58 protein-coding genes and 2 tRNA genes (1 of these 60 cut by a window edge) are annotated in these 54,899 nt (G+C 64.5%); 38 read left to right on the plus strand and 22 right to left on the minus strand.

Going from position 1 to position 54,899, the window contains the following annotated elements:
• The first annotated feature begins 97 nt into the window (after positions 1-97).
• Positions 98-325: a hypothetical protein gene (locus tag VI340_RS09165; RefSeq protein ID WP_336358242.1), complete on the plus strand. Its 228-nt coding sequence runs from the start codon at positions 98-100 to the stop codon at positions 323-325.
• Positions 326-471: 146 nt separating this feature from the next.
• On the opposite strand, the gene VI340_RS09170 is transcribed toward VI340_RS09165, so the two are convergent.
• A tRNA-Ala gene (locus tag VI340_RS09170) sits at positions 472-543 on the minus strand.
• 210 nt (positions 544-753) lie between these two features.
• Here VI340_RS09170 and VI340_RS09175 point away from each other — a divergent pair.
• From VI340_RS09175 to VI340_RS09195, 5 genes are read left to right on the plus strand one after another with little or no spacing between them, the layout of a single operon-like run.
• Positions 754-1,359 (plus strand): DUF7287 family protein, encoded by a 606-nt coding sequence (locus VI340_RS09175; protein ID WP_008313100.1) that lies wholly within the window; start codon positions 754-756, stop codon positions 1,357-1,359.
• A 1-nt stretch (position 1,360) separates the two neighbouring features.
• On the plus strand, positions 1,361-1,948 hold the full coding sequence (locus VI340_RS09180) for a DUF7288 family protein (protein ID WP_008313098.1): 588 nt from the start codon (positions 1,361-1,363) through the stop codon (positions 1,946-1,948).
• Entirely contained in the window at positions 1,936-2,913 is a 978-nt protein-coding gene (locus VI340_RS09185; RefSeq protein ID WP_049943097.1) for a DUF7261 family protein, read from the plus strand. The genes VI340_RS09180 and VI340_RS09185 overlap by 13 nt, the downstream gene beginning before the upstream one ends.
• Positions 2,903-3,346, plus strand: a complete 444-nt coding sequence (locus VI340_RS09190) for a DUF7266 family protein (protein ID WP_336329226.1) — start codon at positions 2,903-2,905, stop codon at positions 3,344-3,346. The genes VI340_RS09185 and VI340_RS09190 overlap by 11 nt, the downstream gene beginning before the upstream one ends.
• Entirely contained in the window at positions 3,339-4,082 is a 744-nt protein-coding gene (locus VI340_RS09195) for a DUF7289 family protein (RefSeq protein ID WP_336329225.1), read from the plus strand. Before VI340_RS09190 ends, VI340_RS09195 begins: the two co-directional genes overlap by 8 nt.
• A gap of 8 nt (positions 4,083-4,090) precedes the next feature.
• Here VI340_RS09195 and VI340_RS09200 read toward each other — a convergent pair whose 3' ends face one another.
• Both VI340_RS09200 and VI340_RS09205 read right to left on the minus strand, forming a co-directional pair.
• Positions 4,091-5,827, minus strand: coding sequence for a DUF7289 family protein (locus VI340_RS09200; protein ID WP_336358243.1), 1,737 nt, complete (start codon positions 5,825-5,827; stop codon positions 4,091-4,093).
• Positions 5,828-5,968: 141 nt separating this feature from the next.
• Positions 5,969-7,735 (minus strand): DUF7289 family protein, encoded by a 1,767-nt coding sequence (locus tag VI340_RS09205; RefSeq protein ID WP_442905120.1) that lies wholly within the window; start codon positions 7,733-7,735, stop codon positions 5,969-5,971.
• Positions 7,736-8,031: 296 nt separating this feature from the next.
• On the opposite strand from VI340_RS09205, the gene VI340_RS09210 reads away from it, so the two are divergent.
• Genes VI340_RS09210 through VI340_RS09225 form a run of 4 tightly spaced genes read left to right on the plus strand, consistent with a single transcriptional unit; the run spans position 8,032 to position 10,482 of the window.
• Positions 8,032-8,502 carry a 30S ribosomal protein S15 gene (locus tag VI340_RS09210; protein WP_008313088.1) on the plus strand — a complete coding sequence of 157 codons (471 nt, stop codon included), beginning with the start codon at positions 8,032-8,034 and terminating at the stop codon, positions 8,500-8,502.
• Positions 8,503-9,621: a hypothetical protein gene (locus VI340_RS09215; protein ID WP_336358244.1), complete on the plus strand. Its 1,119-nt coding sequence runs from the start codon at positions 8,503-8,505 to the stop codon at positions 9,619-9,621.
• Complete coding sequence (locus tag VI340_RS09220) at positions 9,618-9,848, plus strand: KEOPS complex subunit Pcc1 (protein WP_336358245.1); 231 nt, start codon at positions 9,618-9,620, stop codon at positions 9,846-9,848. The genes VI340_RS09215 and VI340_RS09220 overlap by 4 nt, the downstream gene beginning before the upstream one ends.
• A complete protein-coding gene (locus VI340_RS09225; RefSeq protein ID WP_008313082.1) occupies positions 9,841-10,482 on the plus strand; it encodes a 30S ribosomal protein S3ae in 642 nt (213 codons plus the stop codon). The genes VI340_RS09220 and VI340_RS09225 overlap by 8 nt, the downstream gene beginning before the upstream one ends.
• 191 nt (positions 10,483-10,673) lie before the next feature.
• Here the strand turns inward: VI340_RS09225 and VI340_RS19845 are convergent, their stop codons facing one another.
• The 3 genes from VI340_RS19845 to VI340_RS09240 all read right to left on the minus strand — a co-directional run bounded on the left by VI340_RS19845 (position 10,674) and on the right by VI340_RS09240 (position 14,338).
• The gene (locus tag VI340_RS19845) at positions 10,674-10,961 is read right to left on the minus strand and encodes a plastocyanin/azurin family copper-binding protein (RefSeq protein WP_394324897.1); all 288 of its coding nucleotides are present in this window, start codon (positions 10,959-10,961) and stop codon (positions 10,674-10,676) included.
• A 232-nt stretch (positions 10,962-11,193) separates the two neighbouring features.
• Complete coding sequence (locus VI340_RS09235) at positions 11,194-12,339, minus strand: 5-(carboxyamino)imidazole ribonucleotide synthase (RefSeq protein WP_336329219.1); 1,146 nt, start codon at positions 12,337-12,339, stop codon at positions 11,194-11,196.
• A gap of 25 nt (positions 12,340-12,364) precedes the next feature.
• A complete protein-coding gene (locus VI340_RS09240) occupies positions 12,365-14,338 on the minus strand; it encodes a flippase activity-associated protein Agl23 (RefSeq protein WP_008313076.1) in 1,974 nt (657 codons plus the stop codon).
• Positions 14,339-14,489: 151 nt separating this feature from the next.
• Between VI340_RS09240 and ribH the strand changes: the two genes are divergently transcribed.
• Positions 14,490-14,903: a 6,7-dimethyl-8-ribityllumazine synthase gene (ribH, locus tag VI340_RS09245; protein ID WP_008313074.1), complete on the plus strand. Its 414-nt coding sequence runs from the start codon at positions 14,490-14,492 to the stop codon at positions 14,901-14,903.
• The gene (locus VI340_RS09250) at positions 14,900-16,060 is read left to right on the plus strand and encodes a pyridoxal phosphate-dependent aminotransferase (RefSeq protein WP_336358246.1); all 1,161 of its coding nucleotides are present in this window, start codon (positions 14,900-14,902) and stop codon (positions 16,058-16,060) included. The genes ribH and VI340_RS09250 overlap by 4 nt, the downstream gene beginning before the upstream one ends.
• Positions 16,061-16,389: 329 nt before the next feature.
• Here the strand turns inward: VI340_RS09250 and VI340_RS09255 are convergent, their stop codons facing one another.
• The 3 genes from VI340_RS09255 to VI340_RS09265 all read right to left on the minus strand — a co-directional run bounded on the left by VI340_RS09255 (position 16,390) and on the right by VI340_RS09265 (position 18,117).
• Positions 16,390-17,100 carry a hypothetical protein gene (locus VI340_RS09255; RefSeq protein ID WP_336358247.1) on the minus strand — a complete coding sequence of 237 codons (711 nt, stop codon included), beginning with the start codon at positions 17,098-17,100 and terminating at the stop codon, positions 16,390-16,392.
• Positions 17,101-17,194: 94 nt separating this feature from the next.
• Positions 17,195-17,623, minus strand: coding sequence for an adenylyltransferase/cytidyltransferase family protein (locus VI340_RS09260; protein ID WP_008313068.1), 429 nt, complete (start codon positions 17,621-17,623; stop codon positions 17,195-17,197).
• Complete coding sequence (locus tag VI340_RS09265) at positions 17,620-18,117, minus strand: Mov34/MPN/PAD-1 family protein (RefSeq protein ID WP_008313067.1); 498 nt, start codon at positions 18,115-18,117, stop codon at positions 17,620-17,622. Before VI340_RS09265 ends, VI340_RS09260 begins: the two co-directional genes overlap by 4 nt.
• 94 nt (positions 18,118-18,211) lie before the next feature.
• Between VI340_RS09265 and VI340_RS09270 the strand changes: the two genes are divergently transcribed.
• Entirely contained in the window at positions 18,212-20,125 is a 1,914-nt protein-coding gene (locus VI340_RS09270; protein ID WP_336329216.1) for a DHH family phosphoesterase, read from the plus strand.
• A gap of 26 nt (positions 20,126-20,151) precedes the next feature.
• Here the strand turns inward: VI340_RS09270 and VI340_RS09275 are convergent, their stop codons facing one another.
• Both VI340_RS09275 and VI340_RS09280 read right to left on the minus strand, forming a co-directional pair.
• The gene (locus VI340_RS09275) at positions 20,152-21,777 is read right to left on the minus strand and encodes a phospholipase D-like domain-containing protein (protein ID WP_336358248.1); all 1,626 of its coding nucleotides are present in this window, start codon (positions 21,775-21,777) and stop codon (positions 20,152-20,154) included.
• A 42-nt stretch (positions 21,778-21,819) separates the two neighbouring features.
• Positions 21,820-23,094, minus strand: a complete 1,275-nt coding sequence (locus VI340_RS09280) for a HEAT repeat domain-containing protein (RefSeq protein ID WP_008313061.1) — start codon at positions 23,092-23,094, stop codon at positions 21,820-21,822.
• Between the two features lie 125 nt (positions 23,095-23,219).
• Between VI340_RS09280 and VI340_RS09285 the strand changes: the two genes are divergently transcribed.
• From VI340_RS09285 to VI340_RS09350, 14 genes are all read left to right on the plus strand, one after another.
• A complete protein-coding gene (locus VI340_RS09285; protein WP_336329213.1) occupies positions 23,220-24,842 on the plus strand; it encodes a uracil-xanthine permease family protein in 1,623 nt (540 codons plus the stop codon).
• A 2-nt stretch (positions 24,843-24,844) separates the two neighbouring features.
• Positions 24,845-25,267 carry a hypothetical protein gene (locus VI340_RS09290; protein ID WP_008313059.1) on the plus strand — a complete coding sequence of 141 codons (423 nt, stop codon included), beginning with the start codon at positions 24,845-24,847 and terminating at the stop codon, positions 25,265-25,267.
• 46 nt (positions 25,268-25,313) lie between these two features.
• Positions 25,314-25,964: an AIR carboxylase family protein gene (locus VI340_RS09295; protein WP_008313058.1), complete on the plus strand. Its 651-nt coding sequence runs from the start codon at positions 25,314-25,316 to the stop codon at positions 25,962-25,964.
• Positions 25,965-26,121: 157 nt separating this feature from the next.
• Entirely contained in the window at positions 26,122-26,535 is a 414-nt protein-coding gene (locus tag VI340_RS09300) for an NADH-quinone oxidoreductase subunit A (protein WP_008313057.1), read from the plus strand.
• Positions 26,528-27,220 (plus strand): NADH-quinone oxidoreductase subunit B, encoded by a 693-nt coding sequence (locus VI340_RS09305; protein WP_008313056.1) that lies wholly within the window; start codon positions 26,528-26,530, stop codon positions 27,218-27,220. The genes VI340_RS09300 and VI340_RS09305 overlap by 8 nt, the downstream gene beginning before the upstream one ends.
• A 6-nt stretch (positions 27,221-27,226) precedes the next feature.
• Positions 27,227-28,909 (plus strand): NADH-quinone oxidoreductase subunit D, encoded by a 1,683-nt coding sequence (locus VI340_RS09310; RefSeq protein WP_336329212.1) that lies wholly within the window; start codon positions 27,227-27,229, stop codon positions 28,907-28,909.
• Positions 28,909-29,949 carry a complex I subunit 1/NuoH family protein gene (locus tag VI340_RS09315; RefSeq protein WP_336329211.1) on the plus strand — a complete coding sequence of 347 codons (1,041 nt, stop codon included), beginning with the start codon at positions 28,909-28,911 and terminating at the stop codon, positions 29,947-29,949. The genes VI340_RS09310 and VI340_RS09315 overlap by 1 nt, the downstream gene beginning before the upstream one ends.
• 46 nt (positions 29,950-29,995) lie before the next feature.
• Positions 29,996-30,457 (plus strand): NuoI/complex I 23 kDa subunit family protein, encoded by a 462-nt coding sequence (locus tag VI340_RS09320; RefSeq protein ID WP_004518194.1) that lies wholly within the window; start codon positions 29,996-29,998, stop codon positions 30,455-30,457.
• Positions 30,458-30,750: 293 nt separating this feature from the next.
• Entirely contained in the window at positions 30,751-31,020 is a 270-nt protein-coding gene (locus VI340_RS09325; RefSeq protein WP_008313036.1) for an NADH-quinone oxidoreductase subunit J, read from the plus strand.
• Positions 31,017-31,373 (plus strand): hypothetical protein, encoded by a 357-nt coding sequence (locus VI340_RS09330; protein WP_008313034.1) that lies wholly within the window; start codon positions 31,017-31,019, stop codon positions 31,371-31,373. The genes VI340_RS09325 and VI340_RS09330 overlap by 4 nt, the downstream gene beginning before the upstream one ends.
• Complete coding sequence (nuoK, locus tag VI340_RS09335; protein ID WP_004518191.1) at positions 31,370-31,672, plus strand: NADH-quinone oxidoreductase subunit NuoK; 303 nt, start codon at positions 31,370-31,372, stop codon at positions 31,670-31,672. Before VI340_RS09330 ends, nuoK begins: the two co-directional genes overlap by 4 nt.
• A gap of 3 nt (positions 31,673-31,675) precedes the next feature.
• Positions 31,676-33,769 (plus strand): NADH-quinone oxidoreductase subunit L, encoded by a 2,094-nt coding sequence (nuoL, locus tag VI340_RS09340; protein ID WP_008313032.1) that lies wholly within the window; start codon positions 31,676-31,678, stop codon positions 33,767-33,769.
• Complete coding sequence (locus VI340_RS09345; RefSeq protein WP_008313030.1) at positions 33,770-35,305, plus strand: complex I subunit 4 family protein; 1,536 nt, start codon at positions 33,770-33,772, stop codon at positions 35,303-35,305.
• Positions 35,306-36,856: an NADH-quinone oxidoreductase subunit N gene (locus VI340_RS09350; RefSeq protein WP_336358249.1), complete on the plus strand. Its 1,551-nt coding sequence runs from the start codon at positions 35,306-35,308 to the stop codon at positions 36,854-36,856.
• A gap of 53 nt (positions 36,857-36,909) precedes the next feature.
• Here the strand turns inward: VI340_RS09350 and VI340_RS09355 are convergent, their stop codons facing one another.
• The gene (locus VI340_RS09355; protein WP_336358250.1) at positions 36,910-37,857 is read right to left on the minus strand and encodes an MBL fold metallo-hydrolase; all 948 of its coding nucleotides are present in this window, start codon (positions 37,855-37,857) and stop codon (positions 36,910-36,912) included.
• A gap of 148 nt (positions 37,858-38,005) precedes the next feature.
• Between VI340_RS09355 and VI340_RS09360 the strand changes: the two genes are divergently transcribed.
• The 5 genes from VI340_RS09360 to VI340_RS09380 all read left to right on the plus strand — a co-directional run bounded on the left by VI340_RS09360 (position 38,006) and on the right by VI340_RS09380 (position 40,648).
• The gene (locus VI340_RS09360) at positions 38,006-38,275 is read left to right on the plus strand and encodes a DUF7553 family protein (RefSeq protein ID WP_008313024.1); all 270 of its coding nucleotides are present in this window, start codon (positions 38,006-38,008) and stop codon (positions 38,273-38,275) included.
• A 48-nt stretch (positions 38,276-38,323) separates the two neighbouring features.
• Positions 38,324-38,398 (plus strand) — tRNA-Val (locus VI340_RS09365).
• A 335-nt stretch (positions 38,399-38,733) separates the two neighbouring features.
• Positions 38,734-39,483 (plus strand): pirin family protein, encoded by a 750-nt coding sequence (locus tag VI340_RS09370; protein WP_336358251.1) that lies wholly within the window; start codon positions 38,734-38,736, stop codon positions 39,481-39,483.
• Positions 39,484-39,579: 96 nt separating this feature from the next.
• The gene (locus VI340_RS09375) at positions 39,580-40,140 is read left to right on the plus strand and encodes an NAD(P)/FAD-dependent oxidoreductase (RefSeq protein WP_336358252.1); all 561 of its coding nucleotides are present in this window, start codon (positions 39,580-39,582) and stop codon (positions 40,138-40,140) included.
• A gap of 94 nt (positions 40,141-40,234) precedes the next feature.
• Complete coding sequence (locus VI340_RS09380) at positions 40,235-40,648, plus strand: DoxX family membrane protein (RefSeq protein WP_008311637.1); 414 nt, start codon at positions 40,235-40,237, stop codon at positions 40,646-40,648.
• 21 nt (positions 40,649-40,669) lie between these two features.
• On the opposite strand, the gene VI340_RS09385 is transcribed toward VI340_RS09380, so the two are convergent.
• The 4 genes from VI340_RS09385 to VI340_RS09400 all read right to left on the minus strand — a co-directional run bounded on the left by VI340_RS09385 (position 40,670) and on the right by VI340_RS09400 (position 43,493).
• Positions 40,670-41,284, minus strand: a complete 615-nt coding sequence (locus tag VI340_RS09385; protein WP_008311636.1) for a TetR/AcrR family transcriptional regulator — start codon at positions 41,282-41,284, stop codon at positions 40,670-40,672.
• Between the two features lie 109 nt (positions 41,285-41,393).
• The gene (locus VI340_RS09390; RefSeq protein WP_336329206.1) at positions 41,394-41,741 is read right to left on the minus strand and encodes a TRAM domain-containing protein; all 348 of its coding nucleotides are present in this window, start codon (positions 41,739-41,741) and stop codon (positions 41,394-41,396) included.
• A 54-nt stretch (positions 41,742-41,795) separates the two neighbouring features.
• Positions 41,796-42,176 carry a hypothetical protein gene (locus VI340_RS09395; RefSeq protein WP_336329205.1) on the minus strand — a complete coding sequence of 127 codons (381 nt, stop codon included), beginning with the start codon at positions 42,174-42,176 and terminating at the stop codon, positions 41,796-41,798.
• 75 nt (positions 42,177-42,251) lie between these two features.
• Entirely contained in the window at positions 42,252-43,493 is a 1,242-nt protein-coding gene (locus VI340_RS09400; RefSeq protein ID WP_336358253.1) for a hypothetical protein, read from the minus strand.
• 121 nt (positions 43,494-43,614) lie between these two features.
• Between VI340_RS09400 and VI340_RS09405 the strand changes: the two genes are divergently transcribed.
• The gene (locus tag VI340_RS09405) at positions 43,615-44,073 is read left to right on the plus strand and encodes a DUF6653 family protein (RefSeq protein ID WP_008311629.1); all 459 of its coding nucleotides are present in this window, start codon (positions 43,615-43,617) and stop codon (positions 44,071-44,073) included.
• A gap of 43 nt (positions 44,074-44,116) precedes the next feature.
• Here VI340_RS09405 and VI340_RS09410 read toward each other — a convergent pair whose 3' ends face one another.
• The gene (locus VI340_RS09410; RefSeq protein ID WP_336358254.1) at positions 44,117-45,163 is read right to left on the minus strand and encodes a phytoene/squalene synthase family protein; all 1,047 of its coding nucleotides are present in this window, start codon (positions 45,161-45,163) and stop codon (positions 44,117-44,119) included.
• A gap of 151 nt (positions 45,164-45,314) precedes the next feature.
• On the opposite strand from VI340_RS09410, the gene VI340_RS09415 reads away from it, so the two are divergent.
• A complete protein-coding gene (locus VI340_RS09415; protein ID WP_049943041.1) occupies positions 45,315-45,542 on the plus strand; it encodes a hypothetical protein in 228 nt (75 codons plus the stop codon).
• A 145-nt stretch (positions 45,543-45,687) separates the two neighbouring features.
• Complete coding sequence (locus VI340_RS09420) at positions 45,688-47,031, plus strand: glycoside hydrolase family 68 protein (protein WP_008311625.1); 1,344 nt, start codon at positions 45,688-45,690, stop codon at positions 47,029-47,031.
• A gap of 43 nt (positions 47,032-47,074) precedes the next feature.
• Here VI340_RS09420 and VI340_RS09425 read toward each other — a convergent pair whose 3' ends face one another.
• The 3 genes from VI340_RS09425 to VI340_RS09435 all read right to left on the minus strand — a co-directional run bounded on the left by VI340_RS09425 (position 47,075) and on the right by VI340_RS09435 (position 51,266).
• Positions 47,075-49,186: a GH32 C-terminal domain-containing protein gene (locus VI340_RS09425; protein WP_336358255.1), complete on the minus strand. Its 2,112-nt coding sequence runs from the start codon at positions 49,184-49,186 to the stop codon at positions 47,075-47,077.
• A gap of 228 nt (positions 49,187-49,414) precedes the next feature.
• On the minus strand, positions 49,415-49,549 hold the full coding sequence (locus VI340_RS09430; RefSeq protein WP_275039412.1) for a hypothetical protein: 135 nt from the start codon (positions 49,547-49,549) through the stop codon (positions 49,415-49,417).
• 220 nt (positions 49,550-49,769) lie between these two features.
• Complete coding sequence (locus tag VI340_RS09435; protein ID WP_336329201.1) at positions 49,770-51,266, minus strand: hypothetical protein; 1,497 nt, start codon at positions 51,264-51,266, stop codon at positions 49,770-49,772.
• Between the two features lie 206 nt (positions 51,267-51,472).
• Here VI340_RS09435 and VI340_RS09440 point away from each other — a divergent pair, with 206 nt between their 5' ends.
• Positions 51,473-51,658 carry a hypothetical protein gene (locus VI340_RS09440; RefSeq protein ID WP_008311620.1) on the plus strand — a complete coding sequence of 62 codons (186 nt, stop codon included), beginning with the start codon at positions 51,473-51,475 and terminating at the stop codon, positions 51,656-51,658.
• On the opposite strand, the gene VI340_RS09445 is transcribed toward VI340_RS09440, so the two are convergent.
• Both VI340_RS09445 and VI340_RS09450 read right to left on the minus strand, forming a co-directional pair.
• Positions 51,655-52,749, minus strand: coding sequence for a rod shape-determining protein (locus VI340_RS09445; protein WP_008311619.1), 1,095 nt, complete (start codon positions 52,747-52,749; stop codon positions 51,655-51,657). The two genes, VI340_RS09440 and VI340_RS09445, sit on opposite strands and share 4 nt — an antisense overlap.
• A 140-nt stretch (positions 52,750-52,889) precedes the next feature.
• Positions 52,890-53,375, minus strand: coding sequence for a FlaD/FlaE family flagellar protein (locus VI340_RS09450; RefSeq protein WP_008311618.1), 486 nt, complete (start codon positions 53,373-53,375; stop codon positions 52,890-52,892).
• A gap of 170 nt (positions 53,376-53,545) precedes the next feature.
• Between VI340_RS09450 and VI340_RS09455 the strand changes: the two genes are divergently transcribed.
• Together VI340_RS09455 and VI340_RS09460 are read left to right on the plus strand one after the other, a co-directional pair.
• The gene (locus VI340_RS09455; protein ID WP_080505498.1) at positions 53,546-54,451 is read left to right on the plus strand and encodes a ParA family protein; all 906 of its coding nucleotides are present in this window, start codon (positions 53,546-53,548) and stop codon (positions 54,449-54,451) included.
• Positions 54,448-54,899, plus strand: partial view of a chemotaxis protein CheW gene (locus VI340_RS09460; RefSeq protein ID WP_336358256.1) — the start only. It continues 532 nt past the right edge of the window; only the first 452 of its 984 coding nucleotides appear in the window; its start codon is at positions 54,448-54,450; the stop codon falls past the right edge of the window. Before VI340_RS09455 ends, VI340_RS09460 begins: the two co-directional genes overlap by 4 nt.

A 54,899-nucleotide genomic window follows, 5' to 3' on the forward strand; every position in this document is an offset into this window, starting at 1 on the left:
CTTGTGGTGTCTGCCGAGGGGACACTGTAGCACTGTTTACAGCGATTTGCCTCCGTCGCTGGATGGTCGGCCCTGTTGATGCAGTTGTCCTGACAGAGTGGACAGCGGTACTGGACGTAGTTCGACCAATCCGTCACTGCTGACCACCGTCCTCGACGCGCTTGATAGATCGACGAACATCGTCATCGGTCGCCTCCAGGAGGCGAGACGCACGGACGAACTCATCACGAGCGAACGGCCAGTCGGTGGGCTGGGCGAGGTCGCGTTTAGGCGACACGCCGACCACCTCCGGGAAGTGTCAGAGAACCGTACTCCCTCGGAATAATCGCGTTACTGCGAGGGGTGCATCCGGATTCCCGGTGAACTCTCTTTCTCCGGGGAGGTTTCTCGAAACCTGATTGTGCTGAAAACAGGGAGAAACGGCGCTCTCGCCGTGTTATTAATTCCCCGTGTACGACAGTAAAATTCGGATGGACTCGCCGGGATTTGAACCCGGGGCCTCTCCCATGCCAAGGGAGTGATCTACCCCTGATCTACGAGCCCTTGCGTGCATTGTCTGCTTCCCGATGGGATTGCTTAAACCCATCGAAGCACCGGGACATAGAGAACCGGCCCCATGGTCTTAGTTAGACCAGTATTGCGTCGGCCTCGCAGAGTGCGTAGAAGTCTGGTAATTGGTGTTACAGTACGGCCATAATGGCTATAACGACTGAGGCCATCCCTACAGTAATCTCAGTTTAGTGAATCAGGCTCATGAACCGTAGGAGAAACGAGACGCAGTCTAACGACCGGCGTGTCGGCCGGTCACTCTGGATCGAAGAGCACCGGCGTGGGCAGACGACGCTGGACTTCGCGATCGGTATGAGCCTGTTTCTGAGCGTCCTGATATTCATCTTCCTGTTCATTCCGGGGCTGTTGTCACCGTTTTCTGCGGGGGTTCAGGAGGAGACAGTCACGACCGACAGAGTCGCCGATGGGCTCACAATGGGGATGCTCGGTTCGCCACAGCAGCCGTACGTCCTGAACGAACACTGTACGCGCGAGTTCTTCGCTGGGAACGCACCACCGTCAGGATGCGGCTACGAGTCCGGCGGGAGTGCGGAGGAACGGGTCGGGCTCGACCCGGCTCGGGAAAACGTGAACGTCACAATCCGGGGGAACGCGACGGGGACACCAGCCGCCGACGAAATTCTGTGCTGGGATGGAGCGAATCAGGCACTCGTCGAAGCTGGGGCCGGCTGTGGGACGGTACTCACGACTGGTGGGAACCCGCCGACAAACAACGACGCGTCGGTCACTGCGTTGCGAGTGGTCTCGTTGAACGGGCAGGATGTCACAGTACGCGTGGTGATGTGGTAGCATGCGCGCGCAGGCACACACGCTCGAAGCGATCGTCAGCGGTATGGTGTTGCTGGCAAGTCTGGTGTTCGCGCTACAGATGACAGCGGTGACGCCGCTGTCGGCGAGCACGTCGAGTCAACACATCGAGAACCAGCAGCAGGCGATCGGTCACGGGGTCCTCGCCTCGGCGGCGGCAGAGGACGCACTGAAACCGGCTGTGCTCTACTGGGACAACAGCACGGCGCAGTTCCACAACACGGCCGGTGGTCGGGAATACTACACGAACGGGCCGCCGGACAATCGGTTTGGGGAGTTGCTAGAACGCGCGTTCGACCAGCGGGGAATCGCGTACAACGTCTATCTCAGGTTCCAGAACACGCAGGAGCGAACCGTCACGACCCGCTACGTCTACAGCGGCGAACCGAGCGACAACGCGGTGCGTGCGAGCCACACAATCACGCTCATGGACGACGACCATCTGCGTGATGCGGACGGGACGCGCAACAGCACGCGGATCGGGGATCCAGCGACCGATTATACGGTTTCGGACACCGGAAAGAACGTCTACAACACCGTCAGCGTGGAGGTGGTCGCGTGGCGCATCTAGACGACGAACGCGGACAGATAATCCTTATCGCCGCATTGGCCCTGGCGGTGACGTTCATCGGGCTTGCGCTGGTCGTCAACTCCGCGATCTACACGCAGAACCTCGCGAGTCGGGGCGAGGTTGCAGGGAGCAACGACGCGCTGGAGATGCGGGCGATGGTGGAGACGAACGTCGGGCAGGGTGTCACCGCGGCGAACAGGTACAACCACTCGACCCAAACAACACTCGAAACCAGTGTGCGTGAGAGCATCCGGACCGTCAGCACACAGACGGAACGCCAGCGAGTCACGAGCGGGACGCTGGTGAACGTCACGCTCGCCGGCTCGCCGACCTACGGCACGCGGATCGCCCAGACCAACACGTCACTGTTTGAATCCGGCGAGGCGACACCGAGCGCCGATTGGATGGTCAGAGAGCGGGTCACGCGCCCGGGTGACGGAACGAACGCGACCAGACGGTTCGTCATCAACGCGACACAGCTCCCCAGTTCGGGAAGCGAGTTCGTCGTCGTAGCGAACGGTACCGGCGGCAACCCGAAATGGACGATGCGGGTCTGGGGTGATGTCGGACCCAGCGGGACGGTCAACGTGGAAGTCGACACACCGAGTGGCACACAGACGTGTGCTGTCCCTATCGAGGAGCCGTACGCCCACATCGACGTGACTGGCGGAACAGTGCAGGGTGAACCGTGTCTCGCGCTCCAGGGCGGGAGCTTCGACGGGCGGTTCGCCCACGGCGTCGGCGACGAGTACAACATCACCTACGAGTCAGGCGACCAGATCAGGGGGAACTACTCGATGGTTGTCCGCGATAGCAAGCGGGCCTACACGCTCGATACAGCGCCAGCGTCGCCGTTCAGCACGACCGCAATCTACGATGTGACCGTCCGCTACCGCTACGACACGTCGAACCTCCGGTACGAAGCAAAGATACGGGTGGCCCCGGGTGAGCCGGATGCGTCGTAACCGTGCCGTCTCGACGACGCTGAGCTACACGCTGAGCCTGGCCATCGCCTCGATTCTGGTGTCCGGGCTCCTCATTGCCGGCGGTAACTTCGTCGAGAATCGGCAGGAGCAGGTCATCAGGGACGAACTCGAAGTCATCGGACAGCAGGTCGCCGCCGACATCGCGCGTATCGACCGGCTGGTGGTCGCTGCCGACAACGACCCGACTGCGCGGTTGAATCACACGTTCCCGGCGCGGGTGAGTGGAACCGGCTACCGGGTTTCGATTGACGCCGGCGCCGATGAACTCGCGCTCGAATCGACGTCGCCGGACGTGTCGGTGACTGTGTCGCTCAAAACCCGGACAGACCTGGGGGACTCCAGTGCTGGCGGCGGTGTGATAACCGTGTTCTACGACGAATCGAACGATCAACTGGAGGTGCGAGATGGCTGACCGCGCCGTAAGTGAGGTGCTGAGCTTCGCCCTGGTGTTCAGTCTCATCGTGGCATCGATAATACTCGTCTCAGTGAGCGGGCTGGGGGCGTTACAGAACGCTCGGGACGCGGAGCAGATGGAGAACGCCGAACGGGCATTCGACGTGCTCTCGGACAACATCGCGGACCTTCACAGACAGGGGGCACCGAGCCGTGCGACCGAGGTCAGTCTCGGTGAAGCCACGCTCAGGACGGGCGAAAACACGACGATATCGGTACAGGTCCACGACGGGACTGCCCCCAAAGACGTCGGGACCTGGGAGATACGACCGATAATCTACGCCGGCAACCAGGAGCGAGAGCTCGTCTACGAGGCAGGGGCAGTGTATCGGACGAACCGGGACAGCGGAATACAAAAACGGACGCCACCGATACTCGTCTCAGACGACCGCGTGCTCATCACCGTGGTCGGCACGACCGCCAGTGGCCAGCAGAGCCTGGGCGGGTCGACGGTGCTCGTCCGGACGAACCACCGGAGCAGTAACGTCTCGTTCGCCGATACCGGTGGGAACATCGAACACGTCAACGTCAGTGTCGACTCGACTCCACAGCGCGAGGCACTCTGGCAGTCGTACTTCGAGCAGGAAGGGTTCGCCTGTGGGGCCGACGGCTGGTGTAACTTCACGTCGTCTTCCGGCGGCATCCAGCGGACGTACGTCGTCTACCACGACATTGCGGTCGACATCGACCAGTAGCCGGTCGACTACCCGCTGGTCACGTTGATCCGGTTCTTCGAGACGTGGAGGTACGTCAGCCGGATGATGTTCGTGTTCTTCGGGACGGCGCGTTCGTTTCTGAGCGCCCGGTCGTAGTGGACCAACCCCCCGTTATCCACCGTGACTGACCCGGCGACGAGGCCGCCGTACAGCTCCGCCTTCTTGAGTGAGACGCTGCTGGCACCGACGCCGCCGGCGGGTGCGTAAATCACGCCCTCGAACTGCGGAGTATCGGTGTCCCCCTCGATGACGGCGTCGAAGTCCGACTGACCGTACACCCAGAACTGCTTGGAGTTATTGGCGTTGTCGATGTTGACGTCCCCGGTGCGATAGATGTGGAAGTGGTGACCGCTGGCGGACGTTGCCTCGCCTTTGACGTAGAGGCGGACTTTCCCGCCACCGTTGACTTTTATCTGCCCGTTGTTCTCGATGTAGACGTAGTCCCGGACGGCGATGGTCACGTCGTCACCACCAGTGTTAATCGTCAGCGTCTCGCCGCTTAGCGTCAGGTCTTCCAGGTAGTAGGTGCCTGCGCCCAGCGTCTGGTCGCCGCTGTCGAGCTGGTTCCCCGAAATGCTGCTGGTCGCGCCGTTGTCATTGGTATCGCTTGCGTTGGCGACTCGCCGGTTCACCAGGCCGTCGATAGCGCCGGCTCCCTCGACGCCCGAGATCTGTCTGACATCGCCGTTGACAGTGCCCTTGATATGCTTGGTAGTCGAGTATTCCACGTCACGGGTGACGACGCCGCTTCCCTTGACCTCGACTCCGTCACCGGACCGAACGGAGCCGTCCACCTCGCTGTTCCCTTTCACGGACACGTCACCGGCTGTGGTGATCGTTCCGAACGACCCCTGTGAGGTCGAGTAGTCGCCGACAGACGAGTTGTAGCTGTCCGTTCGAGCGGGGTCGGTACCGCTACCGGAGAGCGTAATCTGTCCGCCGGCGGACGTTGCCGCGACGGCGCTCGTCACTTCTCGCGGCCCCGTCGGCACGACCAGTGTCGTGGTCACGCTGTCGTTTTCGTGGTCGTAGTACGCGTCGCCGTCGGTCCGCTCTTCGAAGTAGCGCCCCCATGACCGGTAGTACTCGCTCTGGACGGTGATGTTGACCGTCCCGGTATCCAGCGGATTGATGTTCCCAGCTGCCTGGTCGGGATACACCTGCGTCGTGCCGTCCTTCGAGATACTCGCCCGCGAGCCGAGCGAGCGGTCACCGCGGACGGTGATGAGTGGGAGCGTCAGCGTCGCGTCCCGGTAGTAGAACTCCGGCGGTGAAACCATGACACTGCCGCTGTCGGAGCGCCGCCACACCCCGCCGCCCTGATAGGCGACTTCCTGGTTCCCGTTTTCGTAGACAACCGCGCCGAGGCGCTCGTCCATCAGCGTGACAGTGGTCGGGGGCGAAGCAGAGTGGTTGGTGATATTGATGGTCATCCGACCGGCAGTGTCGTCGATTCGGTACGTGGATCTGTCCGTCCCGACGAGAGACACCCGCTGGCTGTCGGCGTTCCCAAGCGCCACCAGGGCCGCCTGGGAGTCCAGTTGGGTCATCCCCGTCTCCGCCCGGGAGACGTCGAGCCCGGCCTCAGTATCGACCAGCGCCGTCGCTCCCAGGCTGACAACGACGCCGGAACCGACGATGACGAGACTGAGAACCAGTATCAGCCCGAGCGGGGCTGATTGTGCCCGTTGGTGACCCCGACCCTGACCCCAGGGGAATCGCATTATCCGACAGTAGTTATCACAGCTGATAAGGCTGCTGGCCACCTCGTCGATAGTCGCCACCAGCGACTGTCTATGGCAGCCACAACGAAAACCGACCGACGCCAAGTGCTACGGTAGTGATGAAGTGAGGTGTGTCGGCGGTCAATTGGACGTGATATTGACGTCGTTCGTCGAGATGTGGAGATAGGTGATCGCAACTACACTCGTGTCTTTGGGAATTGTGCGCTCTTGTTTGAGTGCCCGGTCAAAGTGGACTCTGCCACCCTTTTCCAGTTCGACTTGGCTGGTGACCGCACCGCCGTAGAGTTCGCTCTTCCATATCTCGAGCGTGCTCGTTCCGGTCTTTCCCCCCGGCGCGTAGATGACGCCGGTGACTCTGGACTTATCTGACCCTTTCTTCTCCATCCGGGCCTGGAGATTATCTTTGCCGTAGATCCACACTTGCGTCGACCGCTCACTGACCGCGCCGGTTGTCCTGATCTCGCTCGCCCGTGTGAAGAAGTGATAGCCGTCAGCGCTCCCGCCCGACGCGGGCGACTCGCCCTTTACGTATATCTTCACCTGATTCGGGCCGGACACCGTGATATCGTTCCCGGTGTTCAGGCTCACGTAGTTCTCGACACCAATGATCACATCTCCACCAGTCGTGTCGAACTCGACGTCGTTGCTCAGGTCGATCCTGCCGACGTGATAGCTACCAGCAGACAGTGTCGTCGCCCCCTCTGTGCCGTCGATAACGCCGTCGTCGGCTATGGTTCCCCCGTTATCGTTCGACGACGACAGGTCGTCGACCTGTGTGTCGACGTGGGAGTTGATACTGGTGGTGTCGCCGAACGAACTGATCTGTTCGTCGGAGCAGGACCCCGAACACGCTCCGTGTTTGTCCTCGAACGCGTCCGCCCATTCCACCCGGTTGCCGTTGAACGTCATCGAGTTACTACTGAATTCGACGCGACCGCCCGAGGTGATGTTCCCGTTCAGTTCCGCACTCCCGGTGACGGTGACATCACCTGCCGTCGTGAGATTGCCGCTGTCACCGGCCTCGGAGGCGTCGTACCCGTCCCCGTCTGCCGACGTATAGCTGTCGGTAAATGCATCGTTCCCGCTCAGTTTGATCGATCCGGAATCACTCGTCGCGGCGACGGCGTTCCGGACTTTTCGCGGCCCTGCAGGGACCTTGAGAACGATCGAAACACGACTGCTGTCGGGATGGTACGTCACGTCACCGTCCGTTCGCTCCTCGAAGTATCCGCCCCACGCCCGGTAGTACTCGCTCTGGACGGTAACATTGACTTTCCCGTCTTCCAGCGGGTTCGTGAAGTTCGCGTTTCGCGTGGTGTTCGGAAAGTGCGACGTTGTTCGGTTGTGGGTGATCGACGCGCTGTCTCTGATTGTCCCGGACCCGCTCACTGTCACGAGAGGGAGCGTCAGCGTCGCGTCCCGGTAGTGGAACTCGGGCGGGGACACCATCACCGACGTTCCGTCACCGGTTGACCGCCAGACGCCGCCTCCCTGATACGCGAGTCGCGTCTCGTCGCTGCCGTGATACGCCACCTCACCCATCGATTCGTTGAACACAGTCGTCCGGCTCCCGGACGTTGTATTCTGATAGGAGACGTTCATCCACCCGGCGTTCTCGTCGATACGATAGGTGCTCGAACTGCTCGCGGGAAGGGAGACCTGCTGCACGTCCGTCTGTCCCAGTGCCACGAGGGCGGTTTTGGAATTGAGCTCCGTCAGCGACTTCTCAGTTCGTTCCACGTCGAGTTGCGTTTGCGTGCTCGTAATCGCGTCGGCACCCAGTGCGACGACCGCCGTCGTCGAGATGATCATCACCGCGAAAACCAGTGCTAGCCCGAGCGGAGCACTTTGCCCGCGACTGCCGAGTCCCCGCCCAGCGCTACCCATACTACGCGTATCTACCCCGACAAATTACTTAAAGGAGTCGGGCAGGTTATCAATTGTAATACTACGAAGTGTTTCGGCTGTGGACCGGATTCGACGATGGTATCGCCGTTTCGAGACGCGACCGGGAAGCGGAACGGTTTAGTCGCGCCCTCTCAGAAAGGGAGATGGGAACAGCACGACCGCAAATCTGACTCGCTGTGAATTTTCACAGCTCGGGATTGCGGCCGTGTTCGGCACTGTACAGTGCCAATACGCCTCGTAACGAGAGCGGTTCGTGCGGTTCCAACCAGATTACAATGGCACGAATGCATACACGCCGTCGCGGTTCGTCCGACTCGGACAAACCGGCGGCAGACGAACCCCCGGAGTGGAGTGACGTCGACGAGGACGCCATCGAAGAGCGCGTCGTCGAACTGGCCGAACAGGGCCACTCGCCCAGCGAGATCGGCCTGAAGCTGCGCGACGAGGGCGTTCAGGGGACACCGATCCCTGACGTCTCGCTCGCGACCGGCAAGAAAGTCACCGAGATCCTCGAGGAGAACGAAGCTGAGCCGGACCTGCCGGAAGACCTTCGGAACCTGCTCGAGCGGGCCGTCCGCCTGCGCGACCACATGGACGAGAACCCCGGAGACTACCAGAACAAGCGTGCGCTCCAGAACACGCAGTCGAAGATCCGACGCCTCATCGACTACTACCGCGGTGACGAGGTCGACGAGGACTTCACCTACAGCTACGACAACGCCGTCGAAGCGCTGGGTCTCGAATAAATGTCGGCGACCGGTCGGGAACCGACGCCAGCCACGTCGCCGGGCGACCTCGCCGGGTCGCTCAGTGAGGCCACCTTTGTGCGCCTCGTCAGCGATGCGACCGGCGAGGCGCTGGCCGCGACTGGCCTGCTGGCACGGGCACTGGATGACACGCCGTTTCAGGCGAGCGTCGTCCGCCCGTTCGAGGACCCCGACCGGACCACGGAAACCGACATCACTGTCGCCATCGGTCGCACGCAGCCGACTGCCGACGTGACGCTGACCGACCGCGCCGCCGCGACTGCCTTTGAGACCGCCCGCGAACTCGGCGGAACGGCTGACCCCGCGCTCGCTCTGGCCGGCACGATTGCCGCCGGAGAGGTCGACGGGACCGTCGCCGAAGCCGCCGAGCAGGCGGGACTCGACCGCCGACCCGGCGTCGCAGTGCCGGGCACGGACCTCGCGGACGGGCTGGCCCACTCGACGCTGTTCGTCGCGCCCTTCTCGGGCGACGCCGATGCAGCACGGGCCACGCTCGCTGACCTGAGCGCCGACGCGAACCAGTCTGCGGACCGCTCGGCCGACGACCACCGACGCCTCGCGTCGCTGGTCGCCCTGACTGTCACTGCGGACGCGCCGCCACGGGCCGCCGACGCGGTCCAACGCGCGCTCCGCCCGACGATGGGTGGCCCCTTCGAGACGGTCGGCGGCTACGCCGACGTACTCGACGCCGTCTCACGGGAACAGCCGGGCACCGCCGTCGCGCTCGCGCTCGGCCACGAGGCCGTCCGCGAGGACGCGCTGGCCGCCTGGCGCAGTCACGCCGCGCGCGCCCACGAAGCAGTGTCCGAGGCGACCACGGGCCGGTACGACGGCCTGTTCGTCGCCCGCGGCGACGCGATGCCGACCGGCACCGTCGCTCGACTGTTCGCGGACTTCCACGCACCGGAGCCGGTGACGCTCGTCGTCACCGACACGGCGGCCGCGGCCCGCGCCACGGACGGCCGGGACGTGTCCGAGACGATGCACGCCGCCGCCGAGACGGTCGGCGGCGACGCCGTCGGAACAGGCGACCGGGCACGCGCTCGGTTCGACGTTTCGACGGCCGATTTCATCGAAGCGTTCCGGGAGGCAGTATGAGACGGGCCGAGATTCGCACGACGCACGACTCGCCCGAACGCGTCGCACGCGCGGTGCGGCCCGACAACACCGACGAGATGACCACGCGCATCGAGGGCGACACCGTGGTCACGACCGTCGAGCGGGACTCGACCGGCGGCCTGCAGGCGACTGTCGACGACTACGTCGTCAACATCCGGGTTGCAGCACAGCTCGCAGACCAACACACACAATCCAACCATGAGTGAACGAAGCGTTTCCAAGCGCACAGAACAGAAACGGTGGTACACCGTGCAGGCTCCCGAGCAGTTCGACCGGGAGGTTCTCGGTAAGACACCGGCAGACGAACCGGACAAGGTGCTCGGACGCACCATCGAAACAACGCTCGGCGAACTGACCAACGACGCCAGCGAGAACAACACGAAGCTGACCTTCAAGATCAACGAGGTCGCCTCGGACTCGGCGTACACGGAGTTCATCCGCCACGAACTTACGCGGGACTACCTCCGCTCGCTCGTCCGCCGCGGCTCCTCGAAGGTCGAGGCCTACATCACCGTGCTGACCACGGACGACTACCGCGTCCAGATTCAGCCGGTCGCCGTGACGACGAAGAAGGCCGACGCCTCCCAGGAGAAGGCCATCCGCCGGACGATGATCGACCTCGTCCGGGAGACGGCCGAAGACCGCACCTTCGAACAGCTGATCGACAGCGTCGTCGAAGGGCGTCTCTCCTCGGCTATCTACGGCGAAGCCAAGGACATCTACCCGCTCCGACGCGTCGAGATCAAGAAGACCACGCTCGAAGCGCGGCCAGAAGAAGTCGCCGCCGAAGAGGAGACAGCCGTCGACGTGGACGAGGAAGACGTCGACGTCGAAGCCTAACGCGTTCCAGCACCGACGTTCGATTTTTCTGCCGCAGTGAGAGACCGAGCCCGACAGCGACGCAGCGGACCTGCCCCTCTTCTGTGACGCTGTTGCCGACGGTCGGAGTTAGCGACCGATACCCCAAAACAGCGCGTAGAGGACCCACTCAGCGCAGACAGGAAAAAGACTCGACAAAAGCGACAGCGCCGCTACTCGCCGCTCGTCACCGTTTCGGGGTTTTCGGTCACGACGACGGTCCCGACCATCCCGGCTCGCTCGTGCGGGATACAGAAGTAGGGGTACTCGCCGAGTACCTCGAAGGTGTGGGTAAACTCCTGGCCCTCGTACATCGTCCCGCCGGAGGAACTCCCCCAGTTGTCGCGGGCCGCCTGTTCGGTGTCGAAGCCGCCGGAGGCGAAGTAGTCGGCGTCGTCGGGGATGTCGTCCTCGTAGGCCGTGACCGAGTGGCCCTGTTTGCTCGTGTTGAGCCACCGCACGGTCGTCCCCGGTTCGACGGCGATGCGAACCGGGCGAAACGCCTTCGCGGACATCCCCACGTCGTAGTCGGTGTCAGCGCTCCCACCGCCGAGGCAGCCGGCGAGCCCTGCGACCGCCGCCGGGCCGGCCGCACGGAGAAGATCCCGTCGCTCCATACCGTGACTCAGGACCGCATAGTCAAAGACCGCTCGGTTCTGGACTGCGGAGAACCCCGGTGTCAGTCCGTCGCGGTCACTCGAAAGTCAGTCCGTCGCGGAGGTCGCGCGCGTCGGCGAGCAGGCCGTCGCGGTCGTCAGCCGTCAGCGTTACGTGCCCCATCTTCCGGAGGTTGTACACCTCGCGCTTGCCGTACCAGTGCAGGTGCGCCCGTGGCGTCTCCAGTATCCCGTCTTCGCCCCGCAATGCTGCCGACTGGCGCTCCGAAACGTCCCCGAGGATGTTCGTCGACACAGTGGGGAACCGCTGGTCGGTCGATCCCAGCGGCTGGCCGGTGACGGCCCGCAGGTGTTGCTCGAACTGCGAGGTGTGACAGCCCTCGATGGTCCAGTGGCCGGAGTTGTGCGGTCGCGGCGCGATCTCGTTGAGCAGAATCGCGCCGTCGGTCGTCTCGAACAGCTCGATGCCGAACACGCCGCGACCGTCCATCACGTCGAGCACGTCGTGAGCGACGTCTCGGGCGCGCTCGCGGACGGCTTTCGACGCTCTGGCCGGCGCGACGGACTCCCGGAGGATTTCCTCGCGGTGAATCGTCTCGGTGACCGGAAACGTGTCCCGTTCGTCCGCACCGCGACAGCCCATGACCGCGAGTTCGCGCTCGAAGTCGACCATCTCCTCGACCATCGCGGGGCCGGCGATGTCGTCGACAGCGTCCGCAACGGCTTCCGGGCCTTCGACGCGGATGTTCCCACGGCCGTCGTAGCCGCCGGTCCGGGCCTTGAGCATCGCGGGGTAGCCCAGTTCCTCGCAGGCCTCGCGGAGGTCGGCGGCGGTGTCGACGGCGCGAAACTCGGGGACCGGAACGCCAGCGTTCGACAGCCGGCGCTTCTGGACGAGTTTGTCTTGAATCGTCCGGAGCGTCTCGGGCGCGGGGTGGACCGGCGTCCCGGTCTCCTCGGCGACCCGTTCGAGAACGTCCGGGTCGGCCAGTTCGATCTCGAACGTGAGGTAGTCGGCGCGCTCGGCGAGTTCCCGCAAGGTCGCCTCGTCGTCGAAGTCGCCGACGATCTGGTCGCGGACGACCGGTGTTGCCGGACAGTCCGGCGTCGGGTCGGTCACGAGCAGTTCGAGGCCGAGCGGCGCGGCCGCCTCGCCGAGCATCCGGCCGAGTTGGCCACCGCCGACCACGCCGACGGTCGGCCCTGGTGACGTGAGCGTCATACCGCGCGCTTTCACAGCAGCAGGGTTAACCGTTCGGTTCTCGCCCGTAGGACTCGTGGACCCACACCGTCATGTCGTTCGAGCCGTACTTCGTTCGCATTCGGTGGGTCTTGGGCACGTACCCGGCGGCTTCGAGCCGTTCGGTGGGGACCGTGCTGTCGATCTGCTGGGTAATGACTATCGGCGGCTGGTCTTCTTGCGCCTGTTCGGCGAGCGTGTCGGGTCGGTTCTCACACGAGACGTTCACGTCGTCGGCCGCGTAGTACCACGGCAGCGGCAGCGAGTTGTACCACTGCAGACAGGTCGGTCTGGTGTTCCACCACGAGTCGTTCCACTCACCGCGGTCTTCCTTGACGTAGGCGTCGTCGCCGTCGTAGGCGTCGCCGCGCTCCCCGTGATACATCACGACATCAGTGCCGTTTCCGCTGGCCGTCGCGATTCGGTCCATCTCCGCCAGGTCGTCACGGAGCGACTCCTGTGGCTGGGCGTACTGGACCAGCGGATTCCCCTCCAGGTGCTCGTTGGTGTACACCCGCGTGGCAGCGGTGTTGACGACGAGGGCCGTAACGAGCAGGACGATAGCGGCGGCGATGGCAGCGCCCGTCACGTCGTCAGTCGACAGCGACTCGTTCCCCCACCGGATCACGGCGGCGAGCCCGACGGCGGCCGGAATCGACAGCGGGACGACGACGTGGACGGCGAGCCACGGCGCGCCGATGTCGGTCCCGATGGGGTACCCCAGAATCGAGACGTAGCCGCCGTAGGCCGCGAACGGGACGAGATGGCGCGGCTCGACGGTTCCGAGCCGGTCGAGCGCGTACCCGAACGCCGAGAACAGAAGCAGCGGTGCCGCGGTGTAGCCCAGCGCTTTCAACAGTACCTCGTAGTGGCCGTCGACGCTCTCGTAGAACGTCTCGATAGACTCGACGAGGCCCGTCTCAGTGGTCGTGGCTTTCTCCGAGGCCGGCGAGAACCACTCGCTGTACTGGTCGACGACGCGCTCCCAGGTGGTCCCGACGAGTTCCGGGAACAGCGACGGGTTCGTCACGCCTGACCAGAAGTTCACGTCGCCGCTTGCGGCAGGGGCTGGCGGGTGTTCGATGCCGGCGACGCCGGCCCCGCGAGGGGCGTAGAAGAACAGCGAGACGAGGCCGAACACCAGCGCGGCGAGGACGATGTGGCTCGCGTACGCCGCGAGGACGGACGCGGCGCTGTCGTGGCGGTCGCGGAACGAGCGAACCGTGCCGACGACGAGTCCTACGTCCGCCCGGACGCGACCCGCCATCCGCCCCCAGATTGCGCCGACGGTCGGGACGCCACGGAGGAAGCCGAACGCGTCGCGGTAGCCGTTCGGGAGGACGAGCACCTTCGCCAGCAGGAGACCGGTCGCGCCGAGCCACGTCAGCACGTAGACGATGGCGTTCTCCTTCGAGGCGAACCCCAGTGCCATGAACGCCCCGACGCCGTAGAGATAGCGCGCCTTGCGGGTATCGACGAACCGGACGAGCAGGCCGAAGGCGGTGAACATGAATGCCGCGACCAGCACGTCGCTGCGCATGAACCGCGAGAAGTACAGCAGGACCGGATTGAGTGCGAGAAACACGGCCATGAACACAGTCTCGTCGGACCGGAGGTGTTCGCGAAAGAGCAGCGCTGTCAGCGGGAGGAGGCCGCCGACAATCGCCACCGGTAACCGCATCGTGAAGTCAGTCGGCGCGGCGACGGTGAACACCCAGCTATCGACGTGCTGGATGAACGGGCCGTGGATGATGTAGCGGTACGCAAAGGAGCCGGAGTCGCGGAGATGGAGCGCCCAGTAGGCCACGCGGCCCTCGTCGAAGTGAGCGACGCGGCTCCCGAGCGCCGCGACTCTGAGGACGAGTCCGAGAAGCGTCACAGCGACGACGAGCTTCACAGTGGCGCGGGGGTCGTCCGCGAACCAGGACCGGGTCCGGTCCCGGAAATCGTGGAGGGCAGACAGCGGGGACGACTCAGCCATATCTGGCTCAAGCACATGAGGCATTAGAATCCTTCTGGTTTCTATAACATGTTTTTAAGCTACTGCTCCGTCGCAGCGGCCGGCACAGCGGTCTAGGGCTTTGCAGGCACGGAACGGTAGTTCTTTAGTCGCCCCTCCCCGGGAATCAGGTATGGTGCAGCTCGGGCTGGTTGTCGCCCAGTACGACAAACACGGGGCAGTTATCGAGGAGATGGAGCACGGGGCTTACGAGGCCGCTGCCGACAATGACGCCGAGATCGTCGCAGCGATTGACGTCCCCGGGTCCTACGACACGCCGCTGGCAGCCGACCGGCTCGCGCGCCGGTCGGACGTCGACGCCGTGGCCGTCCTCGGCGCGATCATCAGCGGCGACACCGACCACGACCAGGTCATCGGCAACGCCGCCGCACAGGGGCTGACCGACGTGTCCCTCGACCGCGACACCCCCGTCACGCTGGGCATCATCGGCCCGGGCATGAGCCAGGACGAAGCCGAGGCCCGAACCGACAAGGGGGCCTCGGCCGTCCAGAGCGCGATCGACCTCGCCACGGAACTCGAACAATGACTATGGACTTCGCTTCCCGCGTCGAACGTGTAGAACCGAGCGCGACCCTCGCGATCAGCAACAAGGCCGCAGAGCTTGAGGCCGAGGGGAAAGACGTCGTCGACCTGAGCGTCGGCGAACCCGACTTCGACACGCCGGAGAACATCAAAGACGCCGCCAAGGACGCACTCGACGCCGGCCACACCGGCTACACGTCCTCCAACGGCATCCCCGAACTGAAAGGGGCCATCGCTGACAAGCTCCACGATGACGGCCTCACTCAGTACGACCCGGACAACCTCATCGTCACGCCCGGCGGCAAGCAGGCACTGTACGAGATATTCCAGACCGTCATCGACGATGGCGACGAAGTCGCCCTGCTTGACCCGGCCTGGGTGTCCTACGAGGCGATGGCGAAACTAGCCGGCGGGACGCTGACCCGCGTCGACACCGCCGCCCACGACTTCCAGCTCGAAGGCGCGCTGGACGACCTCGCCGACGCCGTCTCCGACAAGACGGAACTGCTCGTCGTCAACTCCCCGGGCAACCCCCACGGCGCGGTGTACTCCCGCGAGGCGATGGAGGGCGTCCGCGACCTCGCCGTCGAGCACGACATCACGGTCATCTCCGACGAAATTTACAAGGAGATTACCTACGACGGTGTCGAAGCCGTCTCGCTCGGAACCCTCGAGGGGATGGAAGACCGAACTATCACGCTCAACGGCTTCTCGAAGGCCTACTCGATGACCGGCTGGCGGCTGGGCTACTTCGCCGGGCCGGAGGAGCTGATCTCCCAGGCCGGCAAGGTCCACTCGCACTCGGTCTCCTGTGCCGTGAACTTCGTCCAGCACGCCGGCGTCGAGGCCATCACGAACACGGACGACGCCGTCGAGGAGATGCGCCAGGCCTTCGCCGAGCGCCGCGAGTTCCTCATGGAACTGTTCGAGGACCACGGCGTCCACGTCCCCGAGCCACAGGGCGCGTTCTACATGATGCCGGAGATTGCACCGGACGGCGACGACACCGAGTGGTGCGACCAGGCCATCTCGGAGGCCCAGGTCGCCACCGTCCCCGGAACCGCGTTCGGGACGCCCGGCTACGCTCGCATCTCCTACGCAAACAGCAAGGAGCGCCTGCAGGAAGCCGTCGACCGCCTCGCCGAGGCCGACCTGATCTGACGCGCGAACTGTCGTTTTGCGAGCGGTTTTGCCCCGACCAGCGTTCGGGAGTCCTACCCGCCCGAGCCAGTCTGGGACCCTGTCGCTGATTCGGGTACCGGTACTCTGGCCGTGGCCCTTCGGACGACGCGTCGTCCGGCGAGTGCGCGCTGGCGGTTGCGGTCGGCATCGACAGTTCCGGTGAGCGTATCGTCTCGGAGGCGGCTGTCACTGTTGCGCGATGAATCCTGGGGTTAGACTGGAACCGGGACTCACTCACATCATGCCTCCAAGAACTGTGAGCACCACGTTCGTATCTCGGGCCGGAACAGGGACGGCTGCGTCACCGATTACAGTGTCCCGATAGCCCGGTGGCGACGAAACAGGTAGTAGCAGCCGATTATAGGGTACACTATCGGCCCGGGAACCAGGAAAAAGACGCCGAGATTGACGTAGTTCCCCGGATTAGGCTGCCACGTCCCGGACTGAAGGCGAACGTAGGTCGCATCGCGGTAGATGGCGACAGAGAACGGTACCGCGGTGAGGATACCGACCCCAATCGAAACAAGTCCGGTACCGACGCTTCCGCTCGAAACAAGTACGCCCCCAAGAGCGAGGCAGACGGGCGGCAGCACGGCCCCGATAGCGACAACCGTCCACCACCAGTCCCGGTCGACCCAGTCGACGACATACTGATGGCGTTTGTACAGGTGGTGAAGTTTCATCAGGTAGCCGAGGAAGAAGCCGGCGACCGCATACAGGACTGGATTCGGGTCCCAGTCCACGTCTGCTTCCTGCACTTTCTTTGTATCAAAGTAGAGGAAAACCGGCGTTACGAGCCACGATATCAGCGCTACAACAATGCCGCCGAGGTACCAGACGCCGAACGTCCCGAAGATGCTGGCCATCCCGAGGGGCCCGGTACCCACACTCTCGCCCCCTATCCCGACAACGATCAGCCCGAGACCGAGGAATCCAAACAGGAGCGTCGGCAGGAGCAGCAGTATCTCTACAGCGCGGTACGACCGTGAATCGACATCGTTGACTGTGACCATCCCCATTGTATCGTCCCAACTGGCGATTACATTAGGGATATAGTAGCGTAAAATAATTTTGCTAATGGACTGATAAGAGTGGGGGAACTGCGGAACCGAGTCAGCTACGCTCGTCGACAATCCGGTCGATAATCCGGCCTGTCGACAGGAGCCGGTCAGCCGCCTCTGCTTCCAGCGGGCTGGCCCGGCAGATGTCACAGTCGAGGCCCCGGGCGGACAGCGCCGCTTCGAGTTGCTCGTCGTCGTGGTGCTGGTCGTAGCCCAGCGCGATGATGTCCGGTTCGATGCGTTCGATGGGAACGAAGATGTCCTCGGGATGCCCGAGGTGTGCTTCGTCGACCGGTTTGAGCGCGCTGACCATCTCCCGGCGTTGCTCGTCCGGGACGACCGGCGGCTCCTTGTGGGTGACGTTGACCGAGCGGGCGACGATGACGTGCAGTTCGTCGCCCATGTCGGCGGCGTCCTGTAGATAGTGGACGTGACCCGGGTGTAGAATGTCGAACGTCCCCTGTGCGACGACGCGGGTCATTGATCGAACTCCTCCTCGCGTAGCTCCGCGTCGATGTCGGACTGGTCGAAATCGAAAAAGGACTCCTCCGGGGGCTCGACGTCGAGTACCGGGAGGTCGACGACCGAGCCGTCGCTGTCGAAGGCCTTCCAGTCGTCGCGACCGTACGGGTAGCCGATGATAATGTGGACGTCGCCGCGCCCGAACGTGGCGAGGTCGGCGTCACTGGGCTTGAGGACGCCGTTCGGATGGGAGTGAATCGACCCCGCTGCTCGCATGTCGTTCGGAACCATGCTCGTCTTGACGGTCGCGCTGACCGGGTTCGACTCCGTTCCCGGAATGACCAGAACGTCGGTCAGAACGGTCCCGTCGTCGTCGAGCCCGAGCTTGCTGGCGTCATCGCCCCGGAGAAAGCCCATATACTCGTTGGGATGGGCCTCTTCGGAGGCTGCGAGCGCGAACTCGAGTGCGGACTCCGCGATCCCGAGTATCCCGCTCGTTCGGAACAACCCCATACCACTGGGTCGGGTCGGACGCTTTTTACGCGTTGTGTTCGTCCCTCCGCGGATTCCGAAGAGTACAAACGGGGGAGCACCGAAGGATTGACAAATGTCTTCGCCAACTGGCACCGGTGACGGTGCTACGGTCCCCGACGGCGGGACCATCGTCTACGATCTCGCGGACCAATGTACGTCCGACGATCTCGAAGAAGGCGCACTGTACCACGCAACTGTCAACGGCACCGTCGAATACGGCGTGTTCGTCGATCTCTCCGACGCTGTCTCCGGTCTCGTCCACGACTCTAATCTTCTGGGCCAGTACGACGTGGGCGAGGACCTCATCGTCGAACTCGGCGAGATCCGCCCCGACGGCGACCTGAGCTTCGAGGAAGTACGGGTCGCCGACTACGAGGAACAGCGCGTTGCCCACGGCAACGCGACCACCGTCGCCGATCTCGCCGACGCGACCGGTGAGACAGTCATCATCGAGGGCCAGGTCGTCCAGATCAAACAGACCGGCGGCCCCACTGTGTTCCAGGTCCGCGACGAGACCGGTATCGTCCCGTGTGCCGCCTTCGAGGAGGCCGGTGTCCGTGCCCACCCCGACGTCGAAATCGACGACATCGTCCGCGTCTCCGGGCGCGCCGAGGAACGCGACGACGGCCTGCAGGTCGAGGCTGAATCGCTGACCGTCCTCGACGGTGAGGAAGCCGACGACATCGAGAGCGACCTCGACGACGCACTGGCCGAGGCCGCAGAGCCGGCCGACGTCGAGCCGCTGGTCGAGTGGCCCGCCTTCGAGAAACTGTGGGACGACCTCCGCGAAGTCGCGACCGAACTCCGCAAGACGGTGCTTTCGGGCCGCCCGATTCGCATGCGACACCACGCCGACGGCGACGGGCTCTGTGCGAGCGTGCCGCTGCAGGTCGCGCTGGAATCGTTCATCGCCTCCCAGTACGAGGACGCCAGCGCGCCCCAGCACCTCCTCAAGCGCCTGCCGAGCAAGGCACCGTACTACGAGATGGAGGACGTGACCCGGGACCTCAACTTCGCGCTGGAGGACCGCACCCGCCACGGCCAGAAGCTCCCGATGCTCCTGATGCTCGACAACGGCTCCACCGAGGAGGACACGCCGGCCTACCGGAACCTCCGGCACTACGACATCCCGGTGGTCGTCGTCGACCACCACCACCCGGACCCCGAGGCCGTCGAGCCACTCATCGAGCAACACGTCAACCCCTACCTCCACGACGAGGACTACCGCATCACGACGGGGATGCTGTGTGTCGAACTCGCCCGGATGATCGACCCCGACCTCACCGAGGACCTCCGGCACGTCCCCGCGGTCGCGGGCCTATCGGACCGTTCCGAGGCAGAGGCGATGCGGGACTACATCGACCTCGCCGCCGAGAAGGACTACGACGAGGCCGACCTGCGCGACATCGGCGAAGCGCTGGACTACGCGACCCACTGGCTGCGCTACAACTCCGGCGAACAGCTCATCACCGACGTGCTGAACGTCGACTGTGACGACCGGGACCGCCACGGGGAAGTCGTCGACTTCCTCGCCGACCGGGCCGAACGCGACGTCGAGGACCAGCTCGACGCCGCGATGAGCCACGTCGAGCACGAGCGCCTCGACAACGGCGCGCACCTCTACACAATCGACGTGGAGAACCACGCCCACCGCTTCACCTACCCCGCCCCGGGCAAGACGACCGGCGAAATCCACGACCGGAAGGTCGCCGAGACGGGCGATCCTGTCATCACCATCGGCTACGGCCCGGACTTCGCCGTCCTGCGCTCGGATGGCGTTCGCCTGGACATCCCGCGGATGGTTACCGAGCTGACCGAGGAGGTCGACGGCGGCGGCGTCTCCGGCGGCGGCCACCTCGTCGTCGGCTCCATCAAGTTCGTCAAGGGCCGGCGGGAGTCGGTCATCGACGCCCTCGTCGAGAAGATGGCCGAGGCCGAGATCGACGAGGAACTCGGGAGTTCGACGGCGCTGCCGGAAGAAGTGTAACGCCGCTCGACACGCGATACCCGTATTTACGCCTCGAACGAAACCCGACGAGCGGCGAGCCCGGCGACCACGATGAGTCCGAGCAAGGCCACGAGTGCCCCAATCGGCGTGTCGAACCCGCCGGCGTCCCAATCGGCGTCGAAGACGGCACCGAAGTAGTCGGCCGCGTCGCTGCCGTGCAACACCAGGACGACCTCGCGATTCGACGTCGCTGCCGCCTCGTTCCAGTTGAGGCTGCCGACGACGACCCGTTCGTCGTCGACGACTGCGCCCTTCGCGTGGATCTTCTCGTAGCGACCGTCCGGGTCGGCCACCTTCGCCGTCAGCGGCGCGTCGTTTCGCTTGGCCCACTCCTGAAACCGCTGTGCCGTCTGCTCGTTCTCCTCGCGGACGTACCAGGCGTCACTCAGCAGTAGGCGGACCTCGACGCCGCGCGACGCGGCCCGGCGGAGCGCCCGCAGAAGTGGGCTTTCCCAATCTCCGACCGTCGGCTGGATGACGTCGGTGGAGTCGTCCGCGTCGTCTATCGTCGCGACGAGTTCGTCCTGGGCATTGTCCGGGGTAACCAAGAGGTCCGTCCGCTGGACGGCCACCGACTCCGTCCGGAACTCGCTCGGGTACGAGCCCGTCGCCGGCTCGCCCTGCTCGAACTGTCGCCCCTGGCGGTACTCCCCCCACCGCTCGCTGTCCTGCCAGCCGGCGTCAGATCGGAACGTCTGATTCAGCCCGTCGACGACCCGCGGCTGTGCCGTGACCACTCCCCAGCCCCGGCTGCTGTTGCCGCCGGTTCCCGCGGGTTTCCAGTTCTCCGTCAGCACGACGGCCCGCCCGTCGGCGACGGCGTACTTCGCGTGGTGGTAGCGGTATCTGGCGCGCGGGCCAGTCACTACCCGAACCGGGACGCCGGCGTCGGTCAGCCGGTCGAGGGTGCGGGCTTCCGCGGCGGTGCGGCTCCCGACCGGTTCACCTTCGAGAAGGACGCGGACCGTCGCGCCGCGGCGCTGGGCGGCGATGAGAGCGTCGGCGACCCTGGCCGAGGAGAGCGTGTAGCCGGCGAGGTACACCCGTTCGGTAGCGTTGCGAATCGGTTGCATCGGCGCAGCGGGCGAGTCCGGAAGCGTGAACGCTTGTACCTCGCCGCCGGCGGCCCTGACGACCGGACGGGCCGTCGCGCCCAGCGGCCGCCAGCGAATAACCGACCCGTTCACAATACCGAGTTCCCCCTCGACGGCCTCGGTGTACCGAACGGCATCGACAGTCCGATTGGCACGCTGAAGGCGAACCCGCTCGCCGCCGTTTGCCAGCGCGAGATGTCCGTCGAGGCCGACGACCGGCCAGTCGGTGAGTTCCCGTGTCCGGTTCGGTGCCGTCGAGAGGACGACGCGCCCGCCTGCGCTGGTGTTCGGAATACCCGCAGTCCCGTCGCCGTCGGTAATGGCGTACTGCCCGATGTCGGTCCCGTCGGGAACGTCGAGGACGACGAACTCCCCCGCGTCGCCGCCAGCGACAGGGTCCGGGTACACTGCGTGAATCGACGGCTCCGCAGGACGGCTGGCTGTTGTGCCGGCTTGAGACGCCTGTCCAACTGCGATATGGGGACCTAGCGCGGCGAGGACGAGCACGCAGCAGACGAGTGGAGCGAGCGACCGCATCGGGGCGTCTGGCCCCCCGTTCGTATAAAAAGGTTCCCTGACTCAGGCGCTTGACGCCTTCTCGGCTTCGGCCTGGACGATGTACGCGCGGTCGTCCGTGTAGCGGGCAGCCTCCTCGAGTGCCGTTTCGGTCCCGATCTGTCGGAGCGCCCACGCGGCGGAGGCGCGCACGGAGTCGCTGTCGTCGGACTCGAGTATGTCGCCGAGCGGCTCGATAGCGCGGGTGTCACCGAGCAGGCCCAGAGTGCGGGCGGCGACCGAGCGGATTTCCTCGCTGTCGGCGTCGAGTCGGTTTGCGACCGGCTGGACCGACTCCGCGCTGCCGATAGCGCCCAGCGCGCGCAGCGTGACTTTCTGGAGTGCGGGGTCGCCGTCGCCGTCGATGTAGTCGTGCAGCGTCTCGGTCGCACGCTCGTCGCCGATCTTCCCCAGTACCTCGATTGGCCCTTTGTCGCGCTTCTGGGCGCGCTGGTGCATCGCGTCGAAGGCCGGCTCGGCGTCGCTGCCGAGGTTGTACAGGAGGTCGACGATGTATCCGTCGAAGAACTCCGACCCGAGTTTGTCGTAGGCGAACAGGACCTGTTCGAAGTCCCCCTCCTCGGCGTGGAGCTTCGCGGCGTTCCACTCCGGCGGGAAGTCCTTCCGGTTCTCGTTGGTCAGGATGTCGTAGAACCCGCGAGCGTCGAGTTGCTCCTGTACCGTGAGGTCGTCCCAGACTTCGGCTTCGTCCAGCCCCGTTTCCAGCGTTTCCGCCGCTTCGAGGAGTCCTTCGATAGTCTCCGTGTCCTCGTCGGGGTCGAGGTTTGCCGCTTCGATGGCGTCGGCGACTGTAGCCAGCGCGTCCCCGGCGGCGACGAAATCGCCGCCCGTGTCGGCGTCGTGGTCGACGAACTCGGCGCTTTCGTCGAGAAACGTCTCGACGGCCTCCTGGGCCTCGCCCTCGCCGTCGTCGGTCCACTCGCTGTCGGTGACGGTGTCCGCTGCGTCGGAAACGATAGTGACCACGTCCTCGGCGTAGGGGCCGCGCTGTGCTTCGAGGTCGTCACGCAGGTCCGAGAGCTGGGACTCCAGTTCCTTGCGGGGGTCCTCGGCTTCGTCGTCATCCTCGTCGGGCTCGGGCAGGTCGGCGGCTTCGAGGTCGCTCTCGATGTCGTCGAGGGACGACTCGACGTCGTCGAGGTCGGCCTCCGTCTCTGCGGCCTCAAGCTCCTCGCCGGCCTCTGTGAGACGCGATTCCAGTTCTTCGGCGGTCACGTCGATCTCGTCTGCTGCCTCGGCGTCGTCCGACGCGTCGGCATCGTCGTCCCCGTTGCTCATGTCCAAGACTGTGTCGGAGCGGGCCAAGAGCGTTTTCCTTTCGAGGCGGGCTGGACAGTCCCGTCCCTGCCGGGCCAACGAGCAAAGAATATGTATCGGGAGTTGCAGTGCCATGGGTAGCGAGCATGACTGACGCGACACCGCCGGACGACGGACAAAACCCGGCCACACCCGAGGAACCGGAAACCGCCGGCTTCGTCGAGTACGGCATCGACGACAAGCCGCCGCGAAAGCAAGCGATACTGCTTGGCGTCCAGCACTACCTGACGATGATCGGCGCGTCCGTGGCGATCCCGCTCGGACTCGCGGGCGCGATGGGAATGTTCGAGGCCGCGCCGGACCAGGTCGGCCGTCTCATCGGGACGTTCTTCGTCGTCTCCGGTATCGCGACGCTCGCCCAGACGACGCTCGGAAACAGATATCCCATCGTCCAGGGCGGGACGTTCTCCATGCTCGCGCCCGGGCTGGCCATCATCGGCGTGCTGGCCCAGCAGGGGGCGGACTGGCAGACTATGCTCGTCGAGTTACAGGGGGCCGTCATCGTCGCCGGCATCGTCGAGGTAGTGATCGGCTACAGTGGCCTCATGGGGAAGCTGAAGCGGTACGTCGGGCCGGTCGTCATCGCGCCGGTCATCGCGCTCATCGGACTGTCGCTGTTCAACGTCCCACAGATAGCGAATCCGAACTTCGGCGACCCCGGGACCGGCCAGAACTGGTGGCTGCTCGGGCTGACAATGCTCTCGATCATCGCGTGTTCGCAGTACCTCGACCGACGCCACCGGGCGTTCAAACTCTTCCCCGTGCTACTGGGTATTCTGTTTGCGTGGAGCGTTGCGGCCGTGCTCTCAATCACCGGCGTCTTCGCCGCCGACTCGATCAGCTACGTCTCGCTCGGGTCGGTCACGAGCGCACCGCTGGTCCAGCCCATCTACCCGTTCCAGTGGGGGCTCCCGCAGTTCACGCCGGGCTTCGTCGTCGGGATGTTCGCCGGGATGCTCGCTTCCGTCGTCGAGAGCTTCGGCGATTACCACTCCGTCGCCCGCATTGCCGGCCGCGGTGCGCCGAACAGCCGCCGAATCAACGACGGGATCGGGATGGAGGGTGTCGGCAACGTGTTCGCCGGCATCATGGGCACCGGCAACGGCTGTACCTCCTACACCGAAAACGTCGGTGCAATCGCTATCACCGGCGTCGCATCCCGCTACGTCGTGCAAATCGGCGCCGCGGTGATGATTCTGGTCGGGTACTTCGGGCCGGCGGGCCAGTTGTTCGCGACGATCCCGTCGCCGATCATCGGCGGCCTCTACATCGTCATGTTCGGCCAGATCGCCGCCGTGGGCCTCTCACAGCTCAAGTACGTCGACCTCGATGCCAACCGGAACGTGTTCATCGTCGGCTTCGCGCTCTTTGCCGGCCTCGCAGTGCCCGAGTACATGAGCCAGGTCGGGCAGGGGATGGACGTCGGCGGTGCGACAGCTCTCCAGCAGGGCCTCGCGGCCGTCCCGGTCCTCGGGGGCGTACTCGGGACCGATGTGGTCGCGACGACGCTGTTCGTCATGGGCGGCACCGGGATGGTCGTCGGCGGCATCGCCGCCTTCGTCCTCGACAACACCGTGCCCGGGACCCGTGAGGAGCGCGGCCTCGCGGCCTGGGCCGCGCTCACGGAGGACGACAGCGAATACGTCTCGTCACTGGACCGCATCCGCGGCCGCGGCGGCGACCGCCCGCCAGCCGTGAGCGACGACTGACCGTGGAGGACGATAGCGACGATATGGCTGCTGACACCGCATCGCCTGTTAGCGACGAGCGGTACGCCGGCACGCTCCGAACCGGCGGGACTGTCATTCTCGGTGCTGATCGCTTGGTGGTCGACCGTGGCGACAGTCCGGTGGTCGTCGACCTCGACGACGTGGTCGAGGTAAGTCTTCAGGACATCGACTGGTTTCTCGCGGTGATGAGCGCCGCGCTGGTCGGGTTCGGCCTGCTGTCGCTCGACCGGTCTGTCCTCCTCGGCGGGGCCTTCGCAGTCGCCGGCGCCGTCAGCCTCGCGCTCACGTACCGCAAGCGGTACGCGCTCCGGATACAGGTCACCGGCCGTACCGATCCACTCAGGTGCTTCCCTGCAGAGCCACAAACGCTCCTTACTGAACTGGAGCAGGCATTGGCCGACTGAGCGGAAACCGCCTACACTTACGCCGGTCCCGGTTCCAGTCCGTCGTATGCCCGCAGACAGCGTCCAGTCGCTCATCGACCAGTTACACGAAGAAGCGGAGATGGACCGCCCGAACGACCTGACTCCCGATGTCGGCATCGTCATGGGATCGGATTCTGATCTGCCGACGATGGCCGGCGGGCAGGGCAAGCGACCCGGGGCCTACGCGGCGCTCGCCGACGAACTCGGCTTCGAGGAACAGACGGACTACACCGACGCGCCCGAGAGCCGCTTCACGTTCGAGACGTTCGTCTGCTCGGCCCATCGGACGCCGGACCTGATGTACGCGTACGCTGAGACGGCCGAAGACCGCGGTATTGACGTGATTATCGCCGGCGCTGGCGGCAAGTCTGCGGACCTGCCGAACATGACCGCCAGCATCGCCTATCCGCTGCCGGTCATCGGCGTCCCCGTGCAGGAGAAATCAGTCGACTCGGTCATCGGGATGCCACAGGGCGCACCGCTGACCGCGGTCGACGCCGGCAAGTCGTTCAACGCCGCGCTCTCCGCGGTACAGATTCTCGCACGGCAGCACGACGAACTCCGTGACCGCCTCGTCTCGTATCACGAAGGCCTCCAGACCGACGTCGGCGAGGCGTCGCGCGACCTCCACGAACTCGGGACGCCCGGGTTCAAGCGCGAGTACTGGGACGAGTGACAATCGAGGGGGCGTCACACCCCGGGAGGTGCGGCAGTTACAGGTCACTTGCCATCCGAGAGCGTGTCGGCTCTTAAAGACCCACAGGGCCGAAAAACCGAACAATGAACCCTTATATGCGAGTACTTCTAACCGGCAGACGATAGGAGATACCGGAATGAGTAATCCATGGATCGCCATCGGCGCGCTCGCGGTCGTGGCGCTAGCCATCCCACTGACGATGATGGCAGTTTCGAGCCTCTTGCGGCCCAGCGTGCCGGAACAAGGCAAACGCACCACCTACGAGTCCGGTGAAGTGCCGACTGGCAGCAGTCGACAGATCAAGTTTAATATCCAGTACTACATGGTCGCGCTGCTGTTCGTCGTCTTCGACATCGAGACCGTCTTCATCTTCCCGTGGACGGTCATCTACAGCGACGCCGTCGCTGAAGTCGGGATGACCAAGGCACTGCTACCGATGGTCGTATTCATCGGGATTCTCGCCGTCGGACTCGGTTGGGCCTGGCGTAACGGCGCAGTTCAGTGGGTGCGCAGTCCGCGCGCCACGAAGGGGGCAGACACATATGAGTAGTGACCAGACACCACCGGCCGCGAAAGACGTATCGACACAGGAGGCCCGCATGGGTGACGGGGCCGACGACCGCTTCAACTCGACGCTACGCGAGGCGTTCGGGTCGACGCCGTTCATCCTGACCAAGTTCGACAAGTTCATGAACTGGGTCCGGGGCTCCTCGATGTTCATGCTGCAGTTCGGGATCGCCTGCTGTAGCATCGAGATGATCCACACCTACGCGATCAAACACGACCTCGACCGCTTCGGGTCAGGGGTGCCACGCGCGTCCCCGCGCCAGGCGGACGTCATCATCGTCCCAGGGACCATCGTCTCGAAGTTCGCCCCGCGGATGAAGCGCGTCTACGACCAGATGCCCGAGCCGAAGTTCGTCGTTTCGATGGGGTCGTGTACCATCTCCGGCGGCCCGTTCCAGGAAGGGTACAACGTCATCAAGGGCGCGGAGGAGGTCATCCCGGTCGACATCCACGTCCCGGGCTGTCCGCCCCGCCCCGAGGCACTCATCTACGGCGTCGCCAAGCTACAGGAGCGCATCGCCGAAGGCGAGTCCTCGCCGGTGACGGTCAAACCCTACGAACTGGAGCAGTTCGGCGACCTCGAACAGGACGAGCTCGTGGATAAACTCGCCAGCGAAATCGACGAGGAAGACCTCGTCATGCGGTACAACTGGAACGACTCTCCCTAACCTGCCATGAGTTTAGAAAAACCATCACGCGATACGGCGCTCGACGTCGGCGTTACGGAGGACGGCCTCGATTACGACGCGCTCGCGGACCTGCTCGGGGGCCACGTCCTCGACCGCGAGGAGCACGTCAACGCTGAGGGGTTCGTCATCCGTCCCGACGAGGTCCAGGAAGTCCTCTCGACGCTGAAAGAGGAGGCCGGGTTCGACCACTGCGCCTGTGTCACAGCACAGGAGTACGACGACCGGTACGAATCCATCTACCACCTGCGGAAGTACAACGACCCGACACAGGAGCTGTCGATTGTCGTCCCGTCGCCGAAGGACGATCCGCACAACGAGTCGGCCGCTCGCGTCTACGACACCGCGGACTGGCACGAGCGAGAGGCGTACGACCTCGTCGGCATCGACTACGACGACCACCCGGACCTGCGTCGCATCCTCCTACCCGAGACCTGGCAGGGCCACCCCCTGAGTCAGGACTACAACCAGGACCAGCCACAGATCGTCTCACTGCGCGAGCACGCGAACCCGCTCAAGGACGACAAGCGCAGCGAGGACGATCCGGACACGATGTTCGTCAACATCGGCCCGCACCACCCGGCGACCCACGGCGTGCTCCACGTCGAAACGGTGCTCGACGGCGAGCAGATCGCCGACCTCGAACCCGACATCGGCTACCTGCACCGCTGTGAGGAGCAGATGTGCCAGCAGGGTACCTACCGCCACCAGATCATGCCCTACCCCGACCGGTGGGACTACATTTCCGCCGGAATTCTCAACGAATGGGCGTACGCGCGCGCGGCCGAGGACCTCGCTGATATCGAGGTGCCAGAGTACGCGCAGGTCATCCGGACGATGGCGGCGGAGATGTGCCGAATCGCCTCCCACGAGCTCGCGCTGGCGACGTTCGCGCTGGACGTGTTCGGCGACTTCACCGCCGTCTTCCAGTACGGCATCCGCGACCGCGAGATCGTCCAGAACCTGCTGGAAGACCTGACCGGCCAGCGGCTGATGTTCAACTATCTCCGGCTGGGCGGGGTCGCCTGGGACCTCCCTGAGCCCCGCGACGAGTACTTCGAGAAGATCCGCGACTTCCTCGACGACCTCCCGCACAAGCTCGAAGAGGTCCACGACCTCGTCACCGGCAACGAGATCTTCCAGATGCGGTGTGTCGACACCGGCGTCCTCTCCCCGGAGCAGGTCAAGCAGTACGGCGCGACCGGGCCCGTGGCACGCGGCTCGGGCGTCGACTACGACATCCGACGCGACGACCCCTACGGCTACTACGACGAACTCGACTGGAACGTCGTCACCGAGCAAGGCGGCGACAACTTCAGCCGCGTTCTCGTCCGCCTTCGCGAGGTCGAGGAGTCGGCCCGCATCATCGAACAGTGTGTCGACCTGCTGGAGCAGTGGCCGGAGGACGACCGCGAGATTCAGGCGAACGTCCCGCGGACGCTCCGTCCGGACCCCGACAAGGAGATCTACCGCTCCGTCGAGGGCGCGAAGGGCGAACTCGGCATCTACATCCGCTCGGACGGGACGGACAAGCCGGCCCGGTTCAAGATCCGCAGCCCGTGCTTCTCGAACCTGCAGACGCTGCCGGAGATGTCCCAGGGCGAGTACATCCCTGACATGATCGCCTCGCTCGGGAGCCTCGACATTGTCCTCGGGGAGGTGGACCGGTAATGCAGTCGGCGCCGTTACCGGAAACGCTCGCGAACCTGCTGAGGCTCGATCCCAACAGCACGGCCGTGATGATCGTGATGAGCCTCGTCGGGGCCGGGCTCATCGGGACGCTTATGATGACGAACACGGCGCTTGCCGGTCCGTGGGCGAAGCGAAAGATTACCGCCGCATTCACCGACCGCATCGCCGTCGACCGTATCGGTCCGTACGGGCTGTTCATTATCGTGGCCGACGCCGTTCGCCTGCTGTCGAAGGAACTCATCGTTCCGGAGGGCGTCGACCGACCGGCGTGGGACCTCGCGCCGCTGATTATCGCCAGTACCGCGCTGCTCGGCTTTGCTGTGATTCCGATGGGGAACGGCATCCACCTCGCCGACCCCGAGGTCGGGCTGGCATACGTGTTCGCCGTGGCCTCGACCACGTCGATCGGCCTCGTGATGGCCGGCTACGCATCGAACAACAAGTACTCGTTCCTCGGCGGCCTGCGCGCCGTCGCGCAGAACCTCGCCTACGAGATCCCGCTCATCCTGACGGGCGCGTCGGTGGTCATCTTCGCCGGGTCGCTCCAGATGAGCGAGATCGTCGCCGCACAGCAGCAGTCGCTGATCGGCCCGCTGCCGTCGTGGTACGCGTTCGTGAACCCCTTCGCGTTCGTGCTGTTCATGATTGCGAACCTCGCGGAGGTCGGCCGGAACCCGTTCGACATCCCGGAAGCGCCGACCGAGATTGTCGCCGGGTACCAGACCGAGTACTCCTCGGTGTACTTCGTCCTGATCTACCTCGGGGAGTTCATCCACATCTTCCTCGGCGGGGCGATCATCGCTACAATCTTCCTCGGTGGACCGGCTGGTCCGGTCCTGCCGGGTATCGTCTGGTTCCTCATCAAGATCTGGGGCGTCTTCCTGTTCACGCAGTGGGCCCGTTCGGCCGTGCCCCGCGTCCGGATCGACCAGCTTATCGAGATCGGCTGGAAGGGAATGCTGGTGCTATCGCTGGCGAACCTACTGCTGACCGCGGTTATCGTCGGGGTGACCGTCTGATGACGGCCACGCGAACCGACCCACGAGCGACCGGAGGTGACCTGTCATGATCGGAATCCTGAAATCAATGGCGACGACGATGAAACACGCCCTCGACGGGGAGACGTTCACGGTGGAGTACCCGGACGTCGCTCCCGAGGTGAGCCCTCGCTTCCGCGGTGTCCACAAGTGGAGCCAGGAGCGGTGTATCTGGTGTCGGCAGTGTGAGAACGTCTGTCCGAACAACACCATCCAGATCGTGATGGACGAGCAGCGCAACGGCGAGCAGTACAACCTCCACATCGGCCAGTGTATCTACTGCCGGCTGTGTGAGGAGGTCTGCCCGACCGACGCTATCCTGTTGACCCAGAACTTCGAGTTCACCGCAGATACGAAAGACGAGTTCGCGTACGACAAGGAGCAGCTCAAGAACGTACCGTGGTACAAGGACATCGACCCGCTCGAGTCCCGCGAACCCGACCGGGGCGCGTGGATCGGCGAGGGCGACGGCGAAGTGGACTACCAGTAACTCCTTTTGCGACGGCTTTCAGCGGTTCTCTGTCGGGTCAAGCGTCGTTGCTGAACTGTCATCTGTACGTGACTCGCCGAAACGACCGTCCGCTCAGCGAGGCCGACCTTCCAGTATCACTCCCTGGGTAGAGCTACGGGCTCCACCGCTGCAACCTATCTGCGAAGTGATAGGTGCTCGCCAGCAGGCCGGAAGTGCCCCGAAATCTGGGGGCCATACCGGCAAACAGTGGCTCTACTGGCGAGACGAAAGAGGAATCTTCAAAGGGACGCCGCAAAGAGTCTCCAAGTAAGATGGCACTGGCAGAGTCAATTGCGTTCGCGCTGTTCGCTATGGTAACGGTGGGCAGCGCTGCGGGCGTCGTGTTAGTCCGGGACGTCTGGCACTCGGCGCTGTTACTGGGCGTGTCACTCATCAGCGTCGCAGTGTTCTACGTCATGAACCAGGCGGCGTTCGTCGCAACCATGCAGATCCTGGTGTATGTCGGCGGCGTCCTCATCCTCATCACCTTCGCGGTGATGCTGACCCGCGAGGACGAGTCGGTGATTGAGGTGACACCATGACCACAAAGCCCGAACTACAGACGGAGGGGAGTTTCGTCGCTGGACTGGCCGCAATCGCCCTGTTCGTCGTTCTCGGTGCAGTGTTCATGGGCGTCTCGTTTCCCGCGCCAGCGGGCTTCGGCGAGGGAGCGGCGATAACCAAAAGCCTCGGCGCGGCGATGTTCGACATCGAGCCGGGCCTGCTGGTCGGCGACGCGGCCGTTCCCGCCGAAGGATTCCTCGTCGCGTTCATCCTCATCGCGATCGCCCTCGACGCGGCCCTTGACGGCGCGCTGATGCTGGCGAAACGCGACAACGAGGAAGAGACTGTCGTCGCCGATGGCGGCACCCACCACGGAGGTGACGACTCGTGATTCCCGCTGAGACGTACCTGCTCCTGTCGGCGGCCATATTCTGTATCGGCCTGTTCGGCATCCTCACGCGACGGAACGCGCTCATCTTCCTGATGTCCGTCGAGCTGATGTTGAACGCTGCGAACATCAACCTCGTCGCGTTCTCGCTGCAACACGGGAACCTTACCGGTCAGGTGTTCAGCCTGTTCACGATGGCACTCGCCGCCGCAGAGGTCGCCATCGGGATCGGTATCATCCTGGTCCTGTACCGCAACTTCACAGACGTGGACGTGACGAAGGCGACGACGATGAGGTGGTAACAGATGGCTGCATTCACATACGCTCCGGCGATTGTCCTGCTGCCGTTCGTATCGTTCCTCGTCGCGCTGTTTGCCGGCGACCGCATGCCGAAAGGCGGCGCGCTCGCGGGCATCACCGCGACGGGCGGATCGCTCCTGCTGTCGATCTGGGTCGCGCTGACTGTGGCCGGCGGCGACGTCCACAACGAGATACTGTACCAGTGGACCACGAGCGTCGAGACGCTCCAGCTCAACTTCGGACTCCTGCTGGACCCGCTGTCGGCGCTCATGCTGCTCATCGTCTGTCTTATCTCGTTCCTCGTCCACATCTTCTCGCTCGGCTACATGAACGACGAGGGCGAGACCGGTCTCCCGCGCTATTACGCCGGGCTCGGCCTGTTCACGGCGAGCATGCTCGGGTTCGTCGTCGCCAACAACCTCCTGATGGCGTTCATGTTCTTCGAGCTGGTGGGCCTGTGCTCGTACCTGCTCATCGGCTTCTGGTTCCGCGACGACGGCCCGCCGAGCGCCGCGAAGAAGGCGTTCCTCGTCACCCGCTTCGGTGACTACTTCTTCCTCATCGGCGTCGTCGGCATCTTCGCCACCTTCGGGACCGGTCTCTTCGCCCCCATTACGCAGGGCGGCGAAGTGGTCGCCGAGAGCTTCCCGATGCTTGCCGAACACGCCATCGTCGACGGCGAGACGGCAGGCATCGCGATGCTTGAGACGGTCGGCATGGGGCCACAGCAGTGGTTCACCGTGCTCGGCCTGCTCGTGCTGGGCGGTGTCGTCGGCAAGTCCGCGCAGTTCCCGCTGCACACATGGCTGCCCGACGCGATGGAAGGTCCGACGCCGGTCTCAGCGCTGATCCACGCGGCGACGATGGTCGCGGCCGGTGTGTACCTCGTCGCACGTATGTACGGTTTCTACGCCCTCTCGCCGACGGCGCTGGCCGTCATTGCTCTCATCGGCGGCTTCACCGCGCTGTTCGCGGCGACGATGGGTCTCGTCAAGCAGGAGATCAAACAGGTGCTCGCGTACTCCACCATCTCCCAGTACGGGTACATGATGCTCGCGCTGGGCTCGGGTGGCTACATCGCCGCTGTCTTCCACCTGACCACCCACGCCGTGTTCAAGGCGCTCCTGTTCCTCGGCGCGGGGTCGGTCATCATCGCCATGCACCACAACGAGAACATGTGGGACATGGGCGGCCTGAAAGACCGGATGCCGGTGACCTACTGGACGTTCCTCGCCGGCTCGCTCGCACTGGCCGGCATCGTTCCCTTCGCCGGCTTCTGGTCCAAGGACGAGGTGCTGTACGAGGCACTCATCCACGGCTTCGGTACTGAGGGCGGCCTCGGGACGGCCTACCTCATCGCGTACGCGATGGGGCTGCTGGCCGTGTTCTTCACCGGCTTCTACACCTTCCGGATGGTGTACCTGACCTTCCACGGCGACGCCCGCTCGGACACCGCACGCGACCCCGAGCCCGTCCGCTGGAACGTCAAGGGCCCGCTGACGGTGCTTGGGATTCTCGCCACGACGATCGGGTTCATCAACATGGCCCCGGTCGCGAAACTCACCGGCGCTGAGATCGACTTCCTCCACAAGTGGCTGAACGGGCCGGAGAACGGTGGCTGGCCTGCGGCGCTCAACACTGGACTGCACCACTACGAGGGCCTCCTGCACGATGTTTCACACGTTGTGAAGGGCTACCCGCTTGGAGAGACGCCGACACTGCTCGCTTCTGCAGGCGTCTCGCTCGGGCTGGCACTCGCCGGTGTGCTCGTCGCGCGGACCCTCTATGCCGGTGCTGACCCGGTCGAGCATACGGACAAGCTTGGCGGTCTGAAGACGCTACTCATGCACAACTACTACCAAGACGAATATCAGGTGTGGCTCGCGACGGGTGTCACCTACCCGCTCGCCCGTGTGATGAACAAGTTCGACCAGGGTGTCGTCGACGGCGTCGTCAACGGCATCTCCAGCGTGAGCCTGTTCGGCGGCAGCCGCATCCGACGTATCCAGTCCGGCGTCGTCAGCAACTACGCGACGCTGCTGACGCTTGGACTCGTGCTTTTGCTTGCCGCCTTCGGCATCATGGGAGGGTGGTTCTAGATGTGGGTTGCCGCGCTCCTGCTCGTGACCCTGCTGGGAACCGGCCTCGTGTTCCTCTCGCCTGACCGGTACGCCGGAAAGCTCGCCGCGGCTATCAGTGCGGTTCCGGCGCTTGGCAGCATCTACATGTACTGGGTGTACCTCACGCAGTACGGCGGGACGGGCAACGCGCTGCTGTCGCCCGCCGACATCGCGTTCGGCCAGCAGCTCCCGTGGATCACGCTGGGTGAGCTGGAAGTGTCGTACTACGTCGGCCTCGACGGCATCAGTATGCCGCTGCTCGCGCTGACGACAGTGCTGACGACGCTCGCCATCGTGTCCGCGTGGACGCCAATCGACGAGCGCCAGTCCCAGTTCTACGGACTGATGCTGTTCATGGAAGTGAGCCTCATCGGCGTGTTCTCCGCGCTCGATTTCTTCCTCTGGTTCGTCTTCTGGGAGGGCGTCCTCATCCCGATGTACCTGCTCATCGGTATCTGGGGCGGGCCGCGTCGGAAGTACGCCGCGATCAAGTTCTTCGTCTATACGAACGTGGCGTCGCTGATCATGTTCGCGGGTCTGTTCGCACTCGTGTTCAGCACCGACCTCACGTCGCTGTCCCTGCCCGCGATGGCCGAGGCGTTCCGCACCGCAAGCGGCCTGCCGACCATCGCCGGCATGAACCTGATGACCATCTCGTTCATCATGATGTTCTTCGGGTTCGCGGTGAAGGTGCCCGTCTTCCCGCTGCACACATGGCTGCCCGACGCACACGTCGAGGCCCCGACGCCGGTGTCGGTCATGCTGGCCGGCGTCCTCCTGAAGATGGGGACCTACGCACTGCTGCGGTTCAACTTCACGATGCTCGCTGACACGGCGCGCCAGCTCGCCGTGCCGCTGGCTATCATCGGCGTCGTCAGCGTCATCTACGGCGCGATGCTCGCGCTGGCACAGCGCGACCTCAAGCGCATCGTCGCCTACTCCTCGATTTCCTCGATGGGCTACGTCATCCTGGGCCTGGTCGCGTTCACGCCCTACGGCATGGGCGGGGCGACTTTCCAGATGATCGCCCACGGCCTCATCTCGGGGCTGATGTTCATGTGTGTCGGTGTCATCTACAACACGACGCACACGCGCATGGTCGGCGATATGTCCGGCCTCGCGGACCGGATGCCATGGACCGTCGGCATCTTCGTCGCCGCCGCATTCGGTTACATGGGCCTGCCGCTGATGGCCGGCTTCGCCGGGGAGTACTTCATCTTCCAGGGGTCGTTCAACGCACCGACGCTTGGCGGGGCCGCGCCCGTGCTGACCTCGCTGGCGATGTTCGGCATCGTCATCGTGGCCGGCTACCTGCTGTGGGCCATGCAGCGCACGCTGTTCGGGGCCTTCAGTCTGGAGACGGATTACGAGGTCAGCCCGGCCGCGTTCCACGACGTCGCGCCGCTGGCCGTGTTGCTCCTGCTGGTCATCGCACTCGGTGTCGCACCGGATCTCTCCTTTGCCATGATACAGGACTCGATTTCACCGGTTCTCGAGATCGGAGGTGGTGCATAGATGGTCGCACTTCCTGACTGGATGGCGCTCGCCCCGGCACTTTCGCTGGGCCTCGCCTCTCTGGTGTTGCTGCTAGCGGACTCGATCGACCCGGACTCGACGAACACGGGACTGCTGGCCGGGATCTCGGGAATCGGCTCCCTGCTTTCCTTCGGGTTCGCCGGCTGGTTCATCACCGCCGGCACTGGAATCGCCGATAGCACTGGCGTCGCGCTGTTCAACAATCAGCTCGTCGTCGACCAGATGGCCCTGTTCTTCATGGCCATCGTCGGCAGTGTCACGACGCTGGTCGTGCTTGCGAGCTACGACTACATCGCCGGCCACGACTACCAGGCCGAGTTCTTCTCGCTGGTGCTGCTGTCCGCGACCGGGATGAGTCTCCTGAGCGCGGCCAACAGCCTGGCGACGGCGTTCATCGCCCTCGAACTGGTGTCGCTGCCGTCCTACGCGCTCGTCGCCTTCCTCAAGCACAACAAGGGAAGCGTCGAAGCCGGGCTGAAGTACTTCCTCATCGGCGCGGTGTCCTCGGCGATTCTCGCCTACGGCATCTCGCTGGTGTACGCCGCGACGGGCGTGCTTCGGTTCGACGGTGTCGCGACAGCCATTTCCAGCGGCACGGTCCAGACCATCGTCGACGGCTCGATACAGGCACAGTCCGGCGATCCGGCCGTCCCGATGGCTATCCTCGGCGTCGGTATCCTGATGATTATCGGCGGCGTTGCGTTCAAGACGGCCTCCGTGCCGTTCCACTTCTGGGCACCCGAAGCGTACGAGGGCGCGCCGGCGCCGATCTCGGCGTTCCTCTCCTCGGCGTCGAAGGCCGCCGGCTTCGTGCTGGCGTTCCGCGTCTTCGCCGTCGCCTTCCCGATCGGTGACCTGCTCGCCGCCGGCGGCGCGATCAACTGGGTGATGGCGTTCCAGATCCTCGCCATCGCGACGATGTTCATCGGGAACTTCGCCGCCGCGACCCAGGAGACGGTCAAGCGGATGCTGGCCTACTCCAGTGTCGGCCACGCCGGCTACGTCCTCATCGGACTCGCCGCCGTGTCCGGTTCCGGTGAGGGCCTGAGTCTCAGCATGAGTGCGGGGATGTCCCACCTGCTCGTCTACGGCTTCATGAACACGGGCGCGTTCCTGTTCATCGCGCTGGCCGAGTACTGGGGCGTCGGCCGCCGCTTCGAGGACTACAACGGCCTCGGCAAGGAAGCACCAGTCGCCTGCGCGGCGATGACGGTGTTCCTGTTCAGCCTCGCCGGCCTGCCGATCGGCGGTGGGTTCTTCTCGAAGTTCTACCTGTTCCAGGCGACGCTCAACGTCAGCGCGTGGTCGCTGGCCGCCGCGCTCATCATCAACAGCGCGCTCAGCCTGTTCTACTACTCCCGCGTCGTCAAGGCGATGTGGATAGAGGAACCGACCGGCAGCCGGACCATCGAGTCGTACCCGATGGGGCTGTACACCGCTGTGGTGGGCGCCGCCATCGTGACGGTGCTCCTGCTGCCCGGCTTCAACCGCGTCTCCGAGATCGCGTTCCAGGCCGCGCAGTTGCTGTAGTCTGCCGCGCTGACTGTTCCTTTCTCTCTCGGTCGTTCAGGCACTAACAGCGATTACGCCGACTCGTAGACGAACACGCCGCCGCTCTCGCGCTTCTCGACGCGGTCGGTGACTTCGAGTACGTCCAGGTGGCCGACAGCCTCGCTCATCCCAGCGAAGTACTCCGTGGCGGGCAGGTCGCCGAACAACGCCGTCATCACGTCACTGGGTGTTGTCACCCCGCCGGAGACGATGTCGGCGACCTCCGCGGTGCGCTGGTCGTGTTCCGCGAGGATGTCGTCGATGCGTTCCTGCGGTGATTCGACGGGTTCGCGGTGGCCGGTGAGAAAGCGGTCGTGGCCCTGCTCGCGGAGCCACCGGAGCGAGTCGTTGAACGCCGGCAGCACCCGCGGGCGCGTCCCGCTCTCGTCGGGCACCTGCAGGAACGGGTTGGGCGTGATGTCGCCCAGCACGTTGTCGCCGACAATCGCCTCACGGCGACCCTGAAAGTCGTACGAGAAGATGATTTCGCCGGCGGAGTGGCCCTGTACGGTGTCGACCGTGAGTTCTGTGTCGTCGACGGTAGCGATATCACCAGCCGCGAGCGGGCGGTCGGTATCGACGCTCTGGGCGTAGGGTAGAAACGCTTCCGGTAGCTGTGTGACCGTCTCGGCAGTCTCGCGTGAGACGCCACACCGCTCGAAGAAATCCGCGAAATAGGACTGTTCGGTGTGTAGCTGCGCCGCGAAATCGCGCATGATATCGGCCGCCGGCTCGCTGGCGAAGACACGCGCCCCCCGCTCGGCGAACCGGTTTGCCATGCCGAAATGGTCCGGGTGCGGATGTGTGACCAGTACCTGCTCGATGTCATCCGGCGACAGCTCGCGTGCTTCAAGCGCCTCGACCAGACGCGACCACGCTTCCTCGCTGTCGGGTCCCGGATCGACGATGGTTCGTCGCGCGATATATGCATTGACTGGCCCGACCTGAAACGGCGTGGGAATCGAAACCCGTGTGAACATGTCTCTCCGTTGCAGGTGCCGGCGCAAAACAGTTCGTACCCGCGAGACACGTTTACCATCGTGGCCGCTCGCAGTCCCTCGATCAGCCGTGATTGGGGACTGTGTTCCGGGCACAAGAGATATATTCGTCCTTCGCGTAAGGTCATATATGAACAAGCACTTCGAAGACGCACGATACTACCTGAAGCGCGCCGGCAAGACCGCCACCAAGGGCGTCAAGGAAGAACTCGAACCGGTCGAGGAACGGTTCCGAGAGCTTACTGGGAAGGAAGCCGAGCCCGAACCCAGCCGACTGGAGGCCGTCAAGGCTGACCTGAAAGAACTGCAGGGGAAAGCCGAAGGCGAAGCCGAGGAAGCGATCGCTGACGCCCGCAAAAAGATCGGCGAGTACCGCGGGAAGGAAGAGCCGGAAGCGTAGTCGGAAAGCAATTCTTAAGGGATACGCTCGAATAGAGTCGAGTGTATCGGGTTGGTGATCTAGTTCGGTTATGATACCTCCTTCACACGGAGGAAGTCGGCGGTTCGAATCCGCCCCAACCCATTCTTGTGACGAACAGGCGTGAGGAGCAGAATGGTCCGGCGGATTCGGACCCTGCGAGACGAACGCAGTGAGTCTCGTTTCGGTGAGAATCCGCCCCAACCCATACGCTCGCTTCACACCTTTGAAGGACAGAATACCACTGTATGAGGCTGTGCTACGGCAGTTTCCATCGAGGCCAGTAGTACACGGAGAGAGGGGTTTGCCCGTCTGCAGGGCTTTGTTCCACCCGCGAGAGCAGATTCGATACCGGTGACGGCAGTGTCACCGAACCAAGACCAAAGAGTGATTGCAGTTCACTCCCGACAGTTTTTACCGCTCGGTAAACAAGGAGGAGTATGACTGAGAGCGAGTCGCAGGCGTCGACTGACAGGCCCATCTCCGGAGAGTCGGTCCGCCATGGGACGGGTGTGAATTCGAACCGTGCGTTTCCGACGGACGGCTATCCGCACAATCTGGACCCGTTCGTCCTGTTCGAGCAGTTCTATATCGACCCCGACAAGGGGTTCCCGATGCACCCCCACCGGGGGTTCGAGATCGTCTCGTACATGATCGAAGGCGGCATGGAACACGAGGACTCGCTCGGCGTCGCAAACACCGCGTACGAGAGCGATGCGATGCGAATCACGACCGGAAGCGGGATTCGCCACTCCGAGTTCCCCGCGGATGGGCAGGCCTGTACCGGACTCCAGCTTTGGGTGAATCTGCCGCAGGCGGAGAAGGACGCTGAGCCGGACTACGTCGACGCGACGGCCGACGCGCTTCCGACGGAGAAACGGGACGGCGCGACGGTCACGACAGTTGTCGGCGAGGGCTCGCCGATCAGCCTCTATACGCCGATGGAGTATCTGGACGTGTTAGTGACCGACGCGTGGACGTGGTCGGTTCCGGAGGAGTGGTCCGGGTTCCTCTACGGTGTCGCCGGTCGCGGGACGGTCGAGGGGCATTCGTTCACTGACGGTGATGTTCTCCCGGTCACTGACGCGCGGTCAGTGACACTCCGGAGCAATGAGTCGCTCCGTGTCGTCGCCGTCTCGGGCCGTCCGCACGGCGAACCGATCCGACAGCGCGGGCCGTACGTTCTATGAGTGGCCGGCGTTATCCGGTTGAGAGACATATGTGACCTTCCGGCCGAATTTTACCAGATGGTAAAACTCTTTTATTGGTGGCCCCTGGCTTGAGACATGGCAGATGTAGCAGTTGTCGGCGGCGGCCCCGCCGGACTGAGTGCGGCACAGTACGCGGCGAAAAACGACCTCGAAACGGTCGCCTTCGACACGGACAAGTCGTGGGTGCACAAGGCCCACCTGTTCAACTACCCCGGCGTGCGATCCATCAGCGGCGACGAGTTCCTCACCATCGCTCGCGGGCAGACCCGTGACCGTGGCGCAACGCTGCACGAGACAGAAGTCACCGACATTGAGCAGACTGACGACGGGTTCGTCCTGACGACGGACGACGACGAGTACACCGCGGAGTACGTCGTCCTCGCGACTGGTGGCGACCGCAGCCTCGCCGAGGACCTTGGCTGTGCGTTCACCGATGAGGACGTCGTCGACGTGACCGTCGACATGGAAACGTCGGTCGAGAACGTGTACGCGACCGGCGCGATGGGTCGGGCGGAGAAGTGGCAGGCGGTCATCGCAGCCGGCGACGGCGCGGCCGCCGTCCTCGACATTCTCTCGAAGGAAAAGGGCGAGTACTACCACGACTTCGACATGCCGTCGGACGTGCCGGAGCTCTAACGATGCAGCCAGAATCTACTATCACAATGAATCCCGCTACTATCCCGAATTGTACTGTTGGAAACACTCGTCTGACCTCGGTGGTGAGTTTGTGATGGCACCCGGACTCGACGTCGTGTTGCTCGTCGTCGGCCGCGTCCTCTTCGGCGGCGTGCTCGCCTTCACCGGCCTGAGCCACTTCACGCAGACCGAACAGATGGCCGGCTACGCCGAGTACAAGGGCCTCCCGGCGCCCAAATTCTCCGTCCTCGCGTCCGGCGGGCTCCTCATCCTCGGCGGACTCGGTGTGACCGTGGGCGTCTTCCCGGTCGTCGCGGCGGTCGCCCTCGCCGCGTTCCTCATCGTTTCGGCGGTTGCGATGCACGACTTCTGGGCCGTACCGGATGAGGACCGGCAGGACGAACTGAACAGCTTCCTGAAGAACGTGACGCTCGCTGGCGGCGCGCTCGTCGTCGCGGCGTCCGCAACCGGGACGTGGGCGCTCAGCGTCGGTATCAGCCCCGTCTGACGCTGTCTTTTCCAGTCCCGTCTACTGCGGCGGGTACAGCGAGTCGAGAATGAACTCGTTGACGGCGCGCTTGGCTTCGTCGGGTGCGTCCTCGTGGCCAAGGGCGATCCGTCGGCCCCGGGCCGCGTGAATCACGTCCGTGACGAGCTGGCCCATCAGTTCGGCGTCGACGTCGCGAAACGTGCCCTGCTCAACTCCGTCTTCGATGACAGTCGAGATGCTTTCTCGAAGGCGGTCGTAGTGCTCGTTGAACAGCGCTCGGTGCTCCGCGTCGTTTTGCGCGTAGGCGTACAGTTCGTGGTACACCTTCATCCGGTCCCAGTGCGAGAAGTCGTCGAACTCCGGGCCGAACAGGCATCGGTCGATGCGTACATCGAGCTCTGTGCGGGGATCGGTTTCGTCGTCGACCTCGACGCTACCCTCGTACTGGTCGATGATGTACTCCAGAAACGAAGATATCAGGTCGTACTTGCCGTCGAAATGATAGTGGATCACCTGCCGGGACATGTCCATCTCCTCGCCGATGTCCCGGACCCGCAAGTCCTTGTAGCCGTGCTTGCTCAGCGCCCGAAAGGTGGCCTCCATGATGACCTCGCGGGTGTCCTGTGGCGTGCTCTGCCCGTCCGATTCGCTCATGGTCTGTTTTATCGTGGTAGGCACATATCGGTTTCTCCCTCCGTCGGGACTGGCGATCCGGCGTCGAGCGGGACGTGCCTCGCCTCGAGGCTGTACCCGCTCCCCTCGCTCACGCGCGTTCGACGAACCGAGCGTCGGCGGAGGTGTGATCTCGGTTGAACGACAGCACCTTCGCCCGGATCACGTCGCCGGCCGACACAGACGACGGCACGTCCTCGGTGAACAGGACGAATCCCTCGACTTTCCCGACAGCGACGCGGTCGCCGGAGTGATGGTCGCTAAATTCGGTGATGCCGAACTCGTAGGTCTCGCCGAGTTCGACCGGCGGGTCTCGCTCCTGTGCGGCCTCGTGAGCGCGTTTCGACGCACTGCCGGATGAACGGCGGGTAATCGCAAACGCCAGCGCGAGGCCCACGGCGAGGGCGGCTCCGCCGGCGGCGAGCCAGATCGGTTCCATGCCAAGGGTTGCAGGACGAACGGATTAATACCTTTCAGACTCCGGCGACAGAACTTACAGTCCGAGGCGGTCCCGGATACCGCCGCCGCTGGCGTCAGAATCCTCGCCCTCAGGGTCCCACTCCGTCGGTAGCTCGGCCGCGAGCGACGTGACCTCGTCGTCGCTGTAGCGGTGGTCCGCCGTCGCGTCGTCGAGCCAGTCCGCCCACTCCTCGGCCGTCATCCGGCCCTGCGAATCGACCTCCCACTGGTCGACGAGCGCCTCCCGGTCGCGGAACGGGATGTCCATGCCGCTGTCGCCCCAGTACAGCGGGGAAAGCGCGAACTCGTGGGTGTCGTCCTCCAGCCAGACGACCCGATAGGGGTAGTCGTTGTAACAGAACACGTCGTCCGGCGAGACGACGTCGCCGTTGGGGAGCTCCAGGGTTCGGGACATTACGTTGTTGTAAGAGCTACCCACGTTTCAGGATTATGCGTCGGTAGGAATACCGGAGCCACCGGAGCAGCGCCGCTACACGAGCGGGTCACACAGCGCCCACTCGTCGCGCTCGGGGTCGAGGTTCGAGGGTTCCGCGCCGCGGTCGGTCACGATGCCGGCGTGGTAGTAGATCGCCTTCAGTTGGAAGACGGTGGGTGAGTGATAGACGCTGCCGTCGGTGAGTTCCGAGCGGCGGAGTTCGCCGTCGCCGGTCAACACTCGCTGGCGAACGGTCTCGTCGCCACGGAGGAACAGTTCGACGGTGAACTCGGGGTGGAGGGCGTGGAGGTACTCGACGAACTCGACGAGCGACGGGGAGTCGAAGCCGTCCCGGTGGCAGGCGTAGAGCCCGTCGACGAGCAGCTCCGTGGCCGGGTAGTCGGAGACGACGCGGCGGACGAGCTGGCCCCACTGTGGCGCGACGTCGATGAATCGCTTGCGGGAGCGCTGCCAGTCCTCGAACCGTCGGAGGGCAGCCTCAACGTTGCCAACCGTCCGGAGCGCGAACCGGACGACTTCCCGACCCAGCGGTGTCAGCGTGAGCGATCCCTGGCCGGCGTCGATCAGGTTCAAGAACTCCGCACCGGCGAGAGCGCCGTCGACGGCCCCGACGACATGAGACGCAAGCAGGTCCCGTGCGTCGCCGTCATGGTAGACGGCCAGCGGGACAGCGATGTAGTTCTTCGGATGGTTGAGCCCGAAGTTCTGGTCGGCGACGCCCTGGGCACTGGCCTGGAACCGGATCGCCGAGGCGGCGTCCATCGATCCGTGGCCGACCACGCGGGGCCGTTCGAGGACCGAAACCGAGCCGTCGGGGTCGACGCCCAGCACGCCGACGTTCAGCTCGCGGGCCATCGTCCGCGCGGCGGTGGAGATGCCGCTTCGCGGGGCGGTCAGGAACGCGACGTTCGCCTCGTTGAGCCGGTCGTGGGCCTGGACGACCCCGCGCTCGGCGTCGACGCCACCGCCGCCCGTGTAGCCCTTCGCCTCGACAGCGATCAGCGGCGGCCGGTCGCCGAGCCGGTCGACGGACAGCAGGTCCGTCGAGAGCGTCTGCACGCCGACGAGGTCGGGATAGCCCGTTCCGACCTGGACGTGGTTGAACGGCGCGAGCGTCGCCTGCACGGACGCCTCGATGGGCGTCTCGTCCAGCCAGCGCCGCTGGGCGAACTGCGTGTCCGCGACGACGTAGGCGTCCTCGCGGTCCGCGAACAGCCGGTCTTTCGTCCGGGCGAGTACCTGTGGCTCGGAGAGTCCCGACGCCGCTGTGGCCATAGGCGGCGTTCACACAGGGCGGACATGAGTGTTCTGTCCCCGGAGAATCAGATCGGGGCCGCCGCTCTGGGCCACACCACCCGGCAGCAGTGTTATCTTCTGCCACGGTCGATAGGTAGATATGACAGCACCACTACCGAACAGCGTCCGGGACTGGTTCTGGAGCCGCCACTCGAATCCCAAGAGCGGCTGGTCGCGCGTTCCGACCGGCGCTGTCATTGTGTACGCAGTGTATCAGCGTCGCTGGCGACTCTTGGCCGCGGCGCTGCTATGGACAGCTATCAACCCAATCCTGTTCGCGCCGCCGGACACCGAGGATGCTTGGATGACCCGCGCCGTGCTGGCAGAGCGGTGGTGGCTCGGGGAGCAGGACAACGGAACGATGGGCCTCGATTATCCGAACGTGTGTAACACCGGCGGCGCGCTGGCGTCGGCTCTCGCGCTGTACGCCGCCTGGCGTCGACGACCGGTCAGCGCCGCGGTTGCCACGCTGGCGATGAGCGGGCTGAAGCTCTGGTGGCTCAGAGAGATCGTGCAGCGGTACGACAAACGCGGTTCGGAGCAATCGGCGCTCGCGTGAACGGCGAAGCGAGCCTCGAAAAGAGGAATGTCTCTGTTGGTCGTCAGTACTGGTGGAGCGGTTGCTGGCGGATTTTGGCCCGCAGCTCCCCGATCGAGGGGTCGCCGTCGCCGCCGAACTGCTGTGTCACGGAGTGGACCTCCTCGCGGGAGATCTTGACGTTGCCCTGCTCGATGACGTCGGCGGGTCGCTCGCGGAGTTCCCGGATCGTCCCGACGGCAAGCAGGAACGGAATCGCCCACGCGGAGAGCGTGTTGCCGCGGGTCTCCGGCATGGCTTCGAGCCACGCCTGCGCGTCGTCGAGGTAGCCCTCCGCTCGCTCGGTGACCTGTTCGATGACCGGGACCAGCGACTCGACGTTGTCGGCGTCGCTCACGTCGCTGTGGTCGAGCCCCTGCTCGTGGAGCAGTTCCAGCGGGAGGTAGACGTTGTTCTCCTCTTCCATGTCCGTCGCGGCGTCCTTGGCGACGTTGACGAGCTGGAGCAGGAGGGCAAAGGAGCGGGCGTTTTCTTCCATCTGGGCGACCTGCTCGTCGGTGGCCTCGTGGGAGACCAGCCCGGTCACCAGCGTGCCGACGGTGCCGGCGGCGTACCAGCAGTACTCTTCGAGTTCGTCCAGCGTCTTGATGCGAAGCCCGCCCGCGTCGGCGTAGCGGTCGACGAACATCGCCATCCCGTCGACGAGTTCCCGGACCGGTCCGCGGATGGCCTGCGTGGAGTGGTCATCGAGGGTGTGAAACACGTCGACGATGCGGCCCGCGTTCTCGACGACCTCCCAGTCGGCGTTCGTCGTCGTTGGAATCCACTCCTCGACGGCGTCGTGAAACGACGACACGGTCGTCCCGCTCGACGGTTCGAGCGAGCGGCTGTACGTCTGCAGGAGTTCGGTCTGCACCGCTGGAGGGAGGTGACCGGCGTCCTCGATCGTGTCAGCCACACGGCAGAGAAGATAGCCCAGACAGATGTCCCGGGCCATCGGTTCGTTGAGTTCCGAAATTGTGAGACTAAACGTCCGTGACACACGATGGACGGCATCGTAGCACCACTCGATGTCTTCCGAAGACGACCGGTCTGTGTGGTTCTGAGACATTCCCGACATCCGGGGTAGGGCATACGATGATAAAAATGGGACGGCTACGGCGTCAGTTCGATCCCCGTCACGGTTCGATGTTTCGACAGACTCACCAGTGTCCGAGTCTAACTGTAAGTATGAACGGCACAGCGACGGGGAGGCCGCGACCGTGAACAGCCAGGACGCAGTAGTGTTGGCGCTGACGGTCGTCGCTGCGATCATCCTCCCGGGCCTCGCAAACTGGGGGTTCAGCACGCTCGGCTACCCCTGGATCGGGAGCGCCGCCTGGGCGCTGGGGTACGGCCTCGGCGTCGTCTTCATCTGGCACGAGTGGGTCCGGCCGCTCGATATCACCGGTCCAGAGGGCGTCAGCCGAAGCGAGGACTCGGGCGAGTAACGCGCTGCTCGGCCGCACCTGACTACCGGCCATCAATTTTCTCAGCCAGCCACGTCGCAAGAACTGGAATGTTGAATATCTTTCATACAACACCTGTGGTACCCGCCTGACAACATTTATACCCGTGGTCGGCCCAACGTGAGTTATGACAAACGAGGCGCTCGGCGAGGGTCGTCCCGGGACGAAGGGACGCGCCGGGTGGACACGCGAGCAGGCGAGTCGGATCGAGCGGACCGACGACACCGTTGCCCCCATCGTCTACCCGCCCGCGACCGAACAGATCCCTGAGGTCCACATCTGGGATACCTGGTTCCTCCGCAACCGCGACGGCACGCTGGCGACGGTCGACGGCTACCGGGTCTGCTTCTCGCTGACGGCTCCGTCCGACTTGCTACCCGGCAAGCGCCACGACGTGGCGACTATCCGCTGTTTCTACTCCGACGACGGCCGGAACTGGCACAACGCCGGCCCGGTGTTCGAGGACGCGCTGGGCCAGCGCCAGTGGGCCGGGTCCGCCTTGTACGACGACGACGGCAGCGTCTATCTGTTCTATACGGCGGCCGGCGAGGAGGGAGCCGACGACCTGACCTACACGCAGCGGATCGTCGGCGCGGGCGGCGGCAGCATCGACACGACGGACGGGTTCGAGCTCTCGGGGCCGTGGACCCACCACGAACTGCTCCAGCCCGACGGCGACCGCTACGAGCGCGAAGACCAGTCCCGCGGGATGATATACACCTTCCGCGATCCGTGGTTCTTCGAGGACCCCGAGACGGGCGAGACCTGGCTCCTGTTCGAAGCGAACACGCCGGTTCCGGAGGGGAGCGACGTCTGCGATGGCGACGCCGCATTACAGGAGTTCAACGGGAGCGTTGGCGTCGCCCGCTCGCCGACGGGCGACCCGCTGGAGTGGGACCTCGAAGACCCGCTGCTGGACGCCGTCGGCGTCAATCAGGAGCTCGAACGGCCCCACGTCGTGTATCGAGAGGGCCTGTACTACCTGTTCATCTCCAGCCACCTCCACACGTTCGCGCCGGGGGTCGAGGGCTTCGACGCGCTGTATGGCTTCGTCGCGACGGACCTCCGCGGCGAGTACGTCCCGCTGAACGAGTCCGGACTCGTCGCCACGAATCCCGAGAATGCGCCGTTCCAGTCCTACTCGTGGATGGCGTTCCCCCACGGCGACGAGGTGCTGGTCCAGAGTTTCTTCAACTACTACGACTTCGACGGCGACACGCTGGACGAAATCGCCCATCTGTCCGAATCCGAGCAGATGCGTCGGTTCGGCGGCTCGCTCGGCCCGACGCTCCGGCTCGATGTCGAGGGGAGCCGAACGCGTATCATCGGAACTCTCGGGCACTGGCACATCCCGCTGGACGGCGAGACGCTGCCGCTGACGGACAGGGAACTGATCCGGCGCGGAAAGGGCAACGAGACCAGCGCCGGGAGCTACGGCACCCGAACCGAGACTGGCACCGAGTCAAAGTAACGAGCGCGGAATCCGTCTTTTCGCAGGAATCCAGTCGGGCTGGTTACCAGACTGAGTCCAGTTCCCAGATATCCAGCGACGCGATAGTGGCGCGCCCGCCGTCGGCCGACAGCGAGATACCGGTCGCGTCCTCGCGGGTCGGATACACGCGGCTGGTCAGGCAGTGCCGTTCGTTAGCGAACACCTCGACGACGCTCCCGTCGACGAAGACGCGCAGCGACAGCGGCGCGTCGTACGGCTGGACTCGCATCGACTGGGTATCGCCGGTCGCTTGCGGGTCGATGCTCGACGCCGACCGGTCGACGGCGATCTCGCTCTCGTAGGAGTATCTGATTGGCGTCCGTTCCTCGCCGTCCGGCGATTCGAGGACGGACAGCTCGACGGCTTCGGCGTCTTCCAGCCGGACGGTGGCGCGGAGTTCGAACGACCGGCTCTCGACCGGCAACTGCTCGGTGTCGCCGGGGTCGAGGCGCACCACGTCGTAGCCGGTGTTCTCGCCCCGTAGCTCGGTGAGCTCGGGGGCCGGCCGCTGGCACAGGCCGCCGTCGTCAGCCAGCGACAGCTCCCGGGGGAGCGACATCGCGCCGGACCAGCCGGCGTCCCACTGCCCGCTCACGTCGCGGGCTTCCGGGAGCCACCCCCAGGTCAGGATGCGGCCGTCGTCGGTCCACATCGACTGCGGGGCGTAGAAGTCGCCGTGGTCTAGCTTATCGCGGCGGTCGACGTCGAACTCACCGTCATCGTATGTCCCGAGGAAGTACACCACGTCCTCGTAATTCGAGATGTGGAGGAGCTGTCGGTCACCGAAGTCGAGCAGCTCCGGGCACTCCCAGACGGTCCCGGCGGTGTCGCGGTCGCCGGCGAGGATCGGTCCCTGATACTCCCAGTCCCGGAGGTCGGAAGACTCGTACAGCAGCGCCGCCCCGCCACCACCCTCGATGCCGGCCCCGATGAGCTGGTACCAGGTCCCGTCCTCGCGCCAGACGCAGTGGTCCCGGAACTCCCCCTCCCAGTCCTCGGTGCGGAGCACCTCCGGTTCCGTCGGCAGTTCCTCGATGATGGGGTTGTCCGGGTCCTTGTCCCAAGTCGTGAGGTCGTCGTCCGCGGCGGTCGCGATACAGGGAAGCTGGCGTTTGTCCCGGCCGCCCGTGTACAGCACGGTCGGGACGCCATCGTTGTCGACCGCACAGCCGGACCAGCAGCCGTCCCGGTCCGGGCCGTCGGGCGAGGGCGTGAGCGCCACCGGGCGGTCCTCCCAGTGGACGAGGTCGTCGCTGACGGCGTGGCCCCAGTGGATCGTGTTGTGGAACGGCCCGGCCGGGTTGTACTGGTAGAACAGGTGATAGCGACCGTTCCAGTGGATAAGGCCGTTCGGGTCGTTGAGCCAGTTCGCCGGCGGCGTTACGTGGTAAGACGGGCGACTCGGGTCATCGCCGAGCCGCTCGCGCAACTGCCCGAACGTGTCGACGTCCTTCGGACGGCCGGTCAGCGGGTGCCGGTCGGCCGTCGCCAGGAATCCTAGCGCGTTCTCGATGAGCGTCTCGCGGTTGCCCCGGCACACGTCGTGGGTCGGCTGGGCGAACGCTACGGACGACCCGATGCCCAGCACCTGCCCGGCCCCGGGCTCCCAGGAGAGAATCGACATCTGCTTGACCACATCGGTGTCGCCACGGACCGTACTCGCGAGCACGTCCCCGGACTGGGGCGCGATGGACTCGTATCTCGCGTAGGGGATCGTGACGCCGGCACCGCGCGTATGCACGCGGAGGGTGTCGTAGTCCGCGTGAATCGGGTGGTCCTCGTACAGGGCCTGCCAGAGGTGGCCGGTCGGCTCCGGAATCTCCTCCCAGCCGGTGGCGTCGGGCGCGACGGCGTCGAACCCAAGCGGCTCGACGGCCGAAAGCGCGCTCAGTGTCAGCAGGAGCGAACCGCCGTCACGAACATACGCGGCCAGGGCCGGCGCGTCGGCCAGCGCTCGCTCGTCGAACAGTTCGTCCCGATGCCACCAGAGGACATCGTACTCGGTCGGATCGACCGACGAGAGCGCGCATCGCTCGGCATCGTCGACTGTCTCCTGACAGCAGTCGTACGCCGCTGCCTGCTCGTCCGTGCAGGCGTCGGCGTAGAGACAGCCGATGCGTGGCGAATTTCCCATTGCTCGGTTATCCCCTCCTGAAATATAAAAACATTCGGCAATCGTTCCTGAACGAATTTGCACGCTCTTGTAGGTTACGTCGCTGAGTGGCCAGTGAAGCGTCAGGTGGGCGGCCCATAGCGTGGCCGCAACACGAGTCAGCGACGAGGCAGAGATATCGGCAACGCCGTCAGTAGCCAGAGCAGTGGCTGAGAGTGGGACTGTCGGTGGAAAAGTGGGCTGGACCGGTCAGTGAACGCGGGCGTTGCGGGCCTCGTCCTTCCAGTCGATGACGGTTTCGTGACAACTGGGACAGACGAACTCGGTGAGTTTTGTCGTCTGATCGTTGTATGACATCCGCGTGCCACAGTTGGTGCAATCCATTATAATTGTATATATTCCACTAATGGATATAAATTTTCTCCTGACCATAGTCGGCCCGGCCGGGAGACGGCCTGACACGGCTGAATTATGCTATATCATCACACGCCACTGATTAGAAGCCCTCATTCTGTGACGATAGCGCCACCGCTACACAGTTTCTGCAGAGCGCGGACGGTCACAGGCAATGGACGGCCAGCCGAGAACGGATGGCTGGTGGGGACTACGACCCGCTGTGTCCCGTCGAGTCGATTTTCGGATCGGTGCCGTCGATACCGTTCTCGATATCCGAGAGGTCGGTCGTGTCAGTCGGTGACGGCGAGCGTTCGTCGGCGGTCGTGATGTCCAGGTCCGGCGTTGTCCCAGTCTCGTCGAAGCGGTCGTCCACGTCGACGGGTTCGCCATCGAGTCTGGCCTCCGTCCGCGAGAGTCGCTGTTCCACGGCATCCAGTTCCGCTTTCAGGTGGTCGGTGGCGTCCGGATAACAGTCTCTGGCGTCCGCCAGCGCAGTTTCGAACGCCGCTTGCGCCGTCTCGTACTCCGCTAACGCGGCGTCGGGCTGGCTGGCGTCGGCGTACCAGTCCCCGGCCTCCATCGCGTCCGTCGCGACCGTCCGCCGCGCGGCGACGAGGTTCTCCGCGACGGCCCCCAGTCGGTCCCGGACCTTCTCGGGGTCGCCGGCGAACCGCCGCTCGTCCGCGCCCCAGTCGAGTTCGAGGACGTCCCGGTAGGCTTCGAGCGCCTCGGCCCAGTGATCGGCGGCGACAGCGGGGTCTTCCGCCGCGACGGCCTCGTTGTCGGCCGCGACCGCAGTGCGTAGCGGCGACTGTTCGAGGTCCTCGATGACTGTGTCGAGCCGGTCCCGCTCGGCGCGGATATCCGGAAGATCGGTGACGGCCTCTGTCGGGAGCGAAAAGAGCTCGTCGTACTCCGCTCGCGCCGCCTCGTAGGCGTCGTACGCCGCTTCGAACTCGTTCTCCCGCCAGTGCCGCTCACCGGTGTCGACCGCCCGCCGGGCGCGGCTCCGGCGGACTTCCGCGAGTGTCGCAACGTGGCGCTCCCGCACCGTCGTGACACGCCCTTCGAGCGCGTTCGCGTCTCCGGGCGGCCCGAACTCGGTGGCCGTCTCGCCGGCCGCGTCGAGGCGGTCCCCGGCTTCCAGTACCGTCTCCAGTGCCTGCTCGTGGTCCCCGCGGTCGCGCTGCTCGGTCGCCGTCACGAGGAGCCGCTTGACCTCGTCCAGGATATTCTCGACGCGGACCCACGCCTGTGACGCGTGCGAGAGGTACGCCGTCAGGTCCACCAGCCCCTGCTTGCCACAGTGGACCTGCCACTCCGTGTCGCCACACCGCCGAAACGTGATCCGGCCGTGTCCGAGCGACCGGTCACCCGAAATCTGGTCGATATCGACGTGTGGGATGGCGAACCGCGTGTCGCCGTCGTCGTCGCCCACCAGCAACAGGAACCGCTTGTCAGTCACGATCCCGATCATCCGGTAGTTACTTCCTGGTCGCACCGTCTCGCCGGACTCCGACGTGCCGATTTCGATGCCGTGCTTGCGACTGGTGAGGGCGAACTGTGCCGTCTCGTCGTCGTCGACGGCTCCCAGTGCTGGCCCATCGTGGAGATATCCGGCCGAGAGGAGTCCGCCCGAACCGGTGCCGGTGAGAACGTCGGGCGGATCTCCATCGAAATTATCTAAGTTGATAATTTTTCCCATTACCGGGTAGAATAGGCCTTAGGACTTGATATTCACGTATCTATTCTGATATCGTTGTAGTAAATTAATCTGGTTCGAGAGCATATCGTGCTGCTGTTCTTCGGTCACGGCAGCCCTGTCGACTACGCCGTGACCCCCTACCGTACGTCAGCCGGCAGACGGCTGTCTGACTTGGCTTTAGGTATCATGTCTCCGTACTCGGTCACATGCCACGTACCCGTCTCAGCGGGGGTTCGTCTCAGGAGCGACAGGGTGGTGGTCTCTCGACCGACGCGACCCGCCTCGGAATCGACACTGACGTATTCGAACTGCTCTCGACCGATCGTGGTCACGAAATGGCACAGTCCGAGCCCAGAATCGAACGGTGGCTGAACTGCTGGCGGAACCCCTAGTTGGTCTCGACGAGACGCGCCGCGATCCGCTGTGCGCCGATGGTCGGCGCGACGTCCGGTTCGTCGGCGGCGATGACCTCGATGTCACGGTTCAGCTCCGCACTGAGTCGTTCCTCGAACTCGTCGACGATGCCGGGGATACAGGCCATGCCGCCGGTGATGGCGATCGGCCGGTCCAGTGCTAGCTGGTACACTTTCATGTAATCGTTCGCCAGCTCCGGCAGGAACGTGTTCGCCAGTTCGTCGACGGCGTCGTCGAGGTACTCGTTGACCGCGTCCATCACCGAGCGCTCGATGGTGAACTCGTGTGAGCCGCCGCCGGGCTGCTGGATGATGTCCGTGAACGGCTCGAAATCGACGAAGTCGGCGTGTTCTTCCTTGTATTCGCGGGCGGTCTGGTTGTCGATGTTGACACGGCCCTGCGTTTCCTCCTCGACGTAGTTGGCGATCATCCGGTCGACTTCGTTCCCGGTCACCGCACCCGTCGTGAACGGAGAGAGCTGTTCACCGCGGCGGTACGCGGAGGCTTCGAGGTTCGTCGACCCCATGTTGACGGCGACGAAGATCTCGTCGATGGCTTCCAGGTCGTCGCCGAAGGCCGGAATGGAGCCACACAGGGACTCCGGATAGCTCTCGACGAGTTCCAGCCCGATAGAGGAGTTCTCGATGACGTTCTGGAGGTTCTCCAGCCCGGTCGGGTTGTCGATAGTCGGGATGGCGTACACGACGCCGCTGTTTGCCGGAATGTCGTGCTCCTCGATGATCGCCTCGAAGAACGTCTTGGTCATCTCGGCCCGGTCGGCGTCCTCGGGGAGCCCCGACCGAAGCATGTACTCGACGCGGTCCGGATACTCCCGGGCCGCTTCCTCGCCATAGAGGATCTTCTCCTCACCGGTCAGGGCGTCCTCGTACGTCGCCATGCACGTCAGTGTCTTGATGATCCGGTTCTCCGTGCCGTGTTCGCCCGGCAGGGCAATGACGGTCCGGGTGCTCCCGAGTTTGACCCCGACCGGAACAGCGGCAGCGCCGTCCGACGACACACCGGCGTCCGATTCGGACCCGGTGCCGTCGTCCGCATCCTCGTCACTCATATACGGTCGTCCTTGTCGACCGCCCGATATATATCCTCTCCCTAGTATTCAGGACTGATAGCTGTCCTCTCAGGTGGCTGATACTGAAACCCCTTCCGTAGCGGGGATTCGAAGCGAAAAACTGGTGTTGAAAACGAGAGTTACGTCATCGCAGTGAGCTTCGCGACGTAGACGAGACTCAGCATGTGGTCGTCGACGCTCAGTTCGTTGTCGTCGTTCGTCGCCGACTCGTCGATGCCGAGCAGATAGTCTGAGAGGTCGTCCTGTACGTCCTCGGTGATCCAGTCGATGGATCGGTAGTACTCGAGCGCTTCGTCGGCCCCCTGATACCCGGAGTGCATCAGCAGGAACTCCAGCCACTCGAAGACCACGAACTCCGCGGCGTAGGTCTCGGGCAATGTTTCGAGATAGGGCTTCTCGTTGGCGTCGCCGCCGAGGAACGGCAGCAGTTCACGGTACAGCCCGGAGCGGAACGAACTCCCCGCAAGCACCTCTTCGTCGGAGTCGTCAAGGCCCATGTCGAGGCCCGTCGGGTCCGGGACGTCTTCGTCGCTCATCCCGTTCCCCCGCTGACGAGCCATCTTCCGTAACTCGTCGAGGTCGTAGTCGCGCGGGTTGATGGTCATGATACTGACCCTTCAATCTACACAATCATAAATCTTGCACACCGTCAGACGGCCGTCATGCACACGCTCGCGGGCGTTTCCGTCTCGTCCGCGTTCCGTCCCCCAGTTGCGACGTTGATAATCGGGACCACATTTTTATAGTGACTCGGAGTCGACCTGTGGACACTTGGATGATGAACCGGCAATCAGAAACCGGTCCAGCCCGCTTCTGTGTGACCAACGCGAAAGGCGGGACCGGAAAGACGACAGTTGCTATCAACGTAGCCGGTGCACTGAACGACCGCGGCCGGGACGTCCTCTTTATCGACCTCGATCCCCAGGGCAACGCCACGGAAGGCGTGGGTCTCGTCGAGGCGTACGACGCCGACCCCCCGACGCTGTTCGACGCACTGACCGGCGACCCATCGGCGCTGGGTGAGCTTATCTGCGAAGGCGAGGAGATGGACGTGATCCCCTCCAGCATCGATATGCTCCAGGCCGAGCACGAACTGACCATCGCCGACCTCATCGCCCGGGTCAACACCCAGGGCGGGGATATCGATCAGGCCGCGCTGGCCTCGTTCGCGATCAACATCACGCCGGAGATGGTCACGGGGTCACATGCGCTCGACACGCTCGACCGGGCGCTGTCGACGCTCGATGCCGACTACGACTACGTTATCATCGACTGCCCGCCGTTCTACGGGAAGCTGACCGACACCGGCATGTACGCCGCACAGAACGTCCTCATCCCCGCACTGACAGAAGCCACCTCCGAGCGGGCCATCGAACTGCTGATGGATCAGATGGCCGCGATGGAGCGCCAGACCGACGCGTCGATCAACACGCTCGGCGTCGTCGCCAACCGCGTCGAGACCACGTCCGAGGACGAGACGATGCTCGAATGGTTCAACATGGCGTTCCCGGACAGCCCGGTCTGGGAGGTCCGCAAACGGGTAGCGCTTCAGCGCGCGTTCAGCGCCGGCCAATCGATTTTCGCGACCGAGGAATCGTGTGACATGGCGGCCGTCTTCGAGGACATCGCCGCTGAACTCGACGAGCAGTTCGGCTTTACCGACACAGAGGTACCAGCATGAGTGACGACGAACGCATGGACAGGGCGGAGCGCATCCGGCAGATGCGCGAGGGGAACAAGGCAGAAACCACCGACGACACCGAGGAGACAGACGACGCCTCCGCGGACGGCTCCGGTGAGCAGCCCACCGACGAGGGCGAAACCGAGGAGACAGCAACTGAGGCAGTCGCCACGGACTCAGCGGCCGCCAGCGATGACGCGGCTGACGAAGCGGGTGCTGCCGATGAACAGGCCACCGACGACGGCGGCAGCGACACTGGCGCCGACGGCGCAGCGACTGATCAGAGCGACACTGACGCGATGGCCGCCGCACAGCGAGCGGCTGAGGCCTCCGCCCAGGTGTCCACTGAGAACGACGACACCGGTGTTGCCGACCAGCCGACGGACGACCTTTCGGCGTCGGCCAGCCCGATGCAGGGGCCGACCGGCGTCGAGTTGCCGGACCAGGA

This window comes from Haloarcula sp. CGMCC 1.6347 (assembly GCF_037078395.1).
Classification (GTDB): Archaea; Halobacteriota; Halobacteria; order Halobacteriales; family Haloarculaceae; genus Haloarcula; species Haloarcula amylolytica.

What these genes read in the sequence shown, in the direction of transcription:
- VI340_RS09175 (WP_008313100.1), top strand. Translation starts at nt 754, where the DNA reads ATGAACCGTAGGAGAAACGAGACGCAGTCTAACGACCGGCGTGTCGGC.
- VI340_RS09180 (WP_008313098.1), top strand. Translation starts at nt 1,361, where the DNA reads ATGCGCGCGCAGGCACACACGCTCGAAGCGATCGTCAGCGGTATGGTG.
- VI340_RS09190 (WP_336329226.1), top strand. Translation starts at nt 2,903, where the DNA reads ATGCGTCGTAACCGTGCCGTCTCGACGACGCTGAGCTACACGCTGAGC.
- VI340_RS09195 (WP_336329225.1), top strand. Translation starts at nt 3,339, where the DNA reads ATGGCTGACCGCGCCGTAAGTGAGGTGCTGAGCTTCGCCCTGGTGTTC.
- VI340_RS09200 (WP_336358243.1), bottom strand. Translation starts at nt 5,827, where the DNA reads ATGCGATTCCCCTGGGGTCAGGGTCGGGGTCACCAACGGGCACAATCA.
- VI340_RS09205 (WP_442905120.1), bottom strand. Translation starts at nt 7,735, where the DNA reads ATGGGTAGCGCTGGGCGGGGACTCGGCAGTCGCGGGCAAAGTGCTCCG.
- VI340_RS09210 (WP_008313088.1), top strand. Translation starts at nt 8,032, where the DNA reads ATGGCACGAATGCATACACGCCGTCGCGGTTCGTCCGACTCGGACAAA.
- VI340_RS09215 (WP_336358244.1), top strand. Translation starts at nt 8,503, where the DNA reads ATGTCGGCGACCGGTCGGGAACCGACGCCAGCCACGTCGCCGGGCGAC.
- VI340_RS09220 (WP_336358245.1), top strand. Translation starts at nt 9,618, where the DNA reads ATGAGACGGGCCGAGATTCGCACGACGCACGACTCGCCCGAACGCGTC.
- VI340_RS09225 (WP_008313082.1), top strand. Translation starts at nt 9,841, where the DNA reads ATGAGTGAACGAAGCGTTTCCAAGCGCACAGAACAGAAACGGTGGTAC.
- VI340_RS09235 (WP_336329219.1), bottom strand. Translation starts at nt 12,339, where the DNA reads ATGACGCTCACGTCACCAGGGCCGACCGTCGGCGTGGTCGGCGGTGGC.
- VI340_RS09240 (WP_008313076.1), bottom strand. Translation starts at nt 14,338, where the DNA reads ATGGCTGAGTCGTCCCCGCTGTCTGCCCTCCACGATTTCCGGGACCGG.
- ribH (WP_008313074.1), top strand. Translation starts at nt 14,490, where the DNA reads ATGGTGCAGCTCGGGCTGGTTGTCGCCCAGTACGACAAACACGGGGCA.
- VI340_RS09250 (WP_336358246.1), top strand. Translation starts at nt 14,900, where the DNA reads ATGACTATGGACTTCGCTTCCCGCGTCGAACGTGTAGAACCGAGCGCG.
- VI340_RS09255 (WP_336358247.1), bottom strand. Translation starts at nt 17,100, where the DNA reads ATGGGGATGGTCACAGTCAACGATGTCGATTCACGGTCGTACCGCGCT.
- VI340_RS09260 (WP_008313068.1), bottom strand. Translation starts at nt 17,623, where the DNA reads ATGACCCGCGTCGTCGCACAGGGGACGTTCGACATTCTACACCCGGGT.
- VI340_RS09265 (WP_008313067.1), bottom strand. Translation starts at nt 18,117, where the DNA reads ATGGGGTTGTTCCGAACGAGCGGGATACTCGGGATCGCGGAGTCCGCA.
- VI340_RS09270 (WP_336329216.1), top strand. Translation starts at nt 18,212, where the DNA reads ATGTCTTCGCCAACTGGCACCGGTGACGGTGCTACGGTCCCCGACGGC.
- VI340_RS09275 (WP_336358248.1), bottom strand. Translation starts at nt 21,777, where the DNA reads ATGCGGTCGCTCGCTCCACTCGTCTGCTGCGTGCTCGTCCTCGCCGCG.
- VI340_RS09280 (WP_008313061.1), bottom strand. Translation starts at nt 23,094, where the DNA reads ATGAGCAACGGGGACGACGATGCCGACGCGTCGGACGACGCCGAGGCA.
- VI340_RS09285 (WP_336329213.1), top strand. Translation starts at nt 23,220, where the DNA reads ATGACTGACGCGACACCGCCGGACGACGGACAAAACCCGGCCACACCC.
- VI340_RS09295 (WP_008313058.1), top strand. Translation starts at nt 25,314, where the DNA reads ATGCCCGCAGACAGCGTCCAGTCGCTCATCGACCAGTTACACGAAGAA.
- VI340_RS09300 (WP_008313057.1), top strand. Translation starts at nt 26,122, where the DNA reads ATGAGTAATCCATGGATCGCCATCGGCGCGCTCGCGGTCGTGGCGCTA.
- VI340_RS09305 (WP_008313056.1), top strand. Translation starts at nt 26,528, where the DNA reads ATGAGTAGTGACCAGACACCACCGGCCGCGAAAGACGTATCGACACAG.
- VI340_RS09310 (WP_336329212.1), top strand. Translation starts at nt 27,227, where the DNA reads ATGAGTTTAGAAAAACCATCACGCGATACGGCGCTCGACGTCGGCGTT.
- VI340_RS09315 (WP_336329211.1), top strand. Translation starts at nt 28,909, where the DNA reads ATGCAGTCGGCGCCGTTACCGGAAACGCTCGCGAACCTGCTGAGGCTC.
- VI340_RS09320 (WP_004518194.1), top strand. Translation starts at nt 29,996, where the DNA reads ATGATCGGAATCCTGAAATCAATGGCGACGACGATGAAACACGCCCTC.
- VI340_RS09325 (WP_008313036.1), top strand. Translation starts at nt 30,751, where the DNA reads ATGGCACTGGCAGAGTCAATTGCGTTCGCGCTGTTCGCTATGGTAACG.
- VI340_RS09330 (WP_008313034.1), top strand. Translation starts at nt 31,017, where the DNA reads ATGACCACAAAGCCCGAACTACAGACGGAGGGGAGTTTCGTCGCTGGA.
- nuoL (WP_008313032.1), top strand. Translation starts at nt 31,676, where the DNA reads ATGGCTGCATTCACATACGCTCCGGCGATTGTCCTGCTGCCGTTCGTA.
- VI340_RS09345 (WP_008313030.1), top strand. Translation starts at nt 33,770, where the DNA reads ATGTGGGTTGCCGCGCTCCTGCTCGTGACCCTGCTGGGAACCGGCCTC.
- VI340_RS09350 (WP_336358249.1), top strand. Translation starts at nt 35,306, where the DNA reads ATGGTCGCACTTCCTGACTGGATGGCGCTCGCCCCGGCACTTTCGCTG.
- VI340_RS09355 (WP_336358250.1), bottom strand. Translation starts at nt 37,857, where the DNA reads ATGTTCACACGGGTTTCGATTCCCACGCCGTTTCAGGTCGGGCCAGTC.
- VI340_RS09360 (WP_008313024.1), top strand. Translation starts at nt 38,006, where the DNA reads ATGAACAAGCACTTCGAAGACGCACGATACTACCTGAAGCGCGCCGGC.
- VI340_RS09370 (WP_336358251.1), top strand. Translation starts at nt 38,734, where the DNA reads ATGACTGAGAGCGAGTCGCAGGCGTCGACTGACAGGCCCATCTCCGGA.
- VI340_RS09375 (WP_336358252.1), top strand. Translation starts at nt 39,580, where the DNA reads ATGGCAGATGTAGCAGTTGTCGGCGGCGGCCCCGCCGGACTGAGTGCG.
- VI340_RS09380 (WP_008311637.1), top strand. Translation starts at nt 40,235, where the DNA reads ATGGCACCCGGACTCGACGTCGTGTTGCTCGTCGTCGGCCGCGTCCTC.
- VI340_RS09385 (WP_008311636.1), bottom strand. Translation starts at nt 41,284, where the DNA reads ATGAGCGAATCGGACGGGCAGAGCACGCCACAGGACACCCGCGAGGTC.
- VI340_RS09390 (WP_336329206.1), bottom strand. Translation starts at nt 41,741, where the DNA reads ATGGAACCGATCTGGCTCGCCGCCGGCGGAGCCGCCCTCGCCGTGGGC.
- VI340_RS09395 (WP_336329205.1), bottom strand. Translation starts at nt 42,176, where the DNA reads ATGTCCCGAACCCTGGAGCTCCCCAACGGCGACGTCGTCTCGCCGGAC.
- VI340_RS09400 (WP_336358253.1), bottom strand. Translation starts at nt 43,493, where the DNA reads ATGGCCACAGCGGCGTCGGGACTCTCCGAGCCACAGGTACTCGCCCGG.
- VI340_RS09405 (WP_008311629.1), top strand. Translation starts at nt 43,615, where the DNA reads ATGACAGCACCACTACCGAACAGCGTCCGGGACTGGTTCTGGAGCCGC.
- VI340_RS09410 (WP_336358254.1), bottom strand. Translation starts at nt 45,163, where the DNA reads ATGTCTCAGAACCACACAGACCGGTCGTCTTCGGAAGACATCGAGTGG.
- VI340_RS09420 (WP_008311625.1), top strand. Translation starts at nt 45,688, where the DNA reads ATGACAAACGAGGCGCTCGGCGAGGGTCGTCCCGGGACGAAGGGACGC.
- VI340_RS09425 (WP_336358255.1), bottom strand. Translation starts at nt 49,186, where the DNA reads ATGGGAAATTCGCCACGCATCGGCTGTCTCTACGCCGACGCCTGCACG.
- VI340_RS09430 (WP_275039412.1), bottom strand. Translation starts at nt 49,549, where the DNA reads ATGGATTGCACCAACTGTGGCACGCGGATGTCATACAACGATCAGACG.
- VI340_RS09435 (WP_336329201.1), bottom strand. Translation starts at nt 51,266, where the DNA reads ATGGGAAAAATTATCAACTTAGATAATTTCGATGGAGATCCGCCCGAC.
- VI340_RS09440 (WP_008311620.1), top strand. Translation starts at nt 51,473, where the DNA reads ATGCCACGTACCCGTCTCAGCGGGGGTTCGTCTCAGGAGCGACAGGGT.
- VI340_RS09445 (WP_008311619.1), bottom strand. Translation starts at nt 52,749, where the DNA reads ATGAGTGACGAGGATGCGGACGACGGCACCGGGTCCGAATCGGACGCC.
- VI340_RS09450 (WP_008311618.1), bottom strand. Translation starts at nt 53,375, where the DNA reads ATGACCATCAACCCGCGCGACTACGACCTCGACGAGTTACGGAAGATG.
- VI340_RS09455 (WP_080505498.1), top strand. Translation starts at nt 53,546, where the DNA reads ATGATGAACCGGCAATCAGAAACCGGTCCAGCCCGCTTCTGTGTGACC.